We start from the raw sequence: 57671 nt of genomic DNA on the forward strand, positions 1-57671 counted from the left end.
TCGTGCGCTGACACGGCTAGTTGTGACTAAATCCTGGACACCACCGCCAAGCGCAGTTGCCATAGCTGCTTCTAATTTAGCCGGAAAGGTAATTAGTTCACCAATAGCACCAATAACGCCAGGATAATCTGGCAAATGATTAAGGACATTCTTGACCCCATAATAGTAGCCTTCATGCCGTTTACGGATATTTTCAAGTGCTTCGTAGCGCGCCTGCACTTGACTGTATCGTTGATTGTTTTTATTTACGACCCGCTGTAAGTCAGCCAACTTAGCTTGTTTTTGGGCCTGTTCTGCGGTTAGAGTAGCCAACTTAGACTTTTGTGCCTGGTATTTTTCCTTGAGCGTAGTGCCTTGTTTGCGCAAGCGTTCAAGTTCTGCCGTTGACTGGTCAAGCTGCTTGCTTACATCATCATTTTGATAATCATCATCATTGCCAGCACGATTCAATTCGGATTGCAGGTAGACAATCTCATTATTGTTGGATGTCTGATCCTGCAACAACTGAATATAAGTGGCCCGTAAATCTTCCAGCTGCTGGTTTAATTGCTTGGGATCTGAGTCCAAACGTTTGGTTAAACCTCTACGCTGATCTTGGAGCTGCTTTTGCTCTTTGGTTAGTTCTTCTGCTTGCTTCTTTAAAGTAGCACATTCTGCCGCTAAACTGCTGGCTTGTTCCTTCAAGTCAGTCAGTTCCGTGCGGTATTCCTTCTTAGTTGCCTCGCTATACTGCTTGCTTTGTTCCGCCACCTGCAAATTAGTGTTAATGTCTGAAAGCTTCTTAGTCAAGACCAATAAGTCATGCTGAATCTGTTCACGTTGCGTGCTGATCTGCTTATACTCATCACGCTTAGCTGCAACTGCACTTTGAGACTCCTTTACCTCACGATCAAGTTTTGATAAGAGTACCTGATTTTGATCTGCTTGCTGCTGTACCCCCTGCTTCTGCTGGTTCAAATCCTCGATTTCAAACGCTAGCAGGGTTTTCAAGTCATGGTCAAGACCTGATTTTTGAAATTGATATTCCTTCGCCAGCGAACTCTGCTCATGAAGTGGCTCAATCCGTTGCTCCAGCTCCTTCACCAGGTCATTAATCCGCACCAAATTTTCCGTAGTCTGTTCGAGTTGCGCGCTCGCTTCTTCCTTTTGCTTTTTAAAGTGCAAAATACCGGCTGCCTCTTCAAACAGACTCCGTCGGTCTTCGGGCCGGGAATTTAAAATTTGGTCAACCCGTCCTTGCGAAATGATGGCCAGACTGTCTTGGGAGATACCCGAATCCATGAATAAGGCCCGTACGTCACGCTGGCGCACGCTATGCTTGTTAATCAGATATTCGTTATCACCAGACCGTAAGATACGCCTAGTCACTACCACCTGCTCGGCGTCAAAGTTCAGTTCATGTTTCTTGTTGTCAAAAACCAGCGCGACCTCAGCATGAGTGGCCGGTTTACGAAATTCACTGCCGGCGAAAATGACATCTTTCATGTTTGATCCCCGCAGTGACTTGGCACTCGACTCACCCATTACCCAACGAATCGCTTCCGTAATATTGCTCTTACCACTGCCGTTGGGACCAACAATGCCAGTGATACCACTGTCAAACTTGATTTTAGTTTTTTCGGCAAATGATTTAAAACCATCAATCGTTAATTCTGTTAATGGCACACACTTATCCTCCTAGTTGAGCTTGGTTAAGGCAGCCTTTGCGGCCTCTTGCTCAGCTGCTTTTTTGTTGTGACCTTGCCCCTGCGATAGTACTTGGTCATTTACTGCCAATTGGACGGTGAACCGTGACGGCGTCTGTTCTTCCTGCAATACAGTGTATTCAATCTTCACGGGTCCGTCTTGCTGCAGCAATTCTTGCAGGTCCGTCTTATAATCCCGCGAGGCATCGAACTTACCTGCATCAATCAAGGGAAATACGGTCAGGCTCAAAAAGTGTTTTACTGCATCCATGCCCTGATCAAGGAAAAGCGCCCCGTTGAAGGCTTCAAACACATCTTCCAGAAGTGTTTTGCGCGCCCGCGCACCCGCTTTTTCCTCACCATGACCTAGATTAATTTGTTCTGGAAAGCCAAATTTTTGCGCAAATTCAGCAAAGCCCTCCGTATCAACGATATTGGATCGCATACGCGTCAATTCGCCTTCGTTCAGCTCGCTAAAATTGCGGTATAAGTATGCAGAGATTGCTAATTCAAGCACTGCATCCCCCAAGAACTCCAGTTTTTCATAGTCTCGAATGCCAGCTTCCGGATGCTCGTTGGCGTAAGACGAATGAGTAAACGCTTCTTCCAATAATTTTAGGTTGTCAAAGTTAATTTTGTATTTTGTGCTTAATTGATCAATAAATTTTGTACTAACCATCTTATCAGCCCCTTTATCTTATTAGATTATACCAGTTTTTACCTGGTAAATTAAAAAAACTATTGCAGGACTGTGCAATAGTTTTCTTAAATTTAAGTATTTATTGATGTTTACAATATGGTTTATTTCGCAAAACCGACTTGGTACCATAATTGATGATTATTATTGGTTTTTGATGGCTTCAATGAATATCCGGCAAGTTTATCATTAACCGCATCAATTTGATACTCATTATAGGTTGGAATGACATAGGCTTGGTCCACCATGTACTTCTGCCATTCATGGAACTTATCTACCCGATACTTATGGTCAAAGGCCTTCTGTGAATCCATTTCTTCAATCAGCTTAGTATTCTCTGGTGTGACAAAACGAGAATAGTTAGACATGGTTCCTTCGCTATACATCTGCTGCTGCGATGGTTCATTCGAAAGTGACCATCCCGCCATAAACATGTCTACCTTTGGATCATCGTGTTGTATTTTGTCATAGAACGAATTGAACTCGGTCAGACGATTGCCAAGAAGTTTCACATTCAGACCAATCTTATTCCATTGCTGGATATAATTTTGTACAATTGGCTCTTGAATTGCACTACCAGACATCGCTGCAAATGTAATTGAGAGAGGCTTGCCGTTAGGCTGCACACGCCACTTCCCTTTTTTCTTGTAACCAGCCTTGTCCAATATTTCATTGGCCTTCTTAATATTATAAGTGTAGCCCTTATTACCCTTATCGAAGTAATCGCCAAACTGTTCTGGAATCAGTGTTGGAACCTGGAAACTTAAACCATCAGTATAGTGCTTGTAGACCGCATCGGTATTCATTGCATAAGCCATCGCCTGACGCAGTGACTTGTTACCCATCTTGGCATTTGGATTCATCACGTTCTTTGATTGCTTATTGTCCCACTTACCTACCTTAAAGGCTACGTAACGATAGCTCAACGGAATTTGGGCAATAAATTCAACTCCTTTAGTTCCCTTGACTTGCTTCCACTGGGCATTAACTACCCGCGCAACATCGAATTTGTGACTCTTAATTGCCTGAGAAGCTGAATTAGGATTTACAACTTGATAAATAATCTTATCTAGCTTTGGCTTACCGCGCCAGTAGTACTTGTTAGGTACCCAAGTGACGGATTGGCCCCTTACAATGTGGTCTACCTTGTAAGGGCCGAAATACAATGGCTTCTTCCTAACTTGGTCTGATGCTTCTAATTTGGCAAACGGAACATTCTTTAAGTAATGATATGGAGCAGCCATTTCCCAAATATAGCCGTTACCGCTATAGTACATTCCTGGTTTTAATTCCTTGCAATGCAAAACTGCAACAAGACCATTCTCTCCATCTGGCATCTCAATTCCGGAAATGGTCTTGGCTTTACCTTCATGATATTCTTTAATGCCCTTAATAATGTTAAATTGACTTGAATATCGCTGTGATTTGGTTGCCTTATTGGCAATAATCTCATAAGCAAATTCAATATCCTTAGCCGTTACTTGATTGCCATCTGACCATTTAACACCTTTTTTCATGGTAATGGTCACCGTATTATTCTTACGGTTCAACTTCAGGGTAGCTGGTCCCTTATCATTTATCTTATAATGATCATCCGTGTCAAACAATGATTCCTGCCCCGGACTAGCAACATCCGCATCCGGCTGACTCATTTGTAATTCTTCGTTAAAAACACCAGTAAACGGCGTATTAAATTCCTCAGCAACTTTTAACGTTCCGCCTTCTTTTGCCTCCTTGGCCGTAGTTTCAATTGGAAACTTGCTGGCGCTTTTTGCACCTTCATTACTATTATTTGAACTCTTACCACAAGCAACTAAGGTAAGAGCGGCAGCGGTAACCAGACCAACCGAACTAAATAATTTACTTTTCTTCATGGTAGATGACTCCTCTATATATTGTTAGCTAAGTTATTAAAACAAGTTAATGATTAAATATTACCACATTAAATTAAAATTGCAATATTATTGTTCATTTTTATTTAATTTAATATCTGATAAAGTTTAATGTTAACAAAAAATCTCAAGCAAAAGCTTGAGATTTAATAAATTTAATTAACTAATTATTTTACAAAACCCACCTTATACCATAATGGATAGCCTTGAGTACTTTCTGATGGTTTCAAAGAGTAGCCAGAAATTTTCTTATTAACTGCCTTAACGGAGTATGAGCTCTGTTCTGGAATAACAAATGCTTGGTCAAACATGTATTCTTGCCATTCATGGAACTTATCTACCCTGTACTTGTGGTTAAAGGCTTTCTGTGAATCAATTTCTTCTAGTAACTTGCTGTTCTCTGGAGTTACAAAGCGAGTATAGTTGAATTGGTCCTTTTCTCCGTACAAGCCAAGTGGTGATGGTTCAGTAGAAAGCGACCAGCCTGCTTCAAACATGTCGAATGACGGATCATCATTGTGAATCTTGTCATAGAAAGAGTTAGTCTCAGTTAAGCGACCACCAGTTAGAGTAACATTCAGACCAATCTTATGCCATTGTTGCAGATAGTTTTGAATAATTGGTTCTTGCGTAACACCACCGGACATGGCCATGAACTTAATGTTCAAAGGTTTACCGTTCGGTTGAACACGCCACTTACCCTTCTTCTTGTAACCAGCTTTGTCAAGAATTTCATTGGCCTTCTTCAAGTTATAAGTGTAACCTTTAATATCTTTATTAAAGTAATCACCGAACTGTTCTGGAATTAACGTTGGCACTCTAAAGGACATACCATGAGTATAATGCTTCATAACCTCATCAACGTTCATGGCGTATCCGATAGCCTGACGCAAAGCCTTGTTGTTCATCTTCGACTTCGTATTCATCACGTTTTTGCCTTGTTTAGCGTCCCACTTACCCAAGTGGAAACCAACGTACCAGTATCCTAGAGGAATCGTGGCAACAAAGTTAACATCCTTAGTATCCTTAACCTGATTCCACTGTGAGTTAATTACTTGGGAGATGTCAAACTTGTGGCTCTTAATGGCTTGCGATGTTGATTGCGACGAAACAACTTGATAGATAATTTTGTCTAATTTTGGTTTACCACGCCAGTAATACTTGTTTGGCGTCCAAGTTGCAGCTTGCCCGCGCACCAACTTGGTCAACACAAATGGCCCAAAATAAAGCGGCTTCTTCCTGATTTTATCAGAAGACATTAGCTTATTAAATGGCACATCTTTTAAATAATGATATGGCGAAGCATTTTCGAAGAAGTAATCATTACCTGAGTTGGTCATGCCTGGCTTCAATTCCGTATAATGCAAAACAACTGTCCGGCCAGTTGGCCCATCAGGCATCTCGATACCAGAAATTGTCTTAGACTTGCCGTCATGATACTCCTTCATTCCTTTGATAAACTCAAATTTTGAAGTATACCGTTGTGACTTAGATGCCTTATTTGCTATAATTTCGTATGGATATTCAACGTCTTTAGCAGTAACTTGCTTGCCATCAGACCACTTCACACCTTTTTTTACCGTAATCGTGACCGTATTATTCTTGCGATCCAACTTCATTGTGGCCGGGCCTTTGTCGTTGATGCGGTAATTATCATCCGTGTCAAACAAACCTTCATTACCTGGTGACGCAACTTCTGCGTCGGTCGTAATCGTCATCAATTCATTGGAAAAAATTCCGGTAAACGGTGAGTTAGAAATCAAAGCAAGCTTTAGTGTACCGCCTTGTTTAGTTTCCTTATTGGGGACCGCTGCCGGAAATTTACTTGCGGTCTTAGCATCGTTGGTATTATCGTTATTGGACTTGCCACAGGCTGCTAGAGCCAGGGCTGCCATACTTACAACTCCAAGTGAACTAAATAATTTTGTTTTCCTCATTTAATTATGACTCCTTCTCATTAAGTAGTTAAGTGAAGTTTCTAAAACAAGTTAATAATTAAATATTAGCACATTTTATTAAGTTTTCAATAGATTGATTAATTTTTGCCTAATATAGTCAAGTGATTCGACAAAATTATTTAATTTTAATCATCAAAAAGCCTCAAGTAGACTTGAGACTTTTTTGACTTACTTAAACTTTACTTAACAAAACCAACTTTATGCCACAATTGGTGACCATTAGAATTGTCAGAAGGTTTAGTGGAATATCCAGTAACCTTGTTATTAACTGCAATTACCTTGTAGGAATTTTCAACTGGAATGACGTAGGCTTGATCGTTCATGTACTCTTGCCATTCGTGGAATTTTTGAACACGATAGTTATGGTCGAAGGACTTCTGGGAGTCGATCTCTTTTAATAACTTAGTGTTCTCGGGAGTAACAAAACGGGTGTAGTTCATTGGTGCCCCCTCACCATACATCGAAGCAGGCGATGGTTCACTCGCCAGACCCCAAGCGGCAAAGAATGCATCTACTTCTGGATCATCGTGCTGAACCTTGTCATAGAACGAGTTAAACTCAGTCAAACGACCACCAACTAATTTGACGTTCAGGCCAATCTTGTTCCATTGTTGGATATAGTTCTGAATAGTTGGCTCCTGAACAGAACTACCAGTCATGGCTAAGAGGTTAATTGTTAATGGCTTACCATTAGGCTGAACACGCCATTTGCCCTTCTTTTTATAACCGGCCTTGTCCAAAAGATCATTAGCTTTCTTCAAGTTGTAGGAATAACCTTTGGCATCCTTGTCGAAGTAATCGCCGAATTGCTTAGGAATTAGGGTAGTAACCGGGAAGCTCAAGCCAGAAGTATAGCGCTGATCAACCGCAGCAACGTTCATAGCATAACCCATAGCCTGCCGAAGTGACTTATTACTCACCTTAGACTTAGGATTCATGACGTTCTTGTCTTGCTTGCTATCCCATTCTCCCACTTTGAAGCCTAGGTAACGGTATTGCAATGGGATCTGCGCAATAAAGTTAACGCCCTTGGTATCCTTAACCTGGTCCCATTGAGAATTAATTACTTGAGCAACATCGAACTTATGACTCTTAATCGCCTGCGATGCTGAATTTTGTGAAATAACCTGGCAAATAACCTTGTCTAACTTTGGCTTACCGCGCCAGTAGTACTTGTTAGGTACCCAAGTTACAGATTGACCACGGACGATCTTCTGAACCTTGAATGGACCAAAGTACATTGGCTTCTTCCTAATTTGATCAGAAGACTGTAACTTCTCAAACGGAACGTTCTTCAAGTAATGATATGGGGCAGCTGATTCCCAGAAATAGCCATTACCACTGTATAGCATTCCTGGCTTCATTTCCTTGAAGTGTAGAACTACCGTCCTGCCGTCTTCACCTTCTGGCATCTCAATTCCAGAGATAGTCTTAGACTGGCCATTGTGGTATTCTTTGACTCCTACAATATCTTCTAATTCGCTGGTATAGCGTTGTGACTTGCTCTTCTTATTAGCAACAATTTCGTATGGATATTCAATATCCTTGGCAGTAACTTGCTTGCCATCAGACCACTTCACACCCTTCTTCACGGTGATAGTAATCGTTTTGGCCTTCTGATCCAGCTTCATTGTTGCAGGACCCTTATCAGTAATCTTGAAGCTGTCATCGGTATCGAATAATTCTTCTTCACCAGGTGAAGCAACATCAGCGTCCAAAGAACCCGTATATAGCTCATCTGAAAAAATACCAGTAAACGGGGTATCAGTCTCAATCGCATACTTGAGCGTCCCACCCTGTTTAGCCTCCTTAGTCGGAACAGCTTCAGGGAACTTACTTGCGACCTTCGCATTTTCATTGTTAGCTGTATCGCTACTCTTACCACAAGCAACCAGTGTCAACGCTGCGGCAGTTACAATGCCGACAGAACGAAGCAATCTTGTCTTCTTCATAATTAAAAAAATACTCCTATCTATTAATGATAAACATTAGTATTTTGGAATAAGTTAACATCTTTATTCTATCATATTCATTCCTAATTATTAGTTTTTAGCTATCACAAAATAATAAAAAAATAATTAAAACAACACAAAAAAACATTGCTTTTTTTAGCAATGTTTTTGATAAATCTAATTTTCTCTTTGTCTTGCGTCGCCCGCACGTTGCAGTGCCCGTCCAACATAGTTAATACTTAAAGAGATCGCTAACAGTAAAATTGTCGCTGGTAGCCACAACCAAGGTCGGCTGACCACATTGACCGGATCATTGGCAAAGTTGATTAACGTACCAAGAGATGGCACATCAGTAGGCAGTCCATAGCCAATAAAGGACAGAGTAGTTTCAATCCCGATATTACCTGCAACTGTAAGTACCACGTCGATAATTAACATTGAGGTAATATTCGGAAGAACTTCCCGGAACATAATCTTCAGGTCCGATGAACCTGAAGTCTTAGATGCAAGCACATAGTCGCGACCACGTTGAGAGAGAACAAAGGCCCTCATTAACCTCGCCGTCGATGTCCACCCAAAGAGCGAAATAATCCAAACTAAAGTTAATGGACTGAACTTAGGAACAACAGTTACTAAGACAATTTCAATTGGTAGTGCAGGTAGAACTTGAACGAAGTCAACAATTCGCATAATAACTGCATCTACATAACCGCCGTAGTATCCAGAAACTAATCCGATAAGGACACCAACAGTCTCACAGATTAAGGTTACACACAGTCCAATTAAGATTGAATTACGTCCGCCCATCATCAAGAGCTTGACAATATCACGACCACCATCGTCAGTACCTAGGAGGTGCCCATTCATGCCCCAACCAAAGTAAGCATCGACAATGTTAGTTTCAGTAACTTGTTCCTTATTAAGGAACAGTGAGCCACCAAAAGTGAAGAGTAAAACTAATATAATGACAATAAAAGCGGTTAAGGCAATTTTGTCCTTGACAATTTCTCGTACAATTACCTTAAAGCTTGAGGCAGGAGAAGAAACTTTTGCTTTTTTAACTTCTGTTTTTGCAGTGTTTTCTTTCTTTTCAGACATTTCTTTCTCCCCCTTATTTAATCCGAATCCGTGGATCGACAATACTCATGATAATGTCAGATAACAAGTTACCCAGCAAGGTCAAAATACCAAAGATCAAAATCAACGCGGTTAAGGTGGTATAGTCACGTTGGCCGATTGAGTCTAGGAATAGTTTACCCATTCCAGGGTAACTAAAGACTGTTTCAACAATCATTGACCCACTTAACAAGCCAGTAATTACCGTACCAAGCGACGAGGCGATTGGCAGCAAAGAATTCCGCAGAATATGTTTGCGAAAGACTACGTTGTCTGGAACGCCCTTACTATGGGCTGTCCGTACATAATCTTCAACCTTATTGTCAACAATTCCAGTTCGCAGATATTGGACAATACTGGTAGTTGTTATCAAAGCCACGAGGAATGCTGGCAAGATAATGTGATAGAGCTGACTGCCAATCGTCCCCCAGAAACCTGAGGCACTTGGCGAGATCGATCCAGAGATGGGAAACCAACCCAGCGTAAAGCCGAACAGCCAAATCCCTAAGATATAGAAGACAAATGGTGGCACCGCAAAGGTAATATAGTTGAAAATCTGCACGGCTTGATCCTGCCACTCATCCTGGTGACGACCAGCAATAACGCCGAGCGGAACTGAGATTGAGTAGCTGATAACAGTTGTCAAAATTGATAACCAGAAGGTATTAACTGCGCGATCGGCAATCAGTGAGGTTACCGGAACATGTTGAATGTAACTTGTTCCTAGGTCACCCTTGAGGAGGTTACCAACCCAGCGTGCGTATTGCACCGGTGCTGGGTCATACAGACCCGCTGCCCGCTTTAAAGCTTCTAATTGTTTGGGATCCGTATTCGGATTAATCTGACCACTAAACGGGTCACCGGGCATCATTTTAGCCAAAAAGAAGACCAAGATACTCAGAATGATCAATTGCGGGATCATAATTAATATACGTCTTAAGACTGTTTTCCACATTATTAATCGCTCCCCTTTTCATTTAATTCTGCGCGCTTAACTTCATCTTCAGGAAGTGCGACCAAGTGCTTACCAGATACCTCTTGCAATGGAAAGACACGTCCGTCTTTGTCATACCACTTGCTCTGATCATTCTGAAATTCTTGCTCAACCTTCTCGCGGTTCTGCTTATGCTCTTCCCGGTGTTCCACGTCGACCAACGGAATGGCTGATAACAAGCGCTTGGTATAGATGTGCATGGGGTGCTTATAGATATCTTCCCGGCTGCCAATTTCAACTAAACGGCCACGGTGCATGATTGCAAGATTCTCGGACATGTGCTTAACCACACCCAAATCATGGGAGATGAACAAGTAGGCAATGTTGTACTGTTGCTGAATGTGTTTCATGAAGTTGAGTACCTGCGCCTGCACAGAAAGGTCAAGCGCACTGGTCGGTTCATCGGCCACAATTAGCCTTGGATTAGTCGCAACTGCACGAGCAACCCCAATTCGCTGTCGTTGACCACCCGAAAACTCATGCGGATACTTATAGATAGAATCGCTCGGCATGCCAACAATATCAAGTAGCTCTTGTACGCGATCGCGCTCTTGATCAGTTGTTAACTTCTCAAAGTTGCGGATCGGCTCAGCAATAATATCTTCAATTCGCTTCCTGGGGTTCAAACTTGACAGGGAATCCTGGAAGATCATCTGGACATCCTTATTGTAGTCAAGCTTACGCCGGTTCGAAGACTTGGTAATATCAACATCTTGATAGATGATCTGGCCACTAGTTACTGGCTCCACGCCAACAATCGCCTTTCCAGTGGTTGACTTACCGGACCCGGACTCACCGATTAAGCCGTAAGTCTCACCCTCATTAATAGTGATACTAACATCGTCAACGGCCCGAACATAGTCCGTAATTCGATTCCAAAAGCCTGATCTGATTGGGTAGTGAACCTTTAAATTTTTTACTTGAATAATTTCTTTAGCCATAAAACTACTCCCCACTCGCTTCATCTTGGAAATGGAATGTCTTCCAGCAGGTACATCTTACCCAGTGACCGGGATCAACTTCGTGCATGGTTGGTTCCGCTTCGTGCGCACTGGCAGGAATCCAAGGAATTCTCGCTGCAAAGCGGTCACCTTCACGTGGCATGTTCTGCAAAGACGGAACTGTTCCCTGGATAACGTGCAAGTCATCTTCTTCATCCTCAGTCTGAGGCATCGAATTGAGCAGTGATCTGGTGTAGGGGTGTAGCGGATGTTCAAAGATGGTCTTCACGTCCGCCTTCTCCACTATCTGCCCCGCATACATAACAGCTACCTGGTCAGCTGTCTCAGCCACCACGCCCAAGTCATGGGTAATCAAGATAATACCAGAATGTGATTGCCGCTGAATGTCTTCTAGCAAGTCCAAAATTTGGGCTTGAATGGTCACATCGAGTGCAGTAGTTGGCTCGTCGGCAATAATTACTTCTGGCTTGCAGGCAATTGCCATCGCAATCACAATCCGTTGCCGCAATCCACCCGAAAGTTCGAACGGATACATTGCGTATGTCTCTTCCGGCTTTGGCATGCCAACCTGATTGAATAACTCGATAACCCGGGCATGACGCTGCTTTTCGTTCATATCAGTGTGATAATAAAGCGTTTCTGCTACTTGGTCACCAACCCGCATTAACGGATTCAGACTGGCTAACGGATCTTGGAAAATCATCCCAATCTTATTTCCCCGAATTTTATCAAATAGCGACTCATTAAGCCCTACCAAATTCAATTCATTGTACAAAATATCGCCAGTTACCTTAGTATTTTTGTGGTCGTATAAGCCAATAATACTTGAAGCAATTGTACTCTTGCCACAACCAGACTCACCTACGACCGATAGAATTTCATCACGTTTCAGCGTTATGTTGATATCATCAGCAGCATCATAAAACTTGCCTTGTAATCGATAAGCCGTATGCAGATGCTGGATATCTAACAAGAGATCACTTGGTCTTTCCAAAGGACATTCCCCTCTCAAATCTTTTAGCTGATTTATTAAAGATACTTAATAAATTTATTTAATTTCTAATTATAACCATCAAACCGGCTATATGCAATGCCAAGTTGATAGCCTAGAAATTAATTTCTGTGGGCGGCTATATAACTAACCGCATCACCAACTGTCTTAATCTTTTCTGCGTCTTCATCAGAAATCTCGGCGCCAAATTCATCTTCCAGTTGCAAAATAAACTCAACCAAATCAATGGAATCAGCGTCCAAATCACTAGTGAAATTGGTGTCCTTGGTGATCTTTTCCTTATCAACTTCAAGATTGTCAGCGAGAATGTCGCGAATCTTAGTAAAAATTTCTTCTTCAGTCATCATTTCTCTCCCTTGTCATAGATATAATTATTTAGCTTGGCCAAATTCCGCCTTAAACTCTTCAATAATCTCTTCACGTAAAATCTTGTCGACTTGTTTAATCGTGTAGTAGACGGCCCGCTGATCAGAGCGACCATGGGTCTTAACCACTGGCGCATTAACACCAAGCAAGACGGCACCGCCATATTTGTCAATGTCGAATTTCGCCGCAAGATTTTTCAGAGCCTTTTTACTTAATAAAGCACCAATTTTAACCCAAAAACCGTTATTTAACAATCCGTCTTTTAGCAAATGAATCAAAACGCTGGCCGTGCCTTCGAGATTTTTGAGCACAGCATTACCGGTAAAGCCATCAGTGACCACAACGTCAGCCTTACCATCAAGCAATTCGTTACCTTCAATATTGCCGATAAAGTTAAGCCTACTGCTTTTTAGCAGTTCATAAGCCTGCTGGTGTACATCATCTCCCTTATCGCTTTCGGCGCCATTGTTAAGCAGTGCTACCCGCGGTTGACTAATGCCGCGCACTTTTTCTGCGTAATATGTAGCCATTTTGGCCCAATTAACGAGGTATTCCGGCTTACTTTTAGCATTTGCGCCGACATCAATCATCTCAAAGCCATCATCAGAATTCTTCACGGGCAAGGTTGGCATCAATCCGGGCCGTTCAATGCCCTTAATGCGACCAATAATAAATATTCCGCTGGCTAAAATGGCACCAGTGTTTCCCAGCGACAGGAGGGCATCAGCCTTACCCTGCTTAACAAATTGGGCGGCCACCACTAAAGAAGAATCTTTTTTAGTGCGAATTGCCTTAACTGGTTCATCCTCATCGTTGATTACTTCAGAGGTAGCGACAATTTCAACCCGTTCCTCGTTTTGGCCAAGCAACTCCTTCAACTTGGTCTGCTCACCAAAGAGCACAAATTTAGTCTCCGGTAATTCTGCTTTGGCCTTTAATACGGCCTGGACGATTGCTTCGGGAGCATGCTCACCGCCCATTGCATCTACTGCAATTGTTCTCATTTTCATCACAATCTCTCTAAGTTCGTTCTTGCTGTAGTTGTTTATATTCTAACACTTTTTTCAAAGTTTCATGCGTCTGGAGCTGTAATTCAGGGTCACTTTTGACCAACTTCTTAGCTTCTTGCTGGGCCACAACCAAAGTTTCATAATTATTGACCACATTGCCAACTTGAAATTCAGGCAGACCAGACTGAGCTTTTCCGAAAAGATCACCCTCCCCGCGTATCTTTAGATCTTCTTCTGCTAGTTTGAAACCATCAGTAGTCGCGGCAACAGCCTGCATCCGGGCCTTACCAGTGGCAGTTTTAGGATCAGCCAGAAAAACACAATAGCTTTGTGTTTGGCCTCGACCAATTCGGCCACGTAACTGGTGCAATTGACTCATACCGAAGCGATCAGCGTTATAAATGACCATCATATTAGCATTAGCGACATCAACACCAACTTCGATTACACTGGTTGCGACTAGAATGTCAATCTCACCTGCGACAAAGGCCGTCATGATTTCATCTTTTTGCGGGCTCGTCATCTGACCATGGAGTAAAGCCACCTCTTGCGTGGGAAAATCATGATTCAACTTAGCATAGAGTTCCTCAGCGTTTTTTAAGTCTAGTGCTTCAGACTCAGTTATTAGTGGCGTAACCGCATAAATTTGAAAGCCCGCAGCGAGTTGCTCCTGCATTAAGCGATAGACCTCAGCCATCTGGCTACTGGTCTTCCAGGAAGAGATAATCTGTTTACGCCCAGCCGGGAGGTGGCGAATTTCAGAAAGCGTCATATCGCCATAAACAGTTAAAGCCAGCGTCCGCGGAATTGGCGTAGCAGTCATTGCTAACACATCTGGAACATTCCCCTTGTTAATCAGCGACCGCCGCTGAGCCACTCCGAAGCGGTGCTGCTCATCAATAATGACCAGACCCAGACTCTTGAAAATCACACTGGGCTGAATCAACGCATGAGTACCAATGACCACATTAATAGTGCCATCAGTTAACTCCTGGTAGATTTCCCGGCGCTCTAATGTTTTGGTCGCTCCCGTCAAAAGTGCAGTACGCACACCCAAAGGACGCAGCAGTTCATCGATTTTTTTGAAGTGCTGGCTGGCCAAAATTTCAGTCGGTACCATCAACGCCGCTTGAAAACCACCCGTAATAGCAGCATAAATGGCATAAATGGCTACAATCGTCTTACCTGATCCGACATCTCCTTGGAGCAAACGTTCCATCTGCCTGCTCGAGTGGATATCAGCAAAAATCTCATTGATGACATGCTTTTGATCAGCCGACAAGTCAAAAGGTAGCATTGCGGTTAAGCGAGCTATTTCCTTCAAATCATAGTGCTTGGCGATGCCCCGGTTATGCTCATTATGGGCAGTCAACCTGGTCAATTCCATTTCAAAGATAAAGAATTCACGAAAGATGGCGCTACGCCGAGCTCTTTCTGCCTCATGACCATTTTTGGGGTGATGCATTTGTTGGACTAGATCTTGTTCAGACAACAAACGATATTTTTGCCGCAAGTCAGCTGGCACTACATCATCAACTTCTGGTAAAAAATCCGTCAGGGACAGATTAATCAATTCAAGTAACTTTTTTTGCCGTAGGTGCCGGTTAACTGAATAAGTCGGAGCCATTCCGCTATCGTTTTCTTTGGCAGCAACAAATTTAAAGCCTGAAAGGCTCTGCTTGGCCAGATTATACTTGCCGTAGATGGCAACTTCCTGGCCAACCTCCACTTTATCCTTGAGCCAAGGTTGATTAAAAAAATTGACCATGACAACATCATGGTCAATTCTGATTTTAAAGCTAAGTCGGCTCTTCTTATAACCGAAACGGCTAACAAATGCAGCTGTCGCTACTATTCCTTTTAACATTACCTTTTGACCATCCATGATCTGGTCAAGCGGGATTGTCTGAAGCTCATCATAGCGAAAGGGAAAGTAAAACAACAAATCATAAATACTATAAATGCCTAGGCTTCCCAGTGCTGCTGCAGTCTTTGTTCCTACCCCTTTAAGGTTTGTTACGGGAGCAAATACTTTTTTTGCATCCATTGTTATTCTACAGAAACCAGGAAGTTATATACTGGCTGACCGCCGTCATGAATTTCAAACTCAAGCTCATCATGCTTTTCTTCAAGAGCACTAACAATTTTTTGGGCTTCGCGTTCATTCGAATCACGACCAAACATGATGGTAATAATTTCTGAATCTTCATCTAGCATTTTTTCAACCATGTCGACAGCAGCCGTCACCACATCAGTCTCAGCAATCTTAATATCACCATCAATAATGCCAAGATAGTCGTTCTGGTGGATTTCTACGTCATTGATAGTTGTATCACGGTTGGCCTGGGTAACTTCGCCAGAAACAACATCAGCAAGAGCTTCAGTCATATTGTCAACATTCTCCTCAACCGACAAGTCTGGGTCGAAAGACAACATTGCCGTTAATCCTTGCGAAATAGTCTTGGATGGAACAATACCAACAGGCAAGTCGCTAACTTCAGCAGCTTGTTTAGCCGCCATGACAATATTACCATTATTAGGCAACACGATTGCCTTCTTAGCGCCAGACTTCTTAATTGCATCAATAATATCCTGAGTTGACGGATTCATCGTTTGACCACCTGAAATAATCCGGTTCACGCCTTCGCTTTCAAACAAAGTACGAATGCCATTACCAGAAGCCACAGCGATAACCGCAAATTCAACACTCTGCTGGTCCTCATCACTGTTGTTAACGATTGTCTCATGCTGGATACGCATATTATCAATTTTAATCTTACCTAGTTGACCAAATTGACTACCATAAGTGAAGACGGCACCTGGGTGTTCAGTATGAACATGCACCTTGGCAACTTCATCATCAGAAACGGCCAACAGGGAATCACCAAGACCAGAAAGATGTTCTCTGAATTCTTCCAGCTTAAACGGTTTTTTGTGGGGAACATCTGCGGTTAAATCAACCATGATCTCCGTACAGTAGCCGTTCTCAATGTCCTGCGTGGCCAGTTGCGATTGGACGGACTGGTGGTGCATCGCATTGATCATTTCATCCATTTCACCTTCATCCGGCTGATAGCGGTCAGCAAAATTCTCACCCAGTAAACCTTCTAAAAAGCCTTCATAGATAAACAATAAGCCTTGACCACCAGAATCAACTACACCAACCTGCTTCAGTACGGGCAGTAAGTCAGGCGTGGTCTTTAGAGCAGCCTTAGCTCCTTCAACGATGGCGGTCAGTACCTCTTCAACGTCGTCGGTTTCATTAGCCTTGTTAGCACCTTCTTGAGCCGCAACACGAGCAACTGTCAAGATCGTCCCTTCAACCGGCTTCATGACGGCCTTATACGCCGTTGCAACACCATTTGAGAAGGCATTGGCCAGTTCTTGGGCATTCATTGTCTTCATGCCCACTGTAGCCTTGTAAAAGCCCCTAAACAGTTGCGAAGAAATAACTCCACTATTACCGCGAGCACCCATCAGCATGCCCTTAGCAAAACTTTCCGTCAGTTCGCCAACCATTGAACTAGTATTTTCAGCTACAGCCTTGGCACCACTTTCAATGGTCAAATTCATATTAGTCCCAGTATCACCGTCAGGAACCGGGAAGACGTTCAAAGAGTCGATAAATTCGGCATTACGTCCCAGTCGGTGGGTAGCCACACGAACCATATCTCTAAATTTTTTACTATCTATTTCCTTTAAAACCAAAATCCATAACCTCCGCTTGAGTTATTCGTCAAGCACTTTTACACTTTGAACGATGACATTAACAGCTTTTGTATCAATTCCAAGTTGATTCTTCAAGTTGAACTTAACACTGCCCTGCACATTACGGCTTACTTCCGAAATTTTTAGACCGTAGCCAACAATGATGTAAACATCCACTGTAATGCGATTATCTTCAGACTTAACAACGACGCCCCGCTTATAATTGGCCCGGTTAAGAATGCCGTCGAAACCATCACGAAAAGCGTTCTTCGAGGCCATTCCTACAACACCGTAATTCGATGTAGCTGCACAACCAACGACAATTGCAACTACTCCGTTTGAAATATCAATCAAACCATTATTCGTTTTGATTTTAACAGCCATGTTTATCCTCCGTATCATTGTTCTCAATATTATGTATCTATTTTATCATAGTCGGCAAGTAGAAATACAACATTCATTCTTTAAAAAACTTGTGGTTGCAATGATTAAAAAGATATGCTATCTTAATTGAGTATGAAAACACAGATAAAAGGAGGTTTAGCAAATGGCAAAAGATTATATCACTGGTAAAAAGACCACTTTTGGTAACACACGTTCGCACTCACTGAATTCATCACGGCGGACCTGGAAGCCAAACCTTCAAAAAGTTCGTATTCTTGTTGATGGTAAACCAAAGCGTGTGTGGGTTTCAACCAAGACTTTGAAGTCTGGTAAAGTAACTCGCGTTTAATTACGATGAAACTAGCAGAAGATTACTTTTGCTAGTTTTTTATTTGATTCAAACAAAGTAAAAAGCTATTTCATATATGAAATAGCTTTTTACTTTCTCATCAATTTTTCCTACGAGTAACCCAACTACCACAGAGAGCAACAGTTATCATAACTCCTCCTAAGGCAATTGCTGCTATCCCTAGATTTTTATCAAGACCGGTTTTCGGCAACGTTCTTACCTTTTGCTCATCATCAGTATTAACTTTGATTTTTTTAGGGGAACTTGCTTTAAAATGCTTGTTTCTAGGATCTTCTTTTACCTTAGGTATGCTACCTTGTTTACCTTTAATAGGTCCTTTAGCTGGATCACCATCTTTAATTGGATTACTTGAATTTACCTGGTTTGTTGGATCACCTGTAGTCGTTGGATTAACTGGATTAACCGGTGTACTTGGAGTTACTGGATTATTCGGCATTGTTGGATTTGCCGGAGTAACAATCTGATCCTTAGTGTATATATAGGTGACGGTCTGTGGATTGACAGTGAAAGAGCCCGTCACCTGTCCATGTACTTCTTTAAAAGTATAGCCTGGAACTACTTTTTGCATACTTTGATAGATGTCTCCAACTGAACCATACAAGAGCTCGTCTGATGCAATAGTCTGACCAGCCTCATCCTGATAATGGACAATAATTGTAGAAGGCAATGCTGCCTTAGTATAAATAAACTCAATTTCCTTGCCAATGCCAGCTTCAAACATGCTTTTAGAATCTTCCAAAATTCCAGTCAGTACATATCCCGGAATCGTCTCGAAGTAGTCCCGTTTGTCATAAGACTCATCAATTAACCCGCGAATTTTTCGATCTGCCATAAGTGTTTGACCATTTTCATCTCGATAGTGTACCGTTAATTCGCCAAATCGAATATAAGTATCGGCATCCTTGCCTGCTTGATATTTGCTCGCCATTTCCTTTGGAAGCCAGACATTTTTACCCTTGGCATCAGTCAGTGAACCTCCATCCAAATTAACCCATAAATTATCCGATTGCCCAAAAAATTTACCCTCTAAGTCACCCCAATACTCGAAGCCCGAATTTTTAATGTCACATTTATCGCTTAGTATTAAGATTTTTAGTTTAGGCATAGCACTTAACATGGCAAATCTGGTTTGATCCTTGTAATTCATGTCGGGCTTATCGTAGCTACTGATAGCTCTCATATCGAAGCTACTTAAGTCAAGTATTTCCAAGTTTGCACAACCATCAAACATCCCGCCCATATCAGTCACTTTAGAGGTATCAAAATTTTTTACATTTAGTTCGGTTAAATCATTACATGATCCAAACATGGCGTGCATATCAGTCACTTTGGATGTATCAAAACTGCTTACATCTAAATTCTTAAGTTCTGTACAGCCATGAAACATTTCGTCCATTTCCGTAACTTGCGAGGTATTAAAATGGCTTACATCTAACTCTTTCAACTTCGTCCGACAAATGGTGCCATTGCTAATATAAAGAACATCAAACATCATACGCATACTTGTAACACGTGATGTATCCCAGCCGCTCACATTCAAATTATCAATATTATGGCAATACATAAACATTAATGCCATGTTGGTGACTTTACTAGTATCAAAATTACTTACATCAGCAGTTGTCAAGTTATAACAGTTTTGAAACAAGCCGTACATACTGGTCACTTCAGATGTATCAAACTTGTTTATCCCCTTAATTTCAGTTACTTCGTCTAAAGAGGCAAACATTTGATCAATCGAACCAATGAGCTTTAGTTTGCCTGTAAACTCAACTAGCTTAATTTTTGGAGTATAGACGCCAGGAATGTGCCCTCCTATTGGATCAGGGTTAGTAAGTACCGGTGAATTATCACAGGAAATTGTTAATTTCCCACTAACATCATCGTATGCCACTGGAAGACCATTCCAGCTTGTATTTATAATTGAACGCGTTAATCTGTTATTGTCAATTACATTCTTGCTACCCTCTCCTTTAGCAGAAGTACTAGTATCTTTCTCTACCTCACTTCCAGTTGAACTGTCTTCAACCCTTGCCTTACTATTCGCTACATCTTCACTGGCACTTACTTCAAGAGTGGTATTGTTAGAGTATATCTCACTAGGGAAATTCCCAGCAGATTGACTTGAAGTTGCATCATCCGCTTTCACATTTCTAGTATTAAGTACAAAAAGAGCCATAGCAGTAATGCTACTAAATAGCATCTTTTCTCCCTGTAAATAGATTGGGGATTTTTTCATGATTAGGTTTATCTCCAGTAATCTAGACAAAATAGATATTACCAATTAATTAAACAATATTTATATTAAAACATCAACAAACTGATATTATCACAATTGTTATCTTTATTCAAGATGATTACTATCTAATAGCTAACCAAAAACATAATTAGTAAGCTTCGATTTATGAACCTATTCGGTTTCAAAAGCATAAGCATTAGTGGAGCGTATTGAATAGTTACCTTACCTATCGCTTAGAAACATATTGTAATATCAAAAATGATTATGTCTTTCCAATTACTTTTATAAAAATAAATTTATTCTTAGACTCAAATATTCTGATACCGGTCAATATCCTTAGTTTGAATGACTGCCACAATGCCTTCAGCAAAAGACAAGTCAAAAGTATCCTGGCCCGGTAGAAACTCGTTTGAAGCAAAAGAAAGTGGAACTGCACTAACATAGTTATTCAGCTCGTACTTAGCACCGGTGATGCTCAAGCCAGTAACTGCTGTTAAGGGGGCAACAGCAAAGTAGGCATACCCTGGCAGGCGGTTAACCCGGTGCTGACCCGGCCGGTAAAAACGTAGCTCATTTTGCTCGTCAACCAACTCGATATGCTCGGCATATTGACTAAAACCTGACTTAACTACCATCAGAAGATTAGTTAAAAAATGATCAAGCCGACCTCCTGTTGCCCCAAATAAGGTTAAGGCATCAACCTGATAGTCGACAAAAGCATACTTAGTTGCCAGCTCAGCATCAGTATAATCTTTTTCTGGAATCGAGTAGCGTAGATCGAGAACATTCTCTTCTATTTGGGCTAATTCAGTCTTCTTAAGTGAGTCAAAGTCTCCAACTGCCAAGTCGGGAACTAGATTCAATTCTTCCAGCAAAAGACTGCCACGATCAACACCAATGAGTAAGTCTCCAGATGCTTGCCTTGCGGCTAAAAGTGCTTGGAGGTCGGTAGGCCATTGCGCCTTTGGCCCCCCTAAAAGTGCACAGGCCCTCATTGTAATGCCTCAGTTAATTCAGCAAGTTGTGCCTCAACCGTGTTTTGACAGAACAAGTATGAACCTGCCACAAAAATATTGGCTCCAGCTTCCTTTGCCAGTTTGGCAGTTTGGGCGTTAATTCCGCCATCAACTTCAAGCGGAACTTTTGTTCCTAATACTTGCTTAGCCTGCTGAATTCGATCAGCCGACTCAGGAAGATATTTTTGCCCGCCAAAACCTGGATAAACGGTCATTATCAACACCTGATCGAGTTTAGCAGCAAACTGGGACAAAACGGCAACCGGCGTGTCCGGGTTCAGCACCAATCCCGCCTGCACCTGGTGTTCATGCAAGTAATCTAGCCACCCATTGACTTCCGCTTCGCTCATGGCCTCATAATGCAGCAGCACTAGGTCCGCCCCAGCCTTCACAAAGGCTGGCACCAAAACTCCGGGATTATTGCTCATCAAGTGAATCTCGGCCTCAAGGTTGGGAAAGGCATGTTTAAAATCACTGACTAATTGGGGACCAAAGGACAGGTTAGGCACAAAGTGACCGTCCATGATATCAATATGGAAACGGGTGATGCCGGCTTTAGCGGCTTTTTTAAGATCTGCTTCTAAGTTTAAATTATTAATGTTTAGAATTGACGGTGCAATCAAGCTTTTTCTCCTTATTTTAAATACTCCGGCAACTGGCCATTAGCAATTGCCGTCCGCATTAGCAAGTAGTCATCGTATCGACTCCGCTTAATCAGACCCAGTTCAACCAGTCGCTTGACCTCACACTTAGGTTCCTTGAAGTGCTGGCAAGTTCGAAACTTGCACTGGCTACTAGCTCGTTTGAACTCGACAAAGTAATTACCAAGTTCATTGACCTTAATGGGAGTTAGGTCAATTGCAGAGAAGCCTGGGGTGTCAGCCAGAAAACCCTGGCCCAAGTTGAACAATTGTACGGTCCGCGTCGTGTGCTTACCCCGGTTGAGACTAGTCGATATTGCCGCGGTTTCCTGGCTTAGGTCCTTTTTAAGGTGGTTAATCAGTGTTGACTTACCTGCCCCAGATTGACCCGCTAGTGTCCAAATTTGCTCTGGGCCAATTGCTTCCGGTAGCTTGACTGCTAGACTCGACCAGTCATCAAAAACGGGATAACCAATTGCTTGGTAATAATCAAGGTCGCTTTTAAGTTGCGTCAACGCTTTTTTACCGGTCAGATCTCCCTTAGATAGGTAAATACTAACTGCAACTTGCTGCCAAGCAAAAAAAGTTAAAAAACGATCAAGCAGTTGCAACGAAAAATCTGGCTCAACAGCTGACATTACTAGCAAAACATGATCGACGTTAGCCAATGCGGGGCGACCAATCAAGTTTCTGCGGGAAAAAACTTCAAGCAAGTAATTCGTTCCCTGATCGTCAATTTGAATTTTGACCCGATCACCAACTGTGGGTTTCAACTTATTTTTGCGAAAAACGCCACGCGCCCTAGTTCGAACTACCTGCTGGTTTGTCAAAACATCGTAAAAGCCTGCAATTAAGCCGATTACAATACCTTCTGCTGTCATCGTTATTTGCTTACCTTTTGGTTCAAAATCGTTTGACCATCACGGACAACCCGCAAGGAGCCCGCACCTTCCTTTAGGTGGAACGGGATAGAAAAGTTCATGTCTCGCTTAATATAAAGGTCACGGTAAACATTGCTGGCCGAGTGGTTGTCGTCGGCAATATAGATTTGCACATGATTGCCTTGGTGGTCTTCATCATTATTTTCATCTTTTTCATAAGTGACTGAGAACGTCCTAATCGTCGTATCATCACTCTTTTTCTTTGCACCTTCAGAGACACTAATGGTAATGGTGCTGCCACGTGGTACCCTGGTACCTGGGTTAGGACTCATCTCCACGATCATCCCCTTCTTGACCTTATCAGAATAAGTCTGACTGACTTGCAAGGTTAGGCCATGCTGACGTGCATATTCTTTAGCCTCTTTAAGTGAGTGATTTTTTAGATTAGGTAATTTAATGGTGTCCTTCAGATGGTCATTTTGTCCTTTGGACACACTCAGCGTAATTGTGGTCTGGTTCGGTTTAACCTCAACCCCAGCAGCGATACTCTGGCTAATGACATGATTGGCGGGAACGCTAGCAGAAAAGCGACTCTCCTTAATAACTTCAAAGCCCATCTTTTCCAGCTTATCGACCGCTTCTTGGTAATCATCACCGGTAACGTCGGGTACACCGGCCATGCCGGCACCAGCGGAAATATAAAGGTCAATTACCCGGCCGCGCTTAATTTGTTCACCTGCAGTTGGCCTAGTCTCGATTACTCGGCCTTGATCAATACTGTTAGACTCACGATGCTTGATACGACCAACCTTTAACCCCACGCTTTCTAGTTTAGTCCGCGCACTTCTTTCAGTTAAGTTGGTCACATCAGGAATGCGCACCTCACCGCCATTACGGTTAGACAGCACAAATACCATCAACCCAACAACCAGTATTGCAGCCAAACCGATAAACAGCCACCACCACTTATGGTTACGTAAATTTTGAAATTTACCGGCCTGGGACACCTGCTTAGTAGTTTCTTGGTCTTTTTCTTGGTCTGCCTGCTTGGCCTGGTCTCGGTCTGGAACAGCATCATCATTAAGCTTGAAATTAGGCAAAATAATCGTTTCATCATTCAGCCCATCATTAGCAGAAAAGACGGGTTCATTAGCCCGTGCCGGATCAAGACTTGTGTCTAAATCTGCCTTCATTTCACTGGACGAATAATAACGGTCACGGGGGTTTTTGGCTGTTGCTTTAAGCACAACATTTTCAAGAGCCTGGGGAACCTTAGTGTCCTTTTGCTTAATTGCTGGAATTGGTTCCTGGGCGTGCTTTAGTGCCACTGAGACTGCAGAGTCACCACTAAAGGGTACTGAACCCGTAATTAACTCATACAGAATTATGCCCAAGGAATAGATATCAGATTGCTTAGTAACCATGCCTCCGCGAGTCTGTTCGGGTGACATATAGTGAACCGAACCTACTACAGAATTTGTTTGCGTGACAGAATTTTGGTTCAATGCTACTGCAATGCCAAAGTCAGCAATTTTGATATTGCCGCGCTTATCCATCAGAATATTTTGCGGCTTAAGGTCACGATGAATTACGTTATGCTTGTGGGCTAAGGTCATTGCGCTCAATATTTGATTCATAATGCGGATAACATTATGCAAATCCAGTGGCGAATTTTGCCTGATATATTCTTTAAGGTCTGGACCATCAACATATTCCATGACCATATATGGAATACCGTGATCGGTCGACACATCTAAGACCATCACAATATTAGGATGACTTAATTCACTAGTCGCCAAAGCCTCCCGCTGAAAACGGGCCAGGGTCTGGGGTTCCTTTTGTAAATCCAAACGCAAGATTTTGACGGCAACTTTACGTTCTAAAATAATGTCTTCAGCCAAATAGACATTGGCCATGCCGCCCTCACCCAGTGTATCAACGATACGATAGCGGTCTCCTAGTAAGTAACCCTTGGTGATCATTGCTTCTCACCGCCTTCATGCAGCACTAGACAGACAGTGATATTATCTCCACCACCTAAGCGGTTAGCCTCGTTAATTAGCTTATGACAACGGTCTTTGAGCGATAACTCCTTGGTCGCCAAAATCTGCTGAATTTGAGGATCACTAAGCGAATTAGTGAGTCCATCCGTGCATAATAAGATTAAATCATGATCGTTCAGCTCGATCTGCCGATATTCCGGATTGATTGTACTAGAAACACCAAGTGACTGGGTAATGATATTTTTTTGCGGATGATTGCGCGCCTGTTGCTTGGTAATCTGCCCCATCTTCACTAATTCATTAACTAGCGAATGATCTTCAACCAACTGCATAAACTCACCATTGGTGTAGCCATAGGCCCGCGAATCACCTAAATGAGCAATCAATGCTTCGCCTTTAAAAGCAATGGCCAACACAATCGTCGTTCCCATCCCATTAAGGTCAGGAAAGCGGTCAGCAGTCTTCAAGATAGTTTCATTTTCAGCACTCAGCTGGACATCTAACCATTGGCGCGCACTTTGACAATCAAAAAAGTCAGTCGTACTAAAGCTATGCCCTAGGTGGCGGACCGCCATCGTTGAAGCAACATCACCACCCTGGTGACCGCCCATTCCATCACAGACCACTGCCATGGTGGCTCCCTTTTTATTCTTAAAAACCTGGACAAAGTCCTGATTGCTCTTCCGTATCCGTCCGATACTTGAAGCAAATGCTGTTTTGATCAAAACTTAACCTCGCACTACAAATTTAGCAATGAAAAAACCGTCGCTGCCATATTCATCTGGCAGGATTTTGAGCATACCGTTAGGAGCAGCAATTTTACCGGTCTCAAACGGTTGCAACTTAAATTGGGGATTATCGCTTAAAAAGGCTTGGACCACATCCTCATCCTCTTCAACCGTAAAAGTGCAAGTAGAATAAACTAACTCGCCTTTATCATTCAAAAGTGAACTTACCTGATTTAGAATTGCCAGCTGCACTTTTTGCAACTTAGTTAAATCAGCGAGACTCTTGTTATACCTGATTTCCGGTTTGCGCCGCAACAAACCTAATCCTGAACATGGCGCATCAACCAATATTTTGTCGAATTGCCCCGGTTGAAAGACCTCTTTTGCGAATCTGGCATCCATTTTCTGAGTTTTTACTCTACTTGCAACATTCATTCTCTGACTGCTTTTTTGCACTAAACGCAGTTTGTTTTGGTGAATATCTAGGGCAGTAACTCGCCCTGCGGACAATTGTTCAGCCAGCTGAATGGTTTTGCCGCCCGGAGCACTACATGCGTCAAGTACCTCTTCATCCCCAGTGAAATTGAATGCACTCACTGCTAAACTAGCAGCTTCGTCTTGAATTGTCAATTTTCCTTCTTTGAACAGCTCTGAATCGCTGATTCCGCCATGGTCTAAAACAACTTCTTGGGCGGTCATTTGCGATTCGCAGGGAGCAAAACCCAAGTCGTTCAGTGCGGTTACGACCTCTGTAGCCGAAACTAATTGGGAAATCCGCACGGTGTTTTTGGCTGGTTCATTGACACTGGCCAGAATGCTGGCCGCCCGCTCCGCGCCCCAATGGTCCACCAAATACTGGACTAGCCAAGCGGGCATGCTCTCCTTAACCACCAAGTAGTCAGGTGCCGTCACCTGCGGCAGCACCCTGCCCCGTCTGAGCAAGGCACGTAGAATACCGTTGACAATTTTAAAGCCAGTAGAGTGTGGTTTGCCAAATTGCTTGGCCAGTTTGTTGGCCTCATTTAAGACTGCCCGGTTGGGTACCTTGTCCATAAAAAGCAACTGGTAAGCCGACATTAACAATAATGGCCACAGGTAATCTTCCTTGAGCTTGGTTTTAACCAAATCTTGCAGTTGGAACTCTAAATAGATTTTTTCTTGGATTGTACCGTAAACCAGGCGAGTCGTGAAATTACGATCTGTCTGCGACAAGTCAGAGGAGCGAAAACTATTATTTAAACTAATATTTGAATATGAGCCGTCACGCCAGACACGGATTAAAGTTGCTAAGGCGACAGCACGAGCACTTTTAGTCGTCGACAATTTTTTCTCCTACTGTAAACTTGCTACCCTGGCCGTTCAAAAAGTTTTTCACTGGCATTTGCTTTTTTCCTGCAGGCTGCACTTCAACCAGGTCTAAAACTGTTCCTTGGGCAAAACTGAGGGCGAAACGGCCGTCTTTTGCAACTAAACTACCAGCCGACAGGTTAGTTTTTTGCGAATTAACCTTGGCCCGCCAAACTTTGAGCCGTTTGCCATCAATCACCAAATACGCTCCCGGGCTGGGATTCAGCGCTCTAATGAGGTTATTAGCAGCTAGAGCGGTCATCGTCACCTTGATTTGTTCTTGGTCCTTGCTAATGTTTGGCGAAAAGGTTACCTGATCCTGATTTTGCGGAGTTTTGTCCGTCGGATCTGCAATAATTCGCGGCAGGGTCTCAAGTAGCAAGTCACGACCAAGCAGCGATAACTTATCAAAGAGCGTGCCAGTCGTGTCAGCTGCCTCAATTTTAAGCACTTTTTGCGCGTAAATAGCACCGGCATCCATTTCCTTGACCATCTCCATAATAGTTACACCGGTTTCCGCTTCACCCTTGAGCAAGGCATACTGAATTGGTGCCCCTCCGCGATACTTGGGGAGCAGCGACCCGTGAACGTTCACTGCAGCAATCTTGACCGATTTCAAAAACTTGGTAGGCAAAAACTGACCATAAGCAGCAGTTACAATTAAGTCAGCATGCAGGTCAATAAGTTCCGCCAGCTCTGGTGAACGCGATAATCTATCTGGTTGAAAAACGGGTAATTTCAACTCTTCCGCCGCCTGCTTAACGGGTGTTTGGGCCACTATTTGCTTGCGACCCACCTTTTTGTCAGGCTGGGTAACAACGCCCTTAATTTCATAGTTATGTTCAACAAGTCCCTTTAGAATTGGTACCGCAAAGTTTGGCGTTCCCATAAAAATCACTGATGTCATTGAGCATCTCCTTTTTACATAATTCCTTCAGGCTCGTTATCAATGTAGATACTTAAGCCGTACCTCTTCACCTTCTGAGCGGAAGCCTGAATTTGATGCAATAAACTATTTAAATTATCTTCTTTTTTATATTTTACCAGTATTTGATAATAATATTGATTTTTTAAGCGTGAAATTGTACTCGGCGCCGGTCCCAAGATAATAGTTGAGCGCTGCAGGTTCTGCTGAAGTTGAGTCTTGATCTTGAAAGCTTCTTTGGCTGCATTTTCAGCCTTCTTCGCGGCCACAGAAACAAGTACGGTATAAAAGTATGGCGGATAATTCCCGGCGCGGCGCACTTTCATTTCATACGCATAGAAGCGCTCATAATCCTGCGTTTGCGCCAGTTTAATTGCATAGTGGTCGGGGTTAAAGGTCTGGATAAGCACCTCACCCGTTTTGGCTGAGCGACCAGCCCGACCAGCAACTTGAGTCAAAAGCTCAAAAGTGCGCTCGGAGGCATTGTAGTCAGGAAGCCACAAACCCGTATCGGCATTAACCACTCCAACCAGTGTGACATTGGGAAAGTCTAGCCCCTTAGCAATCATCTGGGTACCTAGTAAAATATCAGCCTCGTGGTCACCAAAGGCATCAAGCATCTTTTTAAAACTGCCTTTCCGCCTGGTCGTATCAACATCCATCCGTAAAATCCGCGCCTCCGGCACCAGCTCTTGCAACTCTTCTGCCACCTTTTGCGTACCTGTTCCCAAAAAACGAATTTGAGGGCTCTGGCAATTAGGACACGTTTGCGGAATAGGAATCGTATAACCGCAATAGTGGCACTGCATTTGCCCCGTATCTTTATGCATGGTCAGTGACAGGTCACAATTGGGACATTGCATTACATAACCGCATTCCCGGCACAGCATAAAGTTGGCAAAGCCTCGCCGGTTAAGCATTAAGATAATCTGTTCTTGCCGTTTTAGGCGAACTTTAATTGCGTCAACCAGTTGATTCGACAGATCAAATTGTGTTCCACTAAAATTTGTCTTTTTTAAGTCAATTACCTGAACCTCTGGCAACGCTTGTTGGTTAGCACGCTTAGCCAGTTGCAAGAGTTGATAAACGCCTTTTTGTGCCCGGGCGCGACTGCCTAATGAAGGTGTTGCACTGCCCAGGACTAACGGACAAGAATTATACTTACTCCGCCAAATAGCTACATCTCGAGCATGGTAACGCGGGTTATCCTCCTGCTTATAGGTCGCTTCATGCTCTTCATCAATGACAATCAGACCAATATTAGTTAGCGGAGCAAAAACGGCACTGCGGGCACCAACCACCACCCGCACTTCGCCGCGCCGAATGCGCCGCCACTCATCGTAGAGTTCGCCTTCGGACAAGCCACTGTGTAAAACAGCAACCTCGCTGCCGAAGCGGCCCCGAACCTGGTCAACCATTTGCGGGGTCAGCGAGATTTCTGGTACAAGCATCAGAGCATTTTGACCGGCAGACAGGGCATGACTGATTGCGTGCAAGTAAACTTCGGTTTTGCCACTACCGGTTACACCTTCAAGCAAAAAAGTTTGGGCTTGTTGGTTTTCGATTGCCGGCTTGATCTGCTGCAAAGCAGCTTCCTGGTCCTGGTTTAAGCGCAGCTTGACTGGCGACGATGTTTGCTCATTGAATTCTGCCAGTGGATCTCGATAGACTTCAGTTGCTGCTTTTTTCAGCCAACCCTTTTTAACGGCAGCAGTTAGCGTCCCAGTTTGAACGCCAGCAGCACGTTCCAGGTCATGCTGCAGCATGGGAAAATCATCACTGTGCTCAATTAGGTACATTAATAATTGTTGCTGCTTTAAGGCATTGGCGCGTAGACCTTCATAAATTTTACGGTATTGGGCTACCGCCAAAGGTGCAGCGTAGCAGCTTTGGGTCTTGACCCGTGCCCGATTTTCAACGATATATTCAACTTCTGCGTCGCCGCTGCGCAAGAGCTTGCGAATATAGGCGATTTCTTTATTATCAGTAATCTTGTTCAGATCTACCGGATCACCGCTAAAAAAAGATAGCCGCTTAGCTGCTGCTGACACCGGTGTCAAGATTTTGCGGTAATTTGCGCGCATTACCCGCGGCAGCATTGCCTTCAAAAGCGCAATGCGATAAGCAAAAATCTCATCAGCTAGCGCTTTTGATAGGTCAACTAGCTCAGGCGTCAGCGGTGGCAGCTCATCGACCACCACCAGTAAATCCTTTAACTTACCCTGAAAGTGACTTTCTTTGGTTAAGCCAACCACAAAGCCCTGCAATTTACGTGGACCAAAAGGTACAAAAACACGCGAACCCACTTCAAGTTCGGTTAGTTCGTCTGGCACATGATATTCAAAAATGCGATCTGTCTGTTTAGCTGCAATGTCAACAATAATTTGCGCAATCATGCAATCACCTTCAAAAAATGACCTCCATCTTTTGGATGGGGGTCATAAATTTAACCAATCTGATTAGAATCAACAGTAACCTTGCCAGCTTCTATTTCTTCTAAGGCTTTACCAACCGGCTTTAATGATTGGTATTCTTTTAAGGCCTCCGGAACACCGTCTTCTAACTCATGTGCCCGTTTTGCCGCTAGCACAGATAATGAATAGCGTGAATCCACGCGGTCTAATAATTTGTCAATTGATGGATATGTAACTCTCATCTTAATTCTCCCTAACCATTTTTCGATAAGTGTCAATAACGCGCTTAACACTAACGTGTTCCGCATCTACGATTGCCTTAATATGGTCAACCGCATTGGCCACTGTATCATTAACCACAGCATAGTCATAGTCTTGCATAACCAAAATTTCGGTACGGGCCTGATTAATTCGACCCATAATCACGTCTTCTGGTTCCGTACCCCGGTTTTCTAGGCGCAGGTGCAAAGTGTGCAAGTCCGGTGGAGTCAAAAAGATAAAGACCCCATCTGGCATCTTTTCTCGTACCTTACGGGCACCATTCACGTCAATTTCCAGTAAGACATCTTTACCCTCAGCCAGCATCTTTTTCACTGGTACAAGTGGGGTACCATAATAATGGTTGACATATTGGTTGTACTCTAGCAACTGCCCCTGGTCAATAGCCGCTTTAAATTGGGCTTCACTGACAAAGAAATAATCCTGACCGTCCACCTCACCTGGTCTGGGCTTTCTAGTTGTCATTGAAACCGAATATTCAAATGGAAAAACTTTATTATCAACAATCGCACTTTTAACGGTTCCTTTGCCAACTCCAGAAGGTCCCGAAAGGACAAGTAACAAACCTTTTTCTGCCATGCCATACTCCCCTATCCAAAGCAATTACCTCTAGTTTGCACTAAAAGGGAAAGTTTTTCAAGTTCTGACTATTCAAACAATCGCTGATTAGCAAGAAAAAAATCAAAATTTCTCGATCAACTAAAATAAACTTTCGCAAAAAGCTTGTTTTTTAAAACAAATGTTCTTATAATATAATTAATCAAACAAGCGTTCGAAAATTTGCAGGGTGACCAGATGAAAAATACACTAAAAAAAATCTATCATTACTTATTTGCCTATGATGACGAAAAATTGAGTATCTACAGCCAATATCAACATGAAATTCTCACAACGCTCGATCGGGCAATGCTCTATCGGGTAGATGTCTTGCTAAGTTATCGCGATGGCCGCTGTGAAATTGGTCAAATTACCAAACGTCTTTCAGTTGGCCGCTTCGTCTTGCGTTCAGCTAATCAAAAACTACTGCATGTGGTTGATCTCGATGATATTTTCCGCATTGATCTGGCCTAAAAACATGTTTCTATAACTTGAACAGAAGTTTGACTAATTACTAGCAAATTTTACATAAGATCGGAACTTTTACCTGCCTTCTGCTCCAAGTAATCTGTCTCACCATTGATCTTAAAGCCAGCATTCTGGTACGCATGAATTGCTGCAGTATTATCTGTCTCAACGTCCAAGACAAATTCCTTTGAGCCCTTTTGCTGAAGAAGCTGCGTCATTTTTTTGACAAAAAAGGTGGCAAAGCCGCGATTACGAACCGCCGGGGCAATAAACAAACCAAAGAAATAATCATAACTGCCCAACTCAACGGCGCAATAGCCCACAATTTTGTTTTGGTAGAGCAACACAAAGCTGCTCGTTTCTTCATCTTGCAACCCTTCTTCGATATACTTGATCGATGAAGTTAGGTTACTGCCAAAGGCTTTACTGTGGAACTTAGCAACTTCAGCTACATCAGCTTGTTTTAACTCATTTACTGCTAACGGCTGGTCCAACTGATCAGTTGGACCAACCCGCTGCGGACATTTGATGCGCATGTTATATGTGCGGTCCTTAATTACTAAGCCCGTCTTTAGCAAGAAGTCTGAGTTCTGCTCCAAGAAGTTTTTTTCAGAAACGTAATTATAGTTGTGATAACCATAGCCACCTAAAATTTTCTGTGCCCGCACTAGCATTTCCTTAGCAATTCCGCGCCGCCGAAAATCAGGAGCCACTTCAAGATGCACATCAACCACTTCGTCTGGTTCATCATCGGCATAGAGCATAGTCAGACCTACCAACTTGCTGGCCTCATAAGCCAGCACAAAGGTTGGCATTTCAGCGAAATAATTATAGCGATTACTCAATATAGATATCTTCATAGGTGCCATCAGCTGCATGGACCTTTTGGGTTAATTCTTTAGCCTGCGCTACTTCGGTAGGGTTAAGGCTAACTTTTTCAACATAATTCATTTTTTCTTTTTCCTGTTAAAATTCTTCATTAAGTCCTTGGCATTTTGCTTGGCCGCCTTAGTAACATTACTGCCGGCCATCATTTCTGCAATTGCCGTAACGGTTTCTGCTTGCGTCAAGGGGCCAATTTGGGTATAGGTAGCGCCTTCTTTAACTTCCTTGGCTACCAGGTATTTCTGATCACCAGCGGCGGCCACCTGTGGCGAGTGGGTAATTGCAATCACCTGTTTATGCTCACCGATCGAGTGCAACTTTTGTCCGATTGCAGCTGAAACACGGCCGGAGACACCAGTATCAATTTCATCAAAAATCATGGTGGCAACTGGCTCTACCCTGCTAAAAATAGCCTTGAGGGCCAAAATGAGCCGCGATTGCTCACCTCCGGAAACAATCTTAACCAGTGGTAGTAACTCTTCACCGGGGTTAGGAGCAATCAAAAAAACCAGTTCATCCGTACCTTTATTGGTAAACGATTTAGCAGCAGAAAAAGCGATGGCAAAGCGGGATTTGGCCATATACAAATCAGCTAGTTCCTGCTTAATTTGCTCCTCCAACTGATCAGCAACTTTTTTCCTAGTTTCATGTAAAGCTGCAGCTTCCGTGGTCAATTTGTCTTCGAGTTCGGTAAGCTGCTTTTGCAACTTTTCCTCGTCTAAACCCCCTGTTTCATAGTGGCTCAGTTCATCCTGCACTTTTTCATAGAAGGTAAAGACATCTTGCAGAGTCGGACCATACTTTTTTTTGAGTGAATTAAGCAAGTCGAGGCGGTTAGAGACATACTGGAAGCGTTCACCATCGAAGTCCATTCCATCGAGAACATTAGTTAACGCGCTACGTGCATCACTCAGCGCAAAGACACCGTCATCAATTGTCTTAGCGATGTCCTTAAACTTGTCCCCGTATTCTGCCAATTCATTAGCAGCACTTTGGGCGTTGCCCAGTAGCGCTTCAAGACCGTGTTCATCGTCGTCATATAACTGCATTAAATAATTAGCTGTTTCAACAATCTTTTGGTAATTGTTGAGCTCAGTATATTCTTGTTCAAGTTGCTCATCTTCTTCAGGATCATTCAAGTCAGCAGCAGTTAGTTCATCATTTTGAAAGGTTAAAATATCCTGTTTTTGAGCAAGTGCTTGGGCATCCTGATGTAGGTGTTCTAGCCGCGTTGACAAGTTTTGCCATTTTTTAAAGTCTACCTGGTATTGCGCCAACCGGTCTTTGAATTCTGGTGGAGCATAATTATCCACCAAGTCGATTTGTCGGTCTTGATCCATTAGGATCTGCTGGTCATTCTGGCCATGGATATCAACTAAGTAATTGCCTAGTTCGCGCAGCACGTTGGTCGTCGTTAACTGACCGTTAATGCGCACAACGCTGCGTCCCTTGGTTAATTCCCGGCTGATGACGAGTTGGCCATCGGAAGCTGGCAAGCCATATTGAGCGCAAAGCTTGGTAATCTGTTCCGCTCCCTGATTAACATCAAATAGACCCGTCACAACCGCCTTTTTTTCGCCACTACGAATCATTTCTTTTTGCCCGCGACCACCCATTAAGAGTGACACCGCATCAATAATAATCGACTTACCAGCACCGGTTTCTCCAATTAGGGCCGTCATATTTTCTTGAAAGCGAACCTTCAGTGCCTTAATAATCGCGAAGTTCTTAATATCCAGTTCAACTAGCATCTTCTTCTCCTAAAGCTCAGCTACCGCTCGTTCAACAACTTCTTCCGGTGTTCCGGTCCACCAAAGTTGACCACCCTGCTCACTACTTTTTTGCAAGTGAATTAAAAACTCAATATTACCCTTACCACCCTTAATGGGAGAATAGTCTACCCCCAACACATTGAAACCGCAGGCCAGCGCCTGCTCAATCGTATGCTGAATGACGGCGCGGTGGATCGCATGATCATGAACAATACCATGTTTACCCACGTTTTCTGGTCCTGCTTCAAACTGCGGCTTAATCAAGCACACTGCATCACGGCCATCCTGTAAGATTGCAAACATTGGCGGCATAATTAAATCAAGCGAAATAAAGGAGACATCAGTCATTGCAAAGTCTGGCACGCCCTTAGTAAAGTCCGCTGGTTTACTGTAACGGAAATTCTGCTTTTCCATTACTACTACCCGCGGATCATCGCGCAATTCCCAGGCCAACTGGTTGTAACCGACATCAAGGGCATAAACCAGCTTGGCCCGATTCTGCAAGGCAACATCGGTAAAACCACCGGTTGAAGAACCGATATCCAAACAAGTACGGCCGGTCAAGTCAATATCAAAGGCCGCTAAGGCTTTTTCCAGCTTAAAACCACCGCGCGAAACGTACTTTTTGTGCGAAGCTTTGATAAAGAAGTGTTCATCTGCGGGAAAACTACTGCCACTTTTATCAATGCGCTGGTGGTTATGATCGGAAACAAGTCCCGCCATAATTGCCCGCTGGGCCTGGGTCCGGGAATGAAATAGCCCCTGTTTGGCCAGTATTACATCTGCTCGTTTTTTAGCCATTTTAGAGCACCTTCTGATATAGGTCGAGAAAGCCAGCTAAAATACCGCTGTCCAAACCAGTTAAGCTAGTCTGTGCGGCTTTGATTAGTGTTCGTAATTCTGTACGACTGCGCTCTGCCCCCAGCATGGTTAAAGTGTTGTGCTTGCCATTTTCCTGGTCCTTATGGGTGGCCTTACCAGCTGCTGTACTTGTTTCAACAATATCAACCAAATCATCATAAATTTGATAGGATCGACCAAAGGCCCGACCAAAAGCAAGCAGTTTGGCTTTATTGGCTGCACTAGCGCAACCAGCGACTGCCGCCATTTCTACACTAGCAACAATTAAGCATCCTGTCTTAAGCCACTCCATCCGGTTAATTAGGTCAGTAGCGGTAGCAACAGTGGCATTATTAGTCGCAGCTATGTCTAAATACTGACCGCCTACCATTCCGTTAGCACCAATTGCACGGGTCATAATCTTGACCAAGTCAGCTGATTCACTACCTTCTGCAATCCACTGCAGGCCAAGTGGTAATAGTGCATCCCCAGCCAAAATCGCCTCGGCCTCGCCCCACTTCTTGTGGCTGGTCAGCTTACCGCGACGGTAGTCATCATTATCCATTGCTGGCAAATCATCATGAATTAGGGAATACGTGTGAATCAATTCGATTCCACCCGCAATTTGGATGTCCTGGGCCGTCATGTGGTGATTTATGGCATCAAGTGTAGCCAAAAAGAGCAGCGGGCGTAATCTCTTACCCCCAGCCATGACTGAGTAGGTCATAATTTGGCTAAGCTTGACCTCATCAATCTCACTAGCCAGGTGCGCTGCCAAGTAATCATCAACTACCGGTGTCCATTTTGCTCTAAATTCATTAAAAGTCATCTTATTCTTCCGGTGCTGCTGCATTATTGGGGTCAATTTGGTGCTCGGTTCCGTCACTATCGATTAGTTTAGCGACAGTTTCCTCGGCGGCAGTCAATTTTTTGTTTAACTCGCGGCTAAGTTTCACTCCAGTCTGGAATTCACTTAAGGCATCTTCCAAGGGTACATTACCACTTTCAAGGTTGCTGACAATCTGCTGTAACTGATTTAATTCTGCTTCAAAACTATTTTTCTTTGTTGGCATTTTTATTTCTCCTAACTGCTGTAACTCTTGCTACTACTTGCCCATCTTTAAAATGAAGACTGAGCTCATCCGCTTGCTTGACTTGTTTAACTGAACTAACCGTCTCACGGTCTTTGGTGGCATACAAGTAACCTCGGTCAAGCGTTTTCAAGGGACTGTAGTCATCTAATTGCTGAGCTGATTGGGCTAGTCTGTGCCTGTTTTCTCGTAAAAGTTGGCGCATATTGCTTATTAATTTTTGCTGATAAAAGCCTTCTTCTTGCAAAATTTGCGCGATTCTTTTGCCGGGATTAACTGCAATCAGTTTTTGCTGGGTCAACTGGTAAGCCTGCCGCTCACGTTCCAGTTGGTGCAGCATGGTGTTATGCAGGCGGTCACGCAACAGGTCCAAAGTCTGTGCCTGTTCGTCATAAAGTCGTGCTGGTTCACGCATAATTACTGCACTATTGATGCGCTTGAGCGCTTCCCGCCGTACCCGGATAATGTTTTGGACACTTACCAGCAGTCTACTTTGCAGCTGGTGAATACCAGCTAATTCATCCGGTAAATTGGGGGTTGCATATTCAGCTGCTGCAGTAGGAGTAGCTGCCCGAACATCCGCAACCAAGTCACACAAGGTGGTGTCCGTTTCATGGCCAACGGAAGAAATAACCGGCATCGCCATTGCATAAACTTGCCGCACCACCACTTCCTCATTAAATGGCCACAAATCCTCGAGCGAACCCCCGCCGCGGCCAATAATCATCACATCATACTTGTCACCAGCATCAGCAATCTGCTTCATTGCCCCTACCAACGAGTCAGCCGCGCGATCGCCTTGCACCTGAGCTGGGAACAGGTCAACCTGGGCATGAGGAAAGCGGCGGTTAACAGTAACCAAAATATCATGGATAACTGCTCCGGAAGCACTAGTAACCACGGCAATGTGGTCGGGAAAGTGCGGTAATTGCCGCTTATGACCCTGGTCAAACAAACCTGCTTGGGCCAACTTTTTCTGCAGTTGTTGTAACTGTTCATACAGTGCGCCTAGACCAGCAGGCTCCATCGATTCCGCATAAAACTGGTAAGAACCTTGCGGGCCGTATACATTAACATAACCGGTAATGTATACTTTCATACCCTCTTCCGGTTTAAACTTGACTTGGTCAAAGTGGGACCGAAACATCACCACATTAATCTTAGACTTTTCATCTTTGAGCGAAAAGTATTGGTGAGAGTTACGGCGAAAACGAAAGTTAGATAATTCACCTTGCAAAAAAACCTTGTGCAGGTAGGGATCATTTTTAAATTTTTGCGTAATATAATAATTTAAATCTGAAACGGTGAGATATTTGTTATCTTCCATTTTGCCTCCTTGTTAGCCCAACCACTTGTTCCATCAATGCTTCCACCGTCAACGGACCAACTCCTCCAGGAACCGGAGTAATATAGCTAGCCCGCTGGGCTACGTCAGCAAAATCAACGTCGCCAACTGTTTGGCCGTGGACCCGGTTAATCCCCACATCGACGACCACTGCTCCTTGCTTAACCATTCCAGGCTTAACCAGGCCTGGTTGACCGGCTGCTGAAACTAAAATATCAGCATTTTTGGTATATTCACCTAAGTTCCTAGTCTTAGAATGCAAAATTGAAACAGTTGCATCACGCTCTAACAAGAGCGCAGCCAAGGGTTTACCCACAATACTACTACGCCCAATAATCACCACGTTTTTACCATGAAGATCAAGGTCATAATGGTCCAGCAGGGCCAGAATACCGTGTGCAGTAGCAGGTTCGACAAAGTGGTCGCCGCGCCATAAGCGGCCAACGTTACTGGGGGTCAAACAATCCACGTCTTTTTCAGGGATAATCCGCCCCAGAGCTTCATTCAAGTTAAGCTGATGCGGAACTGGCAACTGGATCATTAGCGCATTAATACTTTTATCCGCGTTAAGCTGGTCGATTAACTTTACCACATTAGCCTGATCCACTTCCGCGGGCAGCTGATAAAGCTTCTGCGTAATCCCTACTTCAGCTGCTCGCCTTTTTTTAGTTTGCAAGTAAATCTTACTGCCTGGATCATTGCCAATGTTAATTACACAAAGCGTGGGCTTAATCCCCTGCTGTTTTAACTTATTAACTTCTTCTGTAAGTTTAGCAGCTCGTTGACTAGCTAGCAACTTACCATTCAAGAGTTGGGCCATTGCTCTTCATCCCTTTTCTATAAAAATAGTCGGCCTAAAGCCGACTACTTGTTATTTTGCGATAAAATTCGCTAAGATTCCATTAATAAAGGGTTTGTTCTTGGGGTCGGAAAATTCATCACACAGGTTCAAAGCCTCATTTATTGCTGCTCTAGGTTCAATTTCCTTGCTGTACTCAATCTCGTACAAGGCAACTTCCAAAATAGCGAGTGAAATCTGATTAATGCGGTTAATCCGCCAATCTTTTTTTAAGTAACTGGCAAGCTGACCCTTCAACTCATCTCGCTTTTCCACGACACCTTCAATGACTGTCTTTGAATAAGCCGAGAGTTCTCTTAAGTTGAGGACGGCGACAATTTTCGTTTCAACTTCGGCAGGAGTCAGTTTAGGATTCTGATTAGCCAAAAAAGCCCCCTGCATTGCCACTCTACGACTTTCGTGTTGATTCATTGCTACTCTTTTCATCAATGTCCGAAAATAGTTTTGAAGTACCACTGTCATCTTCTTCATCTTCAGTAAATTCAAGCCCCACGACATGAACATTAATTTCCTTAAGAGTCAGGTCAGTCATCTGCAAAACCTGCTGTTTCAAAGACTTTTGCAAGTTCATGGCAATCTTAGGTACATAACCACCTGCAACTACACTGACATAGACATCTGCAATCAAGTTGCGGTCGTCATCAAGCTTGACCGTGACCCCGCGGCCCCGATCTTCACGCCCCAAGACGCGGTTAATCCCTGATCTAACATCACCATGTAAGGCTGCAACGCCGTCTACTTTTTCGGCAGCAATGCCCATAATAACTTCCAGAACACTTGAATCAATTTCGATCTCATCACCGTTATTTTGTCCATTTAAGACAATTTTTGAACTATCTGCCATTTTATTTAACCTCGTAAAACTACTTATTTGCACGGGATACGTATGAACCATCGACCGTATTAACAATTAACACGTCACCTTCATTAATGAAGAAGGGTACGTTGACTACCAAGCCAGTTTCCATTGTTGCAGGCTTACCACCGCCTGAAGACGTATCGCCCTTAATATTGGGCTCTGTTTTTGTAACTGATAACTCAACCGTGTTGGGTAATTGCACACCCAAGGTTTTGCCCTCATGCATGATGACACTGACATCCATATTTTCCTTCAAGAACTTAGCTTCATCCTTTATCTGGTCATTTGGAATAGCCAATTGGTCATAAGTTGCAGTATCCATGAAAACATAGCTAGCGCCATCGTTATATAAGTACTGCATCCCCTTTGTTTCAATTTCTGCAGTCTCGACCTTGGCAGTTGACCTAAAGGTATATTCTTGAACTGCTCCGGAGTTCAAACTCTTGAGCTTAGAACGAACAAAAGCACTCCCCTTACCAGGCTTAACGTGTTGAAATTCAACTATTCGCCACAAGTCATTGTTATGCTTGATGGTTAGACCATTCTTAAATTCATTAACTGAAATCATTGTCATCTTAAGTACCTCATCTCCATAGTAATATCTTACCAATTCATACGTGATTTTACTATCAATAATATTTAACTTTTATAAAGAAATTAACTCGTCCTTGGGCAAACTTGAGAGTGTTTCGGGAGTTTGATCGTGAACTAAGATATCATCTTCAATTCTGACCCCGCCCTGGCCCGGCAAGTAAATTCCGGGCTCAACAGTATGCACCATATTGTTCACCAGTTCTTGCTTACCAAAAGGCAGTGCTGGTTGACACAATTCGTGAATCTCTAAACCGATACCATGACCAATACCATGACCGAAATATTGGCCGTAGCCTTGTTCGATAATGTAGTCCCGCGCGGCCTGGTCGACATCGCGACCACAGTTGCCCACTACCGCAGCGGCAATTCCCCGGCGCTGCGCCTCATGCACAATATCATAAATTTGCTGCCATTTACGTTCTACTTTACCGACCGCCACTGTCCGCGTAATGTCAGCTGCATAACCGTGATAGAAGGCACCAAAGTCGACAACTACCAGATCGCCGTCTGCAATCATTTTGTCACTGGCAACCCCATGGGCCCAAGCCGAGCGGACCCCCGAGGCAATGATCGTGTCAAAGCTGGGGCCATCGCCACCATTAATCTTAAACAAGTAATCTAGTTTGGCACCAATATTGCGTTCTACTGCACCCGGCTTAATTAGGGGCAAGATTTCATTGAAACTATCCATTGAAATGTCGATTGCCCTCCGCAGCGTTGCTAGTTCTAGGTCATCCTTGACGTTGCGTACCTGCTCAACCAGTTCTTCAGATAATTCAAAGTCAATCTGCGGATTCAGTTTTTGTAAATGCGTGAATTCCACTGCAGAGACAAATTCGCCTTCAACTAGGACCTTCTTCAAACCAGCCGCTTGTAACTGCCTGGTGATTTCGGCATCTTGATCTGATTGCTTCATAATCACGCTCAGTTCACCAGGTGCTTCAACCTTAATCTGACCAGCAAAGCGCGAATCAGACAGTAATATCCGATCACCCCTGACCGTCAAAATCAACTGCGCTTCTTCACCAGTAAAATTAGTCAAGTACCGGTAATTCGCCTGGTTGAAAATAAGCAGGCCGTCTGCACCGCGTTCTTTGATCAATCCACTTACTTTATTAATCCGTCTATTTAAAAGTGTTAATAGCTCGTCTTGCTCTTCCATAGCGAACCCTCCTTTATTGGCAACGCGTCTTTATTTTACCGCTAAAGCTCTTCACTCGCTTGTTTATTTAACAATTACTGGCCAAAAATAAAAAACAAAAAAGACGAGAAGCGTATGCTTTTCGTCTTCTTAGCAGAACTAACTTACTTAGCTTCTTCGACTGGGATAACAGAAACTTGCTTTCTGTACTTGTCCTTGCGTTCAAATTTGACAACGCCGTTCACTAATGCAAACAAAGTGTCGTCACCGCCCCGGCCAACATTCTTGCCCGGATGAATTTTAGTACCGCGTTGACGGTAGATAATCGTGCCGGCATGAATTGTTTGACCATCAGCAGCCTTGGTGCCCAGACGGCGACCAGCTGAATCACGACCATTGGCAGTAGAACCGCCCCCCTTATGGTGGGCAAATAATTTAAGATTTAAAATATTCATCATCATTTCACCTCTAGCTTAATTCAATCTTTTCAACAGCAACCTTGGTATAAGGTTGACGGTGACCATATTTTGAATGTGAGTGCTTCTTGGGCTTGTACTTGAAAGTAACAACTTTCTTTTCCTTGCCTTGTTTTTCAACCTTGGCAACAACCTTAGCACCCTTAACTAATGGTGTACCAACTTTAACGTCCTTGCCATCAGAAGCCAGGATTACCTCGTCAAAGGTGACTTTCTGGCCTTCTTCAACGTCAAGCTTTTCAACAAAAACACTATCGCCTTCAGCAACCTTGTATTGCTTACCACCGGTTTTAATGATTGCGTACATTTACTACCCTCCAAAAAATACTTAGACTCGCCAAGTGGGGTGCTTTTTAGTAAAAAGACTTCTTACCCCAAACTGTGCGGTTGCAGATGTGGAGGTCTCCACAAATACAACTACTTCATAATACTACTGCTCAACCAATTTAGCAATAAAAAAAGTACCATTACAGTACTTGCGCTTTTTTTAGATTTGCCACTTACCGCCGTGAACCTTGGCGATGTTTTCGGTAACAATAAAGGCCTCTGCGTCAATTGCCCGAGCTTTGGCAACCAGCTGACCATATTCATTAGTGTCAACCACAATAACCAATTGCTGCATGTCCTTGTCGCTATATCCACCAACCACATTATAAACAGTCAATCCATCGTAATCATTTTGGAGCATGTCCCGAATTTCATCAAGCTTGCGATTACTCATAATCCGCACCTGGTACTTCTTGTCAAAGCCGGTTTCCGTGTAGCGCATCGTAATTGTGGTAATTACTTGGGAAAAGGCTGCTAACAGAAAAGCTTCAGTACCATCTACAAAAAGGTTCAAAACAATAATTGAAAGGTCAATCACCATTAGGGACAAGGCTGGTTCGACATAAAAATATTTTTTGATAATTAGCGGCGGAATTGTGGTACCACCCGCTGAGGCGTTAATGCGGTATAGCATAGAGACCCCGACCCCCATCAAAACACCGCCGTAAATCACGGCCAGGACGTTGTTGGAAGTCAATTTAAAGCTGGGCGTAATGGCCATTAGCGCCGGCAAAAGCATGCTGCCTAAAGCCACCTTTTTGAGTGTTTCTTTACCCAAAAATATTACGGCCAGTACCAGAATCAGGGCATTAACCACAAAGACGGTCAAAGAGCGATTAATACCCCAAACGGCATCAACTAGAATGGAAATTCCCGTCGAACCTCCTGCCGCAATGTTGATTGGCGCGTAAAAAAAGTTGATTGCAATGGCAATTATTTCCAGACCTGCCAGAAAAAATAGCCAATATTGCCAAGTGTGTTTTTGTGTCTTCATCTCATCTTCCTTTCATTAAAATGTTATCTTTATTGTACTAAAAAATAACAAATTTACTCAAGGAATATGCAAGGGTATAACCTTTTCTTAAGGGTTACGGCTGACCCCCAATTTAATCATTAGTAACCCTTACCACCTCCATTTAGCATTAGTGCTCAAGCCTGCGGTAATCAATGGTCTGATTGCCTTCGTAAGCAGGCAGACCCTTTTCAGCACGGTATAAGGCCCGCTCAAAGGCTTGGTAACCTTTGCTAGAACTGACGGCAAACTTAATATTGTATTTACTAGCATATTCGCTAATATTCCGTGTACTATCGTGTGCAGCGAAGGCTGTTACCAAAATGACGATATCCAAATCCTTAAGCTGTTGTTCAATTACCTTCCGCTTGCCTTGGAAGGCATCAATTGCAAACGGAAGACCATGGTACCGCCTAACCGCACCCTCTAGTATCGCTTCATTTTGGTTGTTGCCAACGGCAATCCCTACCCGCTGATAATGCAAATCCAGATCTAAGCGCGGCAGTTCTTCAAGTTGCCGATCCTGCTTGGCTTTTTTCTTGAGGGGGCGAGCTGCTCGCTCAGCCTGCTCAACCTGGTAAACCCAGCGTATCCGAACAGCCGCTGCGGGATTCTTTTTGATCCGAACATCACCATCGTACCAAGCCAAGTCAACAATTGAACCATCGCTAAGACCCTGTCCACCTTCTTGATACCAGCTCGCATCAACTGGTAAAAGCACTGACTTACCGCGAATTCTTAGCTTTTCGCCCTTGACATTGCGACTAATTGCCAAGTGTCCTGCGCGACCCTGAACCACGGCATACTTAAACGTAGAAATTTGATCGACTTCCATGCTAGCAAGCTGGCGATGTCCGACTACTCGCAAAATTTCTGCTTCATAGCCGGGACCGCTTCCACAATATCGCCACTGCTTAAATTTAGGGCATGAATTTGACTCTCTGCCAAAGTATATACCCGCCGGTTGCCAGTATTAATTAGGTCACAACCAGACAAAAGCCGAATAACCGTGTACCGTTTGCCCTTGCGATAGTCACAGTGAGGCGGTTTAGTTACCTGCAAGGCCTGTTCAAAGATTTTTCGGTTAGTTGTTTCCTGGCTAGTCTTAGCCGCACGCAGTGCTTCTTCCAGTTTGGTCAGATTTTGCCGCCAAGTTGACTCGCTTTCAGGAGCCCGCATTAGTTGATGAAGTGTCCTAATAGCAACATTTTGAGCTGACGCATCAGCTGGATTTTGGACTAGCTTGGTAAGACTAGTTAACAATTGATTGAGTTGCGCCTGGTCTACCCTGATTTCTGGTGCCCGGCTAGCCGCCGTTGCACCACTTTCATCGTCGGCTAGCCCTAATAACAGCTTAATAGCCGCCAGGCCGTTACGCAGACTGCGATCATCTCCTGTCGTTCGCTCTAAAATTTGCTTTAAGTGATTACGATAATCAAACATCTTGTCTCCTAGTCCCTCAACCGTTTTACTTAGTATAGCAATAAAAAAGCCTGGCACAAAGCCAGACCGTACTTTTCACTTATTTAGGTTAAAAGGCGCCTCCGCCAGAGCCACCTCCAAAACCACCGGATGAACCACCCGAAAAACCTCCAGATGATCCCCCAGCAGCAGAAGAACCGGTTGCCACTCCTGATAAAAAGCTAGTATTAAAGCTCTCCGCAAAACTCTCCTGACCAGTATTGTAATATAGCCAGCGATCATTGTAGAAAGTGCTTTGTGCTAATTCTTGATCCGTAAACTCAACCTTCATTTCCTTAATTACCTTAGTTGCCAGGCCAAAGGTCACAGCGTAGGGCATGATGTCTTCCCAGAGCACGAGGTCACCAACATCACGCATATTGAAGCGCCCAATGTCCTGTAGCATGTGCTTAAAGCCGCGCAGCTTGTTGGTCTCGTCTGCACCTGCTGCAGTGTAAATACCAATGCGCTTGGAACCAACCACTAAGCTGATAATACCCAAGACAAGGATTAGCCCTTCACCTAAAACCACTGGCCCAACAAACCGTTTGAACAACATTATTGCCAGGAGAGTTGTGCTAAAACTAATACAAAGGGCAATGATAATTTTAGCCTTGAACTTGTTAGCCAGCTCAACCTGAGTTAAAGAAAGCAGGCCGCGATCAGCGACGTCATTGTACGCGTATTTGGTCCAAATATCGAAACTTTTACCTAGTTGCTTGCCATGATAATGCTTCAACTGGTCAGTGGTAAAGGATTTACCATCTCCCAAACTATTGAAAAGAGTATCGAGGAGTGGATCTTCTTTGGTTATTTCGCCTTTTAACAAAGTAATCCGATAGAATGTCTTACGTCCTGCTTGGTAATCTTCAATTTTGATTTTCTTTTGCACGGCGAGCTCCAGCAAGTAGGCGGTAAAGGCGCGACTATCAGGTTCTGCACCCCGGTCCAGGACTTGAGCAGAAACTGGATCAACTTGCGGCAATTCATAATTATGGGGAAGTAAGGCCGGATTGGTCGGTTTAAAGCCTTGTTGCTTAGCCGTAAAACCTACAAAGATGGCCCGTAGACCGCTGATTAGGCTAATTGCCAGGAGGCCAAAGTAAAAGATATTGTCACGCCACCGTTTGTGGTTGGCCTCGCGGGCAAGTTTGGCTTCTTGATCCAGGACATATTGCCGGTGACCCTCGTTAACTACCCGCTGGTTACCAGCCGTAACACTGATTGGAAAGATCGTGTGAACCTCCACCCCGGTATGTCCGTCAAGGTTGTCTACAGTCATCATAATTTGGCCTTTTTTAGGTAAGACCTTAATCTTACCGGTAAGCGGGCCATGAGCCCAAGCCTTCAGCCCCTTAACTGGCCCCGGAAAAAGCACCTTAGCTTCAACGTGCTTTAGGTTTGTGTCCCAGCCATTACCAATAATTATAAAGTTCAACTCAGCCGTATCACGAAAATTAGTAACAGCGCGCTTAATCGTGTATTTATAGGTAACCGTCAAGCGGTTGCCCTTGCTTACTGCATGGTAGACCTTAAAACGATAGCCCTCATTAGAGCGCTCAATCGTATATTTCTGGGCGGGCCTACTTGCTTCATTATTGTCTTGGACCAGCACGCGGTCATTAGCAATGGTCTGGCCTACTCCCAGGTTTTGCTTATAGTAGACTCCGCGGGCGTTATCATTGAACTTATAAGTAATCTGCCGCTTCATTGTGAGCGAACCATCATTGTTGACTTGGGCAATTGCCACGTTGTTTTCAAGGTCATAATCAACCTCGGCCCGAACTGGCTGACTATGGACTAAAACAGCTACGAAAACTGCTAGTAGCGGCAATATTTTCAGAATTTTTCGTTTCATATATTTTCCACCATCAATATAGTAATTTACTCTAATTATACAGATTATCTGCTGAAAAGACATAAAAATCTTTGTTTTACATACGCTAACATACCTAACACAATCATCCATATACATTTATATGATTAGTTGCGTTTTTAAAAAAAGTTACTCCCCTTTAGCTGACCATTGGCGAATTGAATGACAACAAAACTTTTGATTGCAATTGGCTTGAATCTTTTCTATAATAGTTAATGTTCTAGCGCAGAACATTAAATTACGCCTGGTCTGGTAGCTCAGCTGGATAGAGCAACGGTCTTCTAAACCGTAGGTCGTGGGTTCGAATCTCACCCGGATCATTTCTAACATCTTTTAAAAGTCTTGAAAAACAGAAAACGCTGTGATGTCAAGGCTTTTTATCAAGAAATTATTGGAAACGCTAAGTATTTTAAAAGTTGGCTAACATTTTACCTAAGTTTCTTGAGATTACAGCTATTATAAGTGGCTACTACATGCCCACTACAAAAATTACAACGAAAACCCCCCAGTATCTTCTGACACTGGGGGGTTCTTTGTTATTCGAGCTAACTTATACAATTACTTGGGCCAAATAACCATCTTTTCCTTTATTTTAATGTTCAACGCGCAAAACTTCTTACATTATTTTGGGCAACATAGTATCCATTACCAATTGCAGTAAAACTTTGCCCATTAACTGTTTTGACTTGGCCAGCAACAATTTTGGAACCGGCTTTGAGAATATACTTATCTACTCGCTTTCCGCTTTCATTATAAAGATACGAATCGTGTGAAAGTTCTGCATTTGAGCTTACGCCAGGTGCTAGTGTCTTTCTGGCTTCAATTTGAATTGAACCGAAGTTCTTTGCTTTAACATAATGTTTATTACCAATGATGCTGTAATACTTTCCACGAATCTTCACTGGATCGCCATATACATTAACCTTGCTGCTCTTCTTCAAGAGTTTCTGACCTACATGCTTTCCCTTCTTGTCATAGACAAATGAATTCTTCTTCAAGCTTCGTTTGCGACCAACAACATTATTAACAGCAATGTAGAGCTCCTTACCAATGTGGTAAAATTCACGGCCATTAATCGTCTTGGTGCCATAAGTTGTTATGGTAGACCCCTTCTTAACAATCAACAGGTTAGCCCGCTTTCCTTCCTTGTTATAGAAGTATGCATTATGCTTCAGCACCTTAGATGCTGATTTGGACTGCTTAGGTTTAGTTTCAGGACTGTCAGACCCAGTACTACTTGAATTATTCCAGCTATTTGACCCATTCGAACCGGTTGAGTTAGTTGAAGCACTGGAATCATTCGAGCCAGTGCTACCAGAACTGCCACCCGTATCGCCGGATCCGTTAGAACCATTCGAGCCAGTTGATCCGTTGGGACCATTACTATTGCCATTCACGATATTATTTATTTCATTAATACCATCCTGCTTAGCCTGATCAACTTCACCCTTGTTCTTTGATTTATCAACTTTGTCCTTGGCAGCTGAAGCGGCACTATCAATTGCAACTTTGTCATTTTGCTTTTCAGCGTCAGTCTTATTCTTATCTTGATCAATCTTGTCTTTAGCGGCTTGCGCAGCCTGGTCTACTTCCTGCTTGGCCACTTCTTTTTGATGTTCCAGGCTATTATTTACTACAAGCTGGTTGATCGCTGCTAGGCCATTTTCTTTGGCCTGGTTGACTGCATCAGCATTCTTACTTTGATTGATTTCGGCTTTAGCTGTTGAAGCAGCAGTAGCAACTGCGTCCTTTTCTTTTTGCCTCTCTTGATCAGTCTTGCTGGTATCTTTATCAACCTGGTCTTTAGCAACTTGCGCAGCCTGGTCTATTTCCAGGTTGGCAGCCGCCTTTTGCTCATCAAGCGGCTTGCCCGGTATATATTGTGCATCAATTGCTTTAATACCAGTAGCTTCACAATCAATAACTTCTTGAACATTTTTAGCGCGGTCAAGCGCATTTTGCCCTTTTTCTAATTCAAGGTCAACATTGTGGGACTGCTGTTTTTTAGCATTAGTAGTCAAAGTAAGGTCATTATTAATCGCCGCTTTAATCGTGTTTGCTTCTTGAACCAATGCATTCTTAGCAGTTTGCTTTTGAATATCCAAAGCAGTACCCGGTACGTGTTGCGCATTAATTGCAACTATCCCATCATTATATTCTTTTTGAACAGCTGTCGCATTAGCCGCTTGACTGAGTTGATCTAAAGCCTTTTGTCTCTGTGCTTCGACAGCTTTTACCTGCTTATTCTTAGTAGCTTGATCAAGAGAATTATCGCTATTGATGGCCTCTTTTACTATATTAGCTTCATCATTAATCAACTGCTTGGCACGTTCTTTTTGTTCATCTAAGGACATCGAGTTTGTCACATACTGGGCAGCAATATTGGCAAGCCCATTGGCCTGTGCAACACTAATTTCCTGGGCAGTTGCTGCGACTTGAATATTACTCTTTGCGGTCATTACTTCTTGATCAACAGCCGCAATCTGAGCTACTTTAGTCTTGTCGTCCAGCGTTGCATCATTAGTAATCTGATTCTTGACTTTGGTTGCTTCCTGATCAATTACTGCATTAGCATTGGCTTTTTGTTTATCTAGGCTGTCACCTGTTACATATTGTGCGTTTATATCTGTAATACCATTATGCAGAGCAACCTTGACTTCTTGGGCAGTAACGGCACGGTCAATCGCTGCCTTCGCATTGCTGGCAGCCATATCAACATTGGCCTTTTGCTTTAACTTTTCTGCACTAGTTAAAGTTATATCTGTCTCAATCACTGCCTTAACTTTTTTGGCTTCAGCTTCTATCTTGGTTTGCGCAGCAATCTTTTGATCCGACACCGTGCCATTTGGCACATAATCGCTAGCAATCTTAGCAATACCGGCATTCTTAGCATCTTTTACACCTTGCGCGTCAACTGCCTGCTCAATCTGCTCCTGGACATTGGTTGCATCACGATCTACATTAGCACTTTGCTCAGACTTAGCAGCATCGTCTAGACCCTGATCAGCCGCAATCTGGTCTTTGACTTTTACTGCTTCAGCAGCAATCGCCGCTTTAGCCTTGGCCTTTTGTTCCAACAATGAAATTACACTCTTCACGTGGTCATTATCAATCTTAATAATGCCTAATGCAGTAGCATCTTTAACCGCCTGAGCATTGATTGCCTGATTAATCTGATTTTTGGCAGCAGAAGCATCACGGGCAACATTAGCCTGCTGAATTGCCTTTGTATCATCATCCAAAGTTACATCAGCAGCGATTTCTCCCTTGATCTTAGTTGCTTCTTGGTCAATTGCATTTTGGGCTGTAGTCTTGAGACTGTCTAAGCTGCCATTTTCACCAGTAATGTGTTGAGCAGCAATTGCTGCTATCCCATCGTTTTTAGCCGTCTTAATAGCTTGAGCTGTGGTAGCATGATCAATTGCAACTTTAGCTTTTGTTACCTCACTATTAACATTCATCTTTTGTCTTGCCTTAGTGGCATCATCTAAAGTTGAATCAGCATCAATTTCCGCCTTAATTCGATCTGCTTCAGCATCAATTACCTGTTTGCCTTCTAACCTTTGATCAGACAACGACTTGTGATTGGACACATGGTCACTATTAATCTTGGAAATGCCAGCTTCTTTTGCTTCCTGAATGCCCTTGGTATCGGTCGCCTGATTGATGTTGTTTTTAGCGGCGGCGGCATCTCGATCAACATTAGCTTTTTGTTCATCCTTAGTAGCATCGTCCAAGGAAGCATCTAAGTCGATCTCGCTCTTAACCCTATCAGCTTCATCATCGATGGCCTTTTGGGCATTGGTCTTTTGGCCTAGCAGGGACGTGGCAGCCGGCATATGAGCGGCATCAATCTTGGCAATACCGGCAAGCTTGGCCGATTGCACGCCTTGGGCGTCACTGGCCTGGTTAATCGCTGCTTTAGCACTAGCAGCTTCCTGGTCCACCTTAGCCTTCTGGGCGGTCTTTTCTGCGCTAGTTAAAGTGATATCAGCATCAATCTCACCCTTAACTTTAGCAGCCTCGCTGTCAATTACCTGGTGCGCATTCGTCTTCTGGTCTGGCAGGGAAATAGCTGACACGTGACAAGCATCAATCTTGGTAAGACCAGCAGCTTTGGATGTATTAACACCTTGGATATCAGTTGAGTTGGTTATCGCGGTCTTGGCAGCGGCAACTTCCTTATCGACATTGGCCTTTTGAGTATCTTTAGCGGCACTGTCTAAAGTAGAATCGGCATCGATTTCGCCCTTGACTTTAGCTGCCTCATCATCAATAGCCTTAGTGGCTTCAGACTTTTGGTCTGGCAGTGAAACAGAAGCTGATACATGACACGCATCAACCTTAGTAATACCAGCGGCCTTGGCTGTATTTACACCTTGGACGTCAGTTGCGTTGGTTATCGCGGTCTTGGCAGCGGCAACTTCCTTATCGACATTGGCCTTTTGAGTATCTTTAGCGGCACTGGCTAAAGTGATATCGGCATCGATTTCACCCTTGACTTTAGCTGCTTCACTATCAATGACCTTAATTGCGTCAGACTTTTGGTCTGGCAAGGAAACAGAAGCTGGTACGTGACACGCATCTATCTTGGTAATACCGGCAGCTTTTGCTGTATTCACACCTTGGACGTCAGTGGCCTGGGTAATCGCGGTCTTGGCAGCGGCAACTTCCTTATCAACATTGGCCTTTTGCGCATCTTTAGTAGCACTGTCTAAAGTAGAATCGGCATCGATTTCATCCTTAACTTTCGCGGCTTCATCATCAATTACCTTAGTCGCTTCAGTCTTGCGGTCTGGTATCGAAGTAGAGCCTGGGATATGGTCACCATCTATCTTGGCAAGACCATCTTCTTTAGCTTCTTTCACCTTTTGCGCATTAGTTGCACTATTAATAGCTGCCATAGCGGCTGCTACATCTACATCAACCTTGGTCTTTTGCGCTGCTTTTTCCGTGTCAGTCAATGTTCTATCGGCGTCGATTTCACCCTTGACCTTAGCTGCCTCATTATCAATTGCCTTAAGGGCAGCTGCTTGTTGATCTGGCAAAGAAACATCAGTCATATGGGCAGCTGCTATCTTGACAATTCCCGCATCTTTAGCGTTGGTTACACCTTGAGCATCGGTAGCCTGATTAATGGCATCTTTGGCATCAGCAGCTTCCTTGTCAACATTTTTCTTCTGGGTGTCTTTTTCAGCTGTAATCAAAGTTACATCGGCATCGATCTCTCCTTTAACCTTAGCTGCTTCAGTATCGATTGCCTTTTGCGCATCAGTCTTCTGATCTGGTAAGGAAATGCTAGCTGGTACGTGGCACGCATCGATCTTGGTAATTCCTGCGGCTTTGGCGTTATTCACGCCTTGGGCATCAGTGGCCTGGGTAATGGCCTCTTTAGCAGCAGCGGCTTCCTTATCGACATTGGCCTTTTGCGTTGCCTTTTCTGTATCAGTTAAGGAGGAGTTGGCATCGATTTCTCCTTTGACTTTGGCTGCTTCAGTATCAATGGCCTTAGTCGCTTCAGACTTCTGATCTGGCAGGGAAACAGAAGCTGGTACGTGGGCACCATTAATCTTGGCAATACCGATATCCTTGGCTTCTTTGACACCTTGAACGTCAGTGGCCTGAGTAATGGCCTCTTTAGCAGCAGCGACTTCCTTATCAACATTAGTCTTTTGAGTATCTTTAGCAGCACTATCTAAAGTGGCATCGCCATCAATCTCGCCTTTAACCTTAGCAGCCTCTGCATCAATTTCCTTTTGGGCATTCGCCTTTTGATCTGGCAGGGAAACGCTAGCTGGTACGTGGGCACCATTAATTTTGGTAATACCAGCAGCCTTGGCTGTATTCACACCTTGGGCATCAGTAGCCTGAGTAATCGCGTCTTTAGCAGCAGCAGCTTCCTTATCGACATTGGCCTTCTGCGCATCTTTAGCTGCACTGTCTAAAGTAGAATCGGCATCGATCTCTTCTGTAACCTTAGCAGCTTCAGTATCAATAGCTTTAGTGGCTTCAGTCTTGCAGTCTGGCAGGGAAACGTTACTTGGGATGTGGTCTGCATTTATCTTGATAATACCTGCATCGGCAGCTTCTTTGACAGCTTGGGCGTCGGTTGCGTTGGTTATTGCAGTCTTGGCATTAGCCGCGTCCTGATCAACGTTAGCCTTCTGCGTGTCTTTTTCAGCTGCAGTTAAAGTGGCATCGGCAGCAATCTCACCCTTAACTTTAGCAGCCTCATCATCAATGGCCTTAGTCGCTTCAGCCTTTTGGTCTGGTAAGGAGACGTTAGCTGAGATATGGTTACCATCGATCTTAACAAGACCTGCTTCCTTGGCTTCCTTCACCCCTTGGGCATTGGCAGCATTGTTGATAGCTACCTTGGCAGCAGTTGCGTCCTGATCAACATTATCTTTCTGCGTCTTCTTAGCAGTGTCATCTAAAGTGGCATCAGCATCAATCTCACCCTTAACCTTAGCTTCTTCATCAGCAATCACCTTCTGGGCATTCTTCTTCTGCTCATCTAATGAGGTACTGCTTGGAACGTGGTCACCATCAATCTTGATAATCCCAGCAGCTTTGGCACTATCAACTCCTTGAACGTCGGTTGCCTGGTTAATCGCTACTTTGGCAGCAGTGGCATCCGTATCGACGTCTGCTTTTTGTTTAGCCTTTTCTGTGTTATCTAGAGTTGGGTCGTTATCAATCTGGCGCTTAACCTTAGCGACTTCATCATCAATGGCTTTGGTCGCTTCAGTCTTCTGATCTGGTAAGGAAACGTTACCTGGGATATGGTCACCATCGATCTTGGCAATCCCGGCTGCCTTAGCATCGGCAACACCTTGAGGATTGCCGGCCTGGCTGATTGCTTCTTTAGCGGCAGCAGCATCCGTATCAACGTTGGCCTTTTGTTTGGTCTTAGTTGCCTCATCAAGAGTGACATCGGTATCAATCTCACCCTTAACCTTAGCGACTTCATCATCAATGGCCTTTTGGGCATTCGTCTTTTGCTCTGGGAGAGGGGCTCCTAGAATATGGTCGGCCTGAACCTTGACCAGACCATCTTCCTTGGCTTGTTCAACAAGTATAGCAGTGTTAGCCTTATCAATCGCTCTCTTTGCAGCAACCACATCGGTATCTACATTAGTCTTTTGCACAGTCTTAGTTGCTTCATCAAGAGTGGCATCGGCATCGATCTCACCCTTAACTTTAGCTGCTTCAGTGTCAATTGCGGTCTTAGCCTTATCTCTGCGGTCTGCCCCAGAGATACTGCCTGCTGTATGGGCGGCTTTAATTTTAACAATACCAGCATCTCGTGCATCTTCAACGCCCTTAATATCAGCGGCCTGGTTGATAGAATCCTTGGCTGCAGTAGCTGCAGTATCAACATTATTGGTCTGCGCTGTCACCTCTTCTGGCATTAACCAGTTATCAGCACTAATCTCGCCTTTAACCTTGCTTACTTGCTCGTCGATTGCTTGGTTAGCTTTAGTCTTGGCAGCTTGAAGAGCAACATCAGTCGGTGCATGGACCGCCGCAAACTTGGCCAGCCAGGCCGCCTTGATTTCAGTTACTTCCTTGAAGGTAGTGGCAGTTGCAACAGCTTTACCGGCTTCACCATACACTTCATTAAGCTTACTCTTTTGCGCTGTCTTTTCTTCAGCCGTCAGGTCACGGTCAGCGCCAATTTCTCCAATAATCTTGGCTTCTTCATTGTAAAACTCTATTTGAGCGTCGCTTATTTTTTGTTTCAAGGCTGCCGCAACATCAGGATAGCATCTCTTTACAGCTTGCAGACCACCTTCTTTGTATTCAGCAACAAAATCAGCCGAAATATTTCCCTGAATCCTTCCCTTCCAAAAATCAAGCTCTTTTTGCAGGTTGCTGGTATACTTGTCCTTTGCTTCATCATCTAGGACCTGGTCCTGGGCAATCTTTTGTTTGACCGCTGCCGCAGCTTCATCAAGTGCCGCTTTAGCGGCAGCCTGCTGGTTAAGGATTGAGTCACCGGCAACGTGAACCTGGCCAATGAGTTTCAAGCCTTGGCCCCTGCTATCTGTTATCGCTTGGGTATTAGTTGCATTATCGATTGCCGTCTTGGCATCCTCAGCTGCCTTATCAACACTGGCTTTTTGGGTGTTCTTGGTCTCTTTAAGAAGAGTGTAATCGTCATCAATTTCGCCTTTGGCCTTGATTACTGCATCGTCAATCTCGCCTTTAGCAAGTTTCTTAGTCGTATCCAATGAAGCTGCACTTGAAACATGGCAAGCACTCATCTTGGCAAAGCCTGCGTCCATCAAGTCTTTTATATGTTGAACACCTTTACTGCCTTGGCCTCTAGCAGAATCAGAGACTTTCTCATACTCTTGGTAGAGTTTAGCTTTTTGCGCCGCTTTTTCTGCACTAGTCAAATTGGCATCGGCATCAATCTCGCCGTTGATCTTGTTATACATATCCCTAAAGTAATACCATGCGGCAGACTCGGTATATTGGATGTCAACATCCAATATGTGGTCGCCATTAATCTTGGCGATCCCGGCTGCTTTGGCTTCCTGCGCTGCTTGCGAATTAGCCGCACTATTAATAGCCGCCTTGGTTGCAGTGACATCCACATCAACCTGAGCTTTTTGCTTGTTTTTGGTCTCTGTTAGAAGAGAATTATCGGCATCAATTTCAGCCTTTACTTTAGCAGCAACATCATCAATCTCCGCTGGGGCTCCCGGAACATGCCAGGCATTCATCTTGGCAAAGCCTGCGTCCATCAAGTCTTTTATATGTTGAACACCTTTACTGCCTTGGCCTCTAGCAGAATCAGAGACTTTCTGATACTCTTGATAGACTCCAGCTTTTTGCGTTCTTTTTTCACCTGTTGTCAAGGTACCATCGGCATCAATCTCGCCGTTGATCTTGTTATACATATCCCTAAAGTAATACCATGCGGCAGACTCGGTATATTGGATGTCAACATCCAATATGTGGTCGCCATTAATCTTGGCGATCCCGGCTGCTTTGGCTTCCTGCGCTGCTTGCGAATTAGCCGCACTATTAATAGCCGCCTTGGTTGCAGTGACATCCACATCAACCTGAGCTTTTTGCTTGTTTTTGGTCTCTGTTAGAAGAGAATTATCGGCATCAATTTCAGCCTTTACTTTAGCAGCAACATCATCAATCTCCGCTGGGGCTCCCGGAACATGCCAGGCATTCATCTTGGCAAAGCCTGCGTCCATCAAGTCTTTTATATGTTGAACACCTTTACTGCCTTGGCCTCTAGCAGAATCAGAGACTTTCTGATACTCTTGATAGACTCCAGCTTTTTGCGTTCTTTTTTCACCTGTTGTCAAGGTACCATCGGCATCAATCTCGCCGTTGATCTTGTTATACATATCCCTAAAGTAATACCATGCGGCAGACTCGGTATATTGGATGTCAACATCCAATATGTGGTCGCCATTAATCTTGGCGATCCCGGCTGCTTTGGCTTCCTGCGCTGCTTGCGAATTAGCCGCACTATTAATAGCCGCCTTGGTTGCAGTGACATCCACATCAACCTGAGCTTTTTGCTTGTTTTTGGTCTCTGTTAGAAGAGAATTATCGGCATCAATTTCAGCCTTTACTTTAGCAGCAACATCATCAATCTCCGCTGGGGCTCCCGGAACATGCCAGGCATTCATCTTGGCAAAGCCTGCGTCCATCAAGTCTTTTATATGTTGAACACCTTTACTGCCTTGGCCTCTAGCAGAATCAGAGACTTTCTGATACTCTTGATAGACTCCAGCTTTTTGCGTTCTTTTTTCACCTGTTGTCAAGGTACCATCGGCATCAATCTCGCCGTTGATCTTGTTATACATATCCCTAAAGTAATACCATGCGGCAGACTCGGTATATTGCTTATCGACACCCTGAATATGGTCAGCCTGAATCTTGGCAATCCCAGCTGCTTTGGCTTCCTGCGCTGCTTGCGGATTAGCGGCTCTATTAATAGCAGCCTTGGCGGCAGTGACATCCGCATCAACCTGAGCCTTTTGCTTATTCTTGGTCTCTGTTAGAAGAGTATTATCGGCATCGATCTCGCCTTTAACCTTGGTAGCTGCGGCATCAATCTCTGCTAACGGTGTATCGTTATCCTTAGTTGCAATAGTTGCAGCTTGGGTTGTATTAGCAGGGCTCTTAGTAGAGCGTTCAGACAGAGCCGTCTCTGACAACTTGGTGTCATCTGCTACAGTAGCTGGAATATTAACTGATGTGTCCGCATTCTTATCATCATCAATTGAACTTGTGGATTGCGCCTTAGCTGGTATTTGCTTGGCGGCCTTCAAGTGTGACTTAAGTCCTGCATATGTCGATAACTTGGCCTTGGACTTGCTCTTTACCAGTTTGGCCTTAGGGGTCAGCGGCTTAAGAGCCGTAAGTCTTGCCACGGTCTTATCAACTAGTGCTTGAATACTAGTTGTATCACTAGCAGCGTCGACTTGATCTTGGGCATCATGAAGTAAGCTATCAATTCTCTTAACTTGCTTGACCTTCTCAACAGCAGTTAGAGTTTGATTAGCTGCAAGCTTTTGTTTACTAGTATTAGCTGCTACCAGTAACTTCTCTTTGGCAGTTATCTTGGCCTGACTAACCGACTCTGCCGTATCTGGCTCAGCTGTCTTATAATCAATCTCAGCAGCCTTAGCAACTGACACATTATTGGACAACAGCAAGGTGGTTCCACCCAGCATAAACGTTAAAATCGAATAACTAACTAGCCAACCTTTTTTGCTCTTATGCATTTTGTAGTTGGTATTTTTGATCTCTTCAATTAACTTTAATCTATTCAAAATAAGTTCACCATCTCTTTTTTACAAACTTACATTAGCTACCTATAACTTTTTTAATATTTTATCATGATTTTAATGTTCACTCCATGTCTTTTGCCATTATATTTTTATAGATCTGATCTAATGCATAAATAGTCTTTTGCTTTGTTCAGCTAAAACTCTTGCTTTTATCCAATTATTACTTTGATAGTCTGGCTCAATCATGAAACTTGGTAACTACCAACTAATTTACTCAACCATCTTTTTATTTATAAAATAACAATTATATTTATTTGCAAGTCATTATTTATATAATTATATTTTAATAAATATAAAAAGTTGATAAATCAGCGAATTATCAACTTGTAGACATTTTAATTAAAATAACTACTTGCGGATTTTATCCTATGATAACGCAATTCGTGGTTTGCTTCCAAAGGCCCCACTGCTGCTAACTTTTCAGCTGAGGGGCAAATTCTACTTATTGCAGTTGGTAAAGCACATCAAATCATGGGCTGGTAACCCACTGCGGTGACTTAACGTACTCCACCAGGTCAGATGATCAAGCCATATAGCAATCAACCATTTTAAAACTTGATCAATAATTTTCGAACGGCTTAACAAGGTCAATCTTACCTTTTTAGTTAGTTGGCAAATATTGCGTTCGCCAAAAAGGGTGTCGAAATTGCGGCTAGG

Annotated in this window: 43 protein-coding genes, 1 tRNA gene, 1 pseudogene and 1 other annotated feature (1 of these 46 running past the window's edge); of the genes and pseudogenes, 3 read left to right on the forward strand and 42 right to left on the reverse strand. The window is 43.6% G+C overall.

Translation table 11 applies throughout. The annotated features are described in order from the left end of the window. The 14 genes from smc to ACSYSN_RS04950 all read right to left on the reverse strand — a co-directional run. Positions 1-1665 carry the 5' end (the start) of a chromosome segregation protein SMC gene (gene smc, locus ACSYSN_RS04885; protein ID WP_491711810.1) on the reverse strand. It extends 1899 nt beyond the left edge of the window, so the window shows 1665 of its 3564 coding nt (coding positions 1-1665); its start codon is at positions 1663-1665; its stop codon lies beyond the left edge, outside the window. A gap of 12 nt (positions 1666-1677) precedes the next feature. Then, positions 1678-2364: a ribonuclease III gene (gene rnc, locus ACSYSN_RS04890; protein WP_491711811.1), complete on the reverse strand. Its 687-nt coding sequence runs from the start codon at positions 2362-2364 to the stop codon at positions 1678-1680. 122 nt (positions 2365-2486) lie between these two features. After that, a complete protein-coding gene (locus tag ACSYSN_RS04895; protein WP_491711812.1) occupies positions 2487-4256 on the reverse strand; it encodes an oligopeptide ABC transporter substrate-binding protein in 1770 nt (589 codons plus the stop codon). 185 nt (positions 4257-4441) lie between these two features. Further along, positions 4442-6211 carry an oligopeptide ABC transporter substrate-binding protein gene (locus ACSYSN_RS04900; RefSeq protein ID WP_491711813.1) on the reverse strand — a complete coding sequence of 590 codons (1770 nt, stop codon included), beginning with the start codon at positions 6209-6211 and terminating at the stop codon, positions 4442-4444. Positions 6212-6411: 200 nt separating this feature from the next. Next, positions 6412-8184 carry an oligopeptide ABC transporter substrate-binding protein gene (locus ACSYSN_RS04905; protein WP_491711814.1) on the reverse strand — a complete coding sequence of 591 codons (1773 nt, stop codon included), beginning with the start codon at positions 8182-8184 and terminating at the stop codon, positions 6412-6414. A gap of 177 nt (positions 8185-8361) precedes the next feature. Beyond that, positions 8362-9282 carry an ABC transporter permease gene (locus ACSYSN_RS04910; RefSeq protein ID WP_491711815.1) on the reverse strand — a complete coding sequence of 307 codons (921 nt, stop codon included), beginning with the start codon at positions 9280-9282 and terminating at the stop codon, positions 8362-8364. A gap of 13 nt (positions 9283-9295) precedes the next feature. Next, positions 9296-10255, reverse strand: coding sequence for an oligopeptide ABC transporter permease (opp4B, locus tag ACSYSN_RS04915; protein ID WP_491711816.1), 960 nt, complete (start codon positions 10253-10255; stop codon positions 9296-9298). A gap of 2 nt (positions 10256-10257) precedes the next feature. Further along, complete coding sequence (locus ACSYSN_RS04920; RefSeq protein WP_317636927.1) at positions 10258-11235, reverse strand: ATP-binding cassette domain-containing protein; 978 nt, start codon at positions 11233-11235, stop codon at positions 10258-10260. 4 nt (positions 11236-11239) lie between these two features. Then, on the reverse strand, positions 11240-12250 hold the full coding sequence (locus ACSYSN_RS04925) for an ABC transporter ATP-binding protein (RefSeq protein ID WP_317636928.1): 1011 nt from the start codon (positions 12248-12250) through the stop codon (positions 11240-11242). A 119-nt stretch (positions 12251-12369) separates the two neighbouring features. Beyond that, a complete protein-coding gene (gene acpP, locus ACSYSN_RS04930; RefSeq protein WP_491712905.1) occupies positions 12370-12612 on the reverse strand; it encodes an acyl carrier protein in 243 nt (80 codons plus the stop codon). 27 nt (positions 12613-12639) lie between these two features. Continuing rightward, positions 12640-13638 carry a phosphate acyltransferase PlsX gene (gene plsX / locus ACSYSN_RS04935; protein WP_491712906.1) on the reverse strand — a complete coding sequence of 333 codons (999 nt, stop codon included), beginning with the start codon at positions 13636-13638 and terminating at the stop codon, positions 12640-12642. A 16-nt stretch (positions 13639-13654) separates the two neighbouring features. After that, a complete protein-coding gene (gene recG / locus ACSYSN_RS04940; protein ID WP_491711817.1) occupies positions 13655-15691 on the reverse strand; it encodes an ATP-dependent DNA helicase RecG in 2037 nt (678 codons plus the stop codon). A gap of 2 nt (positions 15692-15693) precedes the next feature. Continuing rightward, positions 15694-17352, reverse strand: a complete 1659-nt coding sequence (locus ACSYSN_RS04945) for a DAK2 domain-containing protein (RefSeq protein WP_491711818.1) — start codon at positions 17350-17352, stop codon at positions 15694-15696. Between the two features lie 21 nt (positions 17353-17373). Further along, positions 17374-17736, reverse strand: a complete 363-nt coding sequence (locus ACSYSN_RS04950; RefSeq protein ID WP_317636932.1) for an Asp23/Gls24 family envelope stress response protein — start codon at positions 17734-17736, stop codon at positions 17374-17376. 163 nt (positions 17737-17899) lie between these two features. Between ACSYSN_RS04950 and rpmB the strand changes: the two genes are divergently transcribed. Further along, positions 17900-18085: a 50S ribosomal protein L28 gene (gene rpmB / locus ACSYSN_RS04955; protein ID WP_317636933.1), complete on the forward strand. Its 186-nt coding sequence runs from the start codon at positions 17900-17902 to the stop codon at positions 18083-18085. A 100-nt stretch (positions 18086-18185) separates the two neighbouring features. Here the strand turns inward: rpmB and ACSYSN_RS04960 are convergent, their stop codons facing one another. From ACSYSN_RS04960 to gmk, 11 genes are all read right to left on the reverse strand, one after another. Beyond that, positions 18186-20345 carry a BspA family leucine-rich repeat surface protein gene (locus ACSYSN_RS04960; protein WP_491711819.1) on the reverse strand — a complete coding sequence of 720 codons (2160 nt, stop codon included), beginning with the start codon at positions 20343-20345 and terminating at the stop codon, positions 18186-18188. A gap of 308 nt (positions 20346-20653) precedes the next feature. Next, positions 20654-21340: a thiamine diphosphokinase gene (locus ACSYSN_RS04965; protein ID WP_491711820.1), complete on the reverse strand. Its 687-nt coding sequence runs from the start codon at positions 21338-21340 to the stop codon at positions 20654-20656. Continuing rightward, positions 21337-21984: a ribulose-phosphate 3-epimerase gene (rpe, locus tag ACSYSN_RS04970; RefSeq protein WP_491711821.1), complete on the reverse strand. Its 648-nt coding sequence runs from the start codon at positions 21982-21984 to the stop codon at positions 21337-21339. The genes ACSYSN_RS04965 and rpe overlap by 4 nt, the downstream gene beginning before the upstream one ends. 11 nt (positions 21985-21995) lie before the next feature. Next, the gene (gene rsgA / locus ACSYSN_RS04975; RefSeq protein WP_491711822.1) at positions 21996-22883 is read right to left on the reverse strand and encodes a ribosome small subunit-dependent GTPase A; all 888 of its coding nucleotides are present in this window, start codon (positions 22881-22883) and stop codon (positions 21996-21998) included. A 2-nt stretch (positions 22884-22885) separates the two neighbouring features. Next, the gene (gene pknB, locus ACSYSN_RS04980; RefSeq protein ID WP_491711823.1) at positions 22886-24865 is read right to left on the reverse strand and encodes a Stk1 family PASTA domain-containing Ser/Thr kinase; all 1980 of its coding nucleotides are present in this window, start codon (positions 24863-24865) and stop codon (positions 22886-22888) included. Continuing rightward, on the reverse strand, positions 24862-25611 hold the full coding sequence (locus tag ACSYSN_RS04985; RefSeq protein ID WP_491711824.1) for a Stp1/IreP family PP2C-type Ser/Thr phosphatase: 750 nt from the start codon (positions 25609-25611) through the stop codon (positions 24862-24864). Before ACSYSN_RS04985 ends, pknB begins: the two co-directional genes overlap by 4 nt. A gap of 3 nt (positions 25612-25614) precedes the next feature. Next, a complete protein-coding gene (gene rsmB / locus ACSYSN_RS04990; protein WP_491711825.1) occupies positions 25615-26937 on the reverse strand; it encodes a 16S rRNA (cytosine(967)-C(5))-methyltransferase RsmB in 1323 nt (440 codons plus the stop codon). Next, on the reverse strand, positions 26924-27868 hold the full coding sequence (gene fmt / locus ACSYSN_RS04995) for a methionyl-tRNA formyltransferase (RefSeq protein ID WP_491711826.1): 945 nt from the start codon (positions 27866-27868) through the stop codon (positions 26924-26926). The genes rsmB and fmt overlap by 14 nt, the downstream gene beginning before the upstream one ends. A gap of 14 nt (positions 27869-27882) precedes the next feature. After that, positions 27883-30282: a primosomal protein N' gene (priA, locus tag ACSYSN_RS05000; protein WP_491711827.1), complete on the reverse strand. Its 2400-nt coding sequence runs from the start codon at positions 30280-30282 to the stop codon at positions 27883-27885. 50 nt (positions 30283-30332) lie between these two features. Continuing rightward, complete coding sequence (gene rpoZ, locus ACSYSN_RS05005) at positions 30333-30542, reverse strand: DNA-directed RNA polymerase subunit omega (protein WP_317636943.1); 210 nt, start codon at positions 30540-30542, stop codon at positions 30333-30335. A 1-nt stretch (position 30543) separates the two neighbouring features. Further along, the gene (gene gmk, locus ACSYSN_RS05010) at positions 30544-31158 is read right to left on the reverse strand and encodes a guanylate kinase (protein ID WP_317636944.1); all 615 of its coding nucleotides are present in this window, start codon (positions 31156-31158) and stop codon (positions 30544-30546) included. Between the two features lie 216 nt (positions 31159-31374). Between gmk and ACSYSN_RS05015 the strand changes: the two genes are divergently transcribed. After that, positions 31375-31650 carry a hypothetical protein gene (locus tag ACSYSN_RS05015; protein WP_491711828.1) on the forward strand — a complete coding sequence of 92 codons (276 nt, stop codon included), beginning with the start codon at positions 31375-31377 and terminating at the stop codon, positions 31648-31650. A gap of 50 nt (positions 31651-31700) precedes the next feature. Here ACSYSN_RS05015 and ACSYSN_RS05020 read toward each other — a convergent pair whose 3' ends face one another. From ACSYSN_RS05020 to ACSYSN_RS05095, 16 genes and pseudogenes are all read right to left on the reverse strand, one after another. After that, the gene (locus ACSYSN_RS05020) at positions 31701-32489 is read right to left on the reverse strand and encodes a GNAT family N-acetyltransferase (protein ID WP_491711829.1); all 789 of its coding nucleotides are present in this window, start codon (positions 32487-32489) and stop codon (positions 31701-31703) included. A 102-nt stretch (positions 32490-32591) separates the two neighbouring features. After that, positions 32592-34280 (reverse strand): DNA repair protein RecN, encoded by a 1689-nt coding sequence (gene recN, locus ACSYSN_RS05025; protein ID WP_491711830.1) that lies wholly within the window; start codon positions 34278-34280, stop codon positions 32592-32594. Between the two features lie 9 nt (positions 34281-34289). Next, positions 34290-35102, reverse strand: a complete 813-nt coding sequence (locus ACSYSN_RS05030; protein ID WP_491711831.1) for a TlyA family RNA methyltransferase — start codon at positions 35100-35102, stop codon at positions 34290-34292. Between the two features lies 1 nt (position 35103). Then, complete coding sequence (locus ACSYSN_RS05035) at positions 35104-35970, reverse strand: polyprenyl synthetase family protein (protein WP_491711832.1); 867 nt, start codon at positions 35968-35970, stop codon at positions 35104-35106. Position 35971: 1 nt separating this feature from the next. After that, a complete protein-coding gene (locus ACSYSN_RS05040; RefSeq protein WP_491711833.1) occupies positions 35972-36214 on the reverse strand; it encodes an exodeoxyribonuclease VII small subunit in 243 nt (80 codons plus the stop codon). Next, on the reverse strand, positions 36195-37559 hold the full coding sequence (xseA, locus tag ACSYSN_RS05045) for an exodeoxyribonuclease VII large subunit (RefSeq protein WP_491711834.1): 1365 nt from the start codon (positions 37557-37559) through the stop codon (positions 36195-36197). Before xseA ends, ACSYSN_RS05040 begins: the two co-directional genes overlap by 20 nt. Continuing rightward, positions 37549-38397 (reverse strand): tetrahydrofolate dehydrogenase/cyclohydrolase catalytic domain-containing protein, encoded by an 849-nt coding sequence (locus ACSYSN_RS05050; protein WP_491711835.1) that lies wholly within the window; start codon positions 38395-38397, stop codon positions 37549-37551. Before ACSYSN_RS05050 ends, xseA begins: the two co-directional genes overlap by 11 nt. A gap of 51 nt (positions 38398-38448) precedes the next feature. Continuing rightward, positions 38449-38847: a transcription antitermination factor NusB gene (gene nusB, locus ACSYSN_RS05055; protein WP_317636953.1), complete on the reverse strand. Its 399-nt coding sequence runs from the start codon at positions 38845-38847 to the stop codon at positions 38449-38451. Then, the gene (locus tag ACSYSN_RS05060; RefSeq protein ID WP_491711836.1) at positions 38825-39280 is read right to left on the reverse strand and encodes an Asp23/Gls24 family envelope stress response protein; all 456 of its coding nucleotides are present in this window, start codon (positions 39278-39280) and stop codon (positions 38825-38827) included. Before ACSYSN_RS05060 ends, nusB begins: the two co-directional genes overlap by 23 nt. Before the next feature lie 19 nt (positions 39281-39299). Next, positions 39300-39869 carry an elongation factor P gene (gene efp / locus ACSYSN_RS05065; protein ID WP_317636955.1) on the reverse strand — a complete coding sequence of 190 codons (570 nt, stop codon included), beginning with the start codon at positions 39867-39869 and terminating at the stop codon, positions 39300-39302. Between the two features lie 72 nt (positions 39870-39941). Further along, positions 39942-41051, reverse strand: a complete 1110-nt coding sequence (locus ACSYSN_RS05070) for a M24 family metallopeptidase (RefSeq protein ID WP_491711837.1) — start codon at positions 41049-41051, stop codon at positions 39942-39944. A gap of 143 nt (positions 41052-41194) precedes the next feature. Further along, on the reverse strand, positions 41195-41485 hold the full coding sequence (rpmA, locus tag ACSYSN_RS05075; protein WP_491712907.1) for a 50S ribosomal protein L27: 291 nt from the start codon (positions 41483-41485) through the stop codon (positions 41195-41197). 13 nt (positions 41486-41498) lie between these two features. Further along, the gene (gene rplU, locus ACSYSN_RS05080) at positions 41499-41813 is read right to left on the reverse strand and encodes a 50S ribosomal protein L21 (RefSeq protein WP_491711838.1); all 315 of its coding nucleotides are present in this window, start codon (positions 41811-41813) and stop codon (positions 41499-41501) included. A gap of 13 nt (positions 41814-41826) precedes the next feature. Beyond that, positions 41827-41905 (reverse strand) — a sequence feature (ribosomal protein L21 leader region). Positions 41906-41993: 88 nt separating this feature from the next. Then, positions 41994-42827 carry a YitT family protein gene (locus ACSYSN_RS05085; protein WP_491711839.1) on the reverse strand — a complete coding sequence of 278 codons (834 nt, stop codon included), beginning with the start codon at positions 42825-42827 and terminating at the stop codon, positions 41994-41996. 148 nt (positions 42828-42975) lie between these two features. Next, positions 42976-44288: pseudogene (locus ACSYSN_RS05090) on the reverse strand (DUF2325 domain-containing protein). 88 nt (positions 44289-44376) lie between these two features. Continuing rightward, the gene (locus tag ACSYSN_RS05095; protein ID WP_491711840.1) at positions 44377-46164 is read right to left on the reverse strand and encodes a DUF2207 family protein; all 1788 of its coding nucleotides are present in this window, start codon (positions 46162-46164) and stop codon (positions 44377-44379) included. A 264-nt stretch (positions 46165-46428) separates the two neighbouring features. Between ACSYSN_RS05095 and ACSYSN_RS05100 the strand changes: the two genes are divergently transcribed. Then, a tRNA-Arg gene (locus ACSYSN_RS05100) sits at positions 46429-46502 on the forward strand. Between the two features lie 279 nt (positions 46503-46781). Here the strand turns inward: ACSYSN_RS05100 and ACSYSN_RS05105 are convergent. Beyond that, a complete protein-coding gene (locus ACSYSN_RS05105) occupies positions 46782-56996 on the reverse strand; it encodes a DUF1542 domain-containing protein (RefSeq protein ID WP_491711841.1) in 10215 nt (3404 codons plus the stop codon). Between the last annotated feature and the right edge of the window lie 675 nt (positions 56997-57671).

This window comes from Lactobacillus sp. ESL1191, from assembly GCF_058504435.1.

What these genes read in the sequence shown, in the direction of transcription:
- ACSYSN_RS05015 (WP_491711828.1), top strand. Translation starts at nt 31,375, where the DNA reads ATGAAAAATACACTAAAAAAAATCTATCATTACTTATTTGCCTATGAT.
- ACSYSN_RS04910 (WP_491711815.1), bottom strand. Translation starts at nt 9,282, where the DNA reads ATGTCTGAAAAGAAAGAAAACACTGCAAAAACAGAAGTTAAAAAAGCA.
- rnc (WP_491711811.1), bottom strand. Translation starts at nt 2,364, where the DNA reads ATGGTTAGTACAAAATTTATTGATCAATTAAGCACAAAATACAAAATT.
- ACSYSN_RS04895 (WP_491711812.1), bottom strand. Translation starts at nt 4,256, where the DNA reads ATGAAGAAAAGTAAATTATTTAGTTCGGTTGGTCTGGTTACCGCTGCC.
- xseA (WP_491711834.1), bottom strand. Translation starts at nt 37,559, where the DNA reads ATGGAAGATAACAAATATCTCACCGTTTCAGATTTAAATTATTATATT.
- ACSYSN_RS05085 (WP_491711839.1), bottom strand. Translation starts at nt 42,827, where the DNA reads ATGAAGACACAAAAACACACTTGGCAATATTGGCTATTTTTTCTGGCA.
- pknB (WP_491711823.1), bottom strand. Translation starts at nt 24,865, where the DNA reads ATGATCACCAAGGGTTACTTACTAGGAGACCGCTATCGTATCGTTGAT.
- ACSYSN_RS05030 (WP_491711831.1), bottom strand. Translation starts at nt 35,102, where the DNA reads ATGGCTAAAAAACGAGCAGATGTAATACTGGCCAAACAGGGGCTATTT.
- rpoZ (WP_317636943.1), bottom strand. Translation starts at nt 30,542, where the DNA reads ATGAGAGTTACATATCCATCAATTGACAAATTATTAGACCGCGTGGAT.
- efp (WP_317636955.1), bottom strand. Translation starts at nt 39,869, where the DNA reads ATGACAATGATTTCAGTTAATGAATTTAAGAATGGTCTAACCATCAAG.
- ACSYSN_RS04905 (WP_491711814.1), bottom strand. Translation starts at nt 8,184, where the DNA reads ATGAAGAAGACAAGATTGCTTCGTTCTGTCGGCATTGTAACTGCCGCA.
- ACSYSN_RS05095 (WP_491711840.1), bottom strand. Translation starts at nt 46,164, where the DNA reads ATGAAACGAAAAATTCTGAAAATATTGCCGCTACTAGCAGTTTTCGTA.
- ACSYSN_RS04950 (WP_317636932.1), bottom strand. Translation starts at nt 17,736, where the DNA reads ATGGCTGTTAAAATCAAAACGAATAATGGTTTGATTGATATTTCAAAC.
- rpmB (WP_317636933.1), top strand. Translation starts at nt 17,900, where the DNA reads ATGGCAAAAGATTATATCACTGGTAAAAAGACCACTTTTGGTAACACA.
- fmt (WP_491711826.1), bottom strand. Translation starts at nt 27,868, where the DNA reads ATGACATCAGTGATTTTTATGGGAACGCCAAACTTTGCGGTACCAATT.
- ACSYSN_RS04965 (WP_491711820.1), bottom strand. Translation starts at nt 21,340, where the DNA reads ATGAGGGCCTGTGCACTTTTAGGGGGGCCAAAGGCGCAATGGCCTACC.
- ACSYSN_RS04900 (WP_491711813.1), bottom strand. Translation starts at nt 6,211, where the DNA reads ATGAGGAAAACAAAATTATTTAGTTCACTTGGAGTTGTAAGTATGGCA.
- nusB (WP_317636953.1), bottom strand. Translation starts at nt 38,847, where the DNA reads ATGAATCAACACGAAAGTCGTAGAGTGGCAATGCAGGGGGCTTTTTTG.
- ACSYSN_RS05050 (WP_491711835.1), bottom strand. Translation starts at nt 38,397, where the DNA reads ATGGCCCAACTCTTGAATGGTAAGTTGCTAGCTAGTCAACGAGCTGCT.
- rpmA (WP_491712907.1), bottom strand. Translation starts at nt 41,485, where the DNA reads ATGAATATTTTAAATCTTAAATTATTTGCCCACCATAAGGGGGGCGGT.
- ACSYSN_RS05040 (WP_491711833.1), bottom strand. Translation starts at nt 36,214, where the DNA reads ATGCCAACAAAGAAAAATAGTTTTGAAGCAGAATTAAATCAGTTACAG.
- rplU (WP_491711838.1), bottom strand. Translation starts at nt 41,813, where the DNA reads ATGTACGCAATCATTAAAACCGGTGGTAAGCAATACAAGGTTGCTGAA.
- recN (WP_491711830.1), bottom strand. Translation starts at nt 34,280, where the DNA reads ATGCTAGTTGAACTGGATATTAAGAACTTCGCGATTATTAAGGCACTG.
- ACSYSN_RS05035 (WP_491711832.1), bottom strand. Translation starts at nt 35,970, where the DNA reads ATGACTTTTAATGAATTTAGAGCAAAATGGACACCGGTAGTTGATGAT.
- ACSYSN_RS04960 (WP_491711819.1), bottom strand. Translation starts at nt 20,345, where the DNA reads ATGAAAAAATCCCCAATCTATTTACAGGGAGAAAAGATGCTATTTAGT.
- plsX (WP_491712906.1), bottom strand. Translation starts at nt 13,638, where the DNA reads ATGAGAACAATTGCAGTAGATGCAATGGGCGGTGAGCATGCTCCCGAA.
- opp4B (WP_491711816.1), bottom strand. Translation starts at nt 10,255, where the DNA reads ATGTGGAAAACAGTCTTAAGACGTATATTAATTATGATCCCGCAATTG.
- ACSYSN_RS05070 (WP_491711837.1), bottom strand. Translation starts at nt 41,051, where the DNA reads ATGGAAGAGCAAGACGAGCTATTAACACTTTTAAATAGACGGATTAAT.
- rsgA (WP_491711822.1), bottom strand. Translation starts at nt 22,883, where the DNA reads ATGACAGCAGAAGGTATTGTAATCGGCTTAATTGCAGGCTTTTACGAT.
- gmk (WP_317636944.1), bottom strand. Translation starts at nt 31,158, where the DNA reads ATGGCAGAAAAAGGTTTGTTACTTGTCCTTTCGGGACCTTCTGGAGTT.
- ACSYSN_RS05060 (WP_491711836.1), bottom strand. Translation starts at nt 39,280, where the DNA reads ATGGCAGATAGTTCAAAAATTGTCTTAAATGGACAAAATAACGGTGAT.
- ACSYSN_RS04920 (WP_317636927.1), bottom strand. Translation starts at nt 11,235, where the DNA reads ATGGCTAAAGAAATTATTCAAGTAAAAAATTTAAAGGTTCACTACCCA.
- priA (WP_491711827.1), bottom strand. Translation starts at nt 30,282, where the DNA reads ATGATTGCGCAAATTATTGTTGACATTGCAGCTAAACAGACAGATCGC.
- recG (WP_491711817.1), bottom strand. Translation starts at nt 15,691, where the DNA reads ATGGATGCAAAAAAAGTATTTGCTCCCGTAACAAACCTTAAAGGGGTA.
- acpP (WP_491712905.1), bottom strand. Translation starts at nt 12,612, where the DNA reads ATGACTGAAGAAGAAATTTTTACTAAGATTCGCGACATTCTCGCTGAC.